Annotated in this window: 53 protein-coding genes (2 of these 53 only partly in view); 27 read left to right on the top strand and 26 right to left on the bottom strand. The window is 62.5% G+C overall.

Annotated features, from left to right (window positions below; all coding sequences use genetic code 11):
- Together AB4Z20_RS20950 and miaB are read right to left on the bottom strand one after the other, a co-directional pair.
- On the bottom strand, positions 1-398 hold the beginning of the coding sequence (locus AB4Z20_RS20950) for a PhoH family protein (RefSeq protein ID WP_442090525.1). It extends 613 nt beyond the left edge of the window; the window shows 398 of its 1,011 coding nt (coding positions 1-398); its start codon is at positions 396-398; the stop codon falls past the left edge of the window.
- A 238-nt stretch (positions 399-636) separates the two neighbouring features.
- Positions 637-1,965, bottom strand: coding sequence for a tRNA (N6-isopentenyl adenosine(37)-C2)-methylthiotransferase MiaB (miaB, locus tag AB4Z20_RS20955; RefSeq protein WP_003205865.1), 1,329 nt, complete (start codon positions 1,963-1,965; stop codon positions 637-639).
- Between the two features lie 133 nt (positions 1,966-2,098).
- Between miaB and AB4Z20_RS20960 the strand changes: the two genes are divergently transcribed.
- Positions 2,099-2,428 (top strand): DUF1820 family protein, encoded by a 330-nt coding sequence (locus AB4Z20_RS20960; RefSeq protein ID WP_003185742.1) that lies wholly within the window; start codon positions 2,099-2,101, stop codon positions 2,426-2,428.
- Positions 2,429-2,593: 165 nt separating this feature from the next.
- On the opposite strand, the gene AB4Z20_RS20965 is transcribed toward AB4Z20_RS20960, so the two are convergent.
- The 4 genes from AB4Z20_RS20965 to AB4Z20_RS20980 form a co-directional block, all read right to left on the bottom strand.
- Positions 2,594-3,148: a tetratricopeptide repeat protein gene (locus tag AB4Z20_RS20965; protein WP_003205863.1), complete on the bottom strand. Its 555-nt coding sequence runs from the start codon at positions 3,146-3,148 to the stop codon at positions 2,594-2,596.
- Positions 3,149-3,365: 217 nt separating this feature from the next.
- The gene (gene hemL, locus AB4Z20_RS20970; protein WP_253469627.1) at positions 3,366-4,649 is read right to left on the bottom strand and encodes a glutamate-1-semialdehyde 2,1-aminomutase; all 1,284 of its coding nucleotides are present in this window, start codon (positions 4,647-4,649) and stop codon (positions 3,366-3,368) included.
- Positions 4,650-4,677: 28 nt separating this feature from the next.
- Positions 4,678-5,304, bottom strand: a complete 627-nt coding sequence (thiE, locus tag AB4Z20_RS20975; RefSeq protein WP_258689456.1) for a thiamine phosphate synthase — start codon at positions 5,302-5,304, stop codon at positions 4,678-4,680.
- A gap of 17 nt (positions 5,305-5,321) precedes the next feature.
- Positions 5,322-6,119: a hydroxymethylpyrimidine/phosphomethylpyrimidine kinase gene (locus tag AB4Z20_RS20980; protein ID WP_003205858.1), complete on the bottom strand. Its 798-nt coding sequence runs from the start codon at positions 6,117-6,119 to the stop codon at positions 5,322-5,324.
- A 438-nt stretch (positions 6,120-6,557) separates the two neighbouring features.
- Here AB4Z20_RS20980 and AB4Z20_RS20985 point away from each other — a divergent pair, with 438 nt between their 5' ends.
- The 4 genes from AB4Z20_RS20985 to AB4Z20_RS21000 all read left to right on the top strand — a co-directional run bounded on the left by AB4Z20_RS20985 (position 6,558) and on the right by AB4Z20_RS21000 (position 13,216).
- Positions 6,558-8,942, top strand: coding sequence for a hybrid sensor histidine kinase/response regulator (locus tag AB4Z20_RS20985; protein ID WP_442090526.1), 2,385 nt, complete (start codon positions 6,558-6,560; stop codon positions 8,940-8,942).
- Positions 8,943-9,013: 71 nt separating this feature from the next.
- A complete protein-coding gene (locus AB4Z20_RS20990) occupies positions 9,014-10,663 on the top strand; it encodes an acyl-CoA dehydrogenase family protein (RefSeq protein ID WP_442090527.1) in 1,650 nt (549 codons plus the stop codon).
- Between the two features lie 336 nt (positions 10,664-10,999).
- Positions 11,000-12,499: an AMP nucleosidase gene (gene amn, locus AB4Z20_RS20995; protein ID WP_161796662.1), complete on the top strand. Its 1,500-nt coding sequence runs from the start codon at positions 11,000-11,002 to the stop codon at positions 12,497-12,499.
- Between the two features lie 150 nt (positions 12,500-12,649).
- Positions 12,650-13,216 (top strand): pseudouridine synthase, encoded by a 567-nt coding sequence (locus AB4Z20_RS21000; protein ID WP_161796661.1) that lies wholly within the window; start codon positions 12,650-12,652, stop codon positions 13,214-13,216.
- Here the strand turns inward: AB4Z20_RS21000 and AB4Z20_RS21005 are convergent.
- The 3 genes from AB4Z20_RS21005 to AB4Z20_RS21015 form a co-directional block, all read right to left on the bottom strand.
- Positions 13,211-13,420 (bottom strand): DUF2788 domain-containing protein, encoded by a 210-nt coding sequence (locus tag AB4Z20_RS21005; protein WP_003185724.1) that lies wholly within the window; start codon positions 13,418-13,420, stop codon positions 13,211-13,213. The two genes, AB4Z20_RS21000 and AB4Z20_RS21005, sit on opposite strands and share 6 nt — an antisense overlap.
- A gap of 247 nt (positions 13,421-13,667) precedes the next feature.
- Entirely contained in the window at positions 13,668-14,147 is a 480-nt protein-coding gene (locus tag AB4Z20_RS21010) for an Lrp/AsnC family transcriptional regulator (protein WP_003185723.1), read from the bottom strand.
- A gap of 337 nt (positions 14,148-14,484) precedes the next feature.
- On the bottom strand, positions 14,485-15,222 hold the full coding sequence (locus AB4Z20_RS21015) for a hypothetical protein (protein WP_442090528.1): 738 nt from the start codon (positions 15,220-15,222) through the stop codon (positions 14,485-14,487).
- A gap of 331 nt (positions 15,223-15,553) precedes the next feature.
- Between AB4Z20_RS21015 and AB4Z20_RS21020 the strand changes: the two genes are divergently transcribed.
- Complete coding sequence (locus AB4Z20_RS21020) at positions 15,554-16,606, top strand: DUF6515 family protein (protein WP_442090529.1); 1,053 nt, start codon at positions 15,554-15,556, stop codon at positions 16,604-16,606.
- Between the two features lie 133 nt (positions 16,607-16,739).
- Here AB4Z20_RS21020 and AB4Z20_RS21025 read toward each other — a convergent pair whose 3' ends face one another.
- On the bottom strand, positions 16,740-17,633 hold the full coding sequence (locus AB4Z20_RS21025) for a cation diffusion facilitator family transporter (RefSeq protein ID WP_214512894.1): 894 nt from the start codon (positions 17,631-17,633) through the stop codon (positions 16,740-16,742).
- A 28-nt stretch (positions 17,634-17,661) separates the two neighbouring features.
- Positions 17,662-18,081, bottom strand: a complete 420-nt coding sequence (locus AB4Z20_RS21030) for a hypothetical protein (RefSeq protein WP_053182066.1) — start codon at positions 18,079-18,081, stop codon at positions 17,662-17,664.
- A gap of 95 nt (positions 18,082-18,176) precedes the next feature.
- On the opposite strand from AB4Z20_RS21030, the gene hrpB reads away from it, so the two are divergent.
- Positions 18,177-20,693, top strand: coding sequence for an ATP-dependent helicase HrpB (gene hrpB / locus AB4Z20_RS21035; RefSeq protein ID WP_442090530.1), 2,517 nt, complete (start codon positions 18,177-18,179; stop codon positions 20,691-20,693).
- Positions 20,694-20,717: 24 nt separating this feature from the next.
- Here hrpB and AB4Z20_RS21040 read toward each other — a convergent pair whose 3' ends face one another.
- From AB4Z20_RS21040 to AB4Z20_RS21050, 3 genes are all read right to left on the bottom strand, one after another.
- Entirely contained in the window at positions 20,718-21,179 is a 462-nt protein-coding gene (locus AB4Z20_RS21040; RefSeq protein ID WP_253469610.1) for a GNAT family N-acetyltransferase, read from the bottom strand.
- Positions 21,180-21,343: 164 nt separating this feature from the next.
- Positions 21,344-22,426 (bottom strand): endonuclease/exonuclease/phosphatase family protein, encoded by a 1,083-nt coding sequence (locus tag AB4Z20_RS21045; RefSeq protein WP_442090531.1) that lies wholly within the window; start codon positions 22,424-22,426, stop codon positions 21,344-21,346.
- Positions 22,427-22,516: 90 nt separating this feature from the next.
- Entirely contained in the window at positions 22,517-23,179 is a 663-nt protein-coding gene (locus tag AB4Z20_RS21050; protein ID WP_214512890.1) for a YciC family protein, read from the bottom strand.
- 174 nt (positions 23,180-23,353) lie between these two features.
- Between AB4Z20_RS21050 and AB4Z20_RS21055 the strand changes: the two genes are divergently transcribed.
- The 3 genes from AB4Z20_RS21055 to AB4Z20_RS21065 all read left to right on the top strand — a co-directional run bounded on the left by AB4Z20_RS21055 (position 23,354) and on the right by AB4Z20_RS21065 (position 25,357).
- Entirely contained in the window at positions 23,354-24,115 is a 762-nt protein-coding gene (locus AB4Z20_RS21055; RefSeq protein ID WP_442090532.1) for a DUF2076 domain-containing protein, read from the top strand.
- Positions 24,116-24,243: 128 nt separating this feature from the next.
- A complete protein-coding gene (locus tag AB4Z20_RS21060) occupies positions 24,244-24,723 on the top strand; it encodes a LabA-like NYN domain-containing protein (protein WP_442090533.1) in 480 nt (159 codons plus the stop codon).
- A 22-nt stretch (positions 24,724-24,745) separates the two neighbouring features.
- Positions 24,746-25,357, top strand: coding sequence for a 3'-5' exonuclease (locus AB4Z20_RS21065; RefSeq protein ID WP_092173958.1), 612 nt, complete (start codon positions 24,746-24,748; stop codon positions 25,355-25,357).
- A 91-nt stretch (positions 25,358-25,448) separates the two neighbouring features.
- Here AB4Z20_RS21065 and AB4Z20_RS21070 read toward each other — a convergent pair whose 3' ends face one another.
- The gene (locus AB4Z20_RS21070; protein ID WP_003205835.1) at positions 25,449-25,901 is read right to left on the bottom strand and encodes an Lrp/AsnC family transcriptional regulator; all 453 of its coding nucleotides are present in this window, start codon (positions 25,899-25,901) and stop codon (positions 25,449-25,451) included.
- Positions 25,902-26,062: 161 nt separating this feature from the next.
- Between AB4Z20_RS21070 and yedA the strand changes: the two genes are divergently transcribed.
- Both yedA and AB4Z20_RS21080 read left to right on the top strand, forming a co-directional pair.
- Positions 26,063-26,965: a drug/metabolite exporter YedA gene (gene yedA / locus AB4Z20_RS21075; RefSeq protein ID WP_253469600.1), complete on the top strand. Its 903-nt coding sequence runs from the start codon at positions 26,063-26,065 to the stop codon at positions 26,963-26,965.
- A 58-nt stretch (positions 26,966-27,023) separates the two neighbouring features.
- Entirely contained in the window at positions 27,024-28,361 is a 1,338-nt protein-coding gene (locus AB4Z20_RS21080; RefSeq protein WP_253469597.1) for a DEAD/DEAH box helicase, read from the top strand.
- Positions 28,362-28,491: 130 nt separating this feature from the next.
- Here the strand turns inward: AB4Z20_RS21080 and AB4Z20_RS21085 are convergent, their stop codons facing one another.
- Both AB4Z20_RS21085 and AB4Z20_RS21090 read right to left on the bottom strand, forming a co-directional pair.
- Positions 28,492-29,727 carry a TIGR03862 family flavoprotein gene (locus AB4Z20_RS21085; protein ID WP_442090534.1) on the bottom strand — a complete coding sequence of 412 codons (1,236 nt, stop codon included), beginning with the start codon at positions 29,725-29,727 and terminating at the stop codon, positions 28,492-28,494.
- 278 nt (positions 29,728-30,005) lie between these two features.
- Positions 30,006-30,926, bottom strand: a complete 921-nt coding sequence (locus AB4Z20_RS21090) for a histone deacetylase family protein (protein ID WP_253469591.1) — start codon at positions 30,924-30,926, stop codon at positions 30,006-30,008.
- 73 nt (positions 30,927-30,999) lie between these two features.
- Between AB4Z20_RS21090 and AB4Z20_RS21095 the strand changes: the two genes are divergently transcribed.
- The 3 genes from AB4Z20_RS21095 (at position 31,000) to AB4Z20_RS21105 (ending at position 33,117) form a co-directional block, all read left to right on the top strand.
- Positions 31,000-31,569, top strand: a complete 570-nt coding sequence (locus AB4Z20_RS21095; protein WP_253469588.1) for a GNAT family N-acetyltransferase — start codon at positions 31,000-31,002, stop codon at positions 31,567-31,569.
- Between the two features lie 88 nt (positions 31,570-31,657).
- On the top strand, positions 31,658-32,527 hold the full coding sequence (tesB, locus tag AB4Z20_RS21100; RefSeq protein WP_018604976.1) for an acyl-CoA thioesterase II: 870 nt from the start codon (positions 31,658-31,660) through the stop codon (positions 32,525-32,527).
- A complete protein-coding gene (locus AB4Z20_RS21105; protein WP_253469585.1) occupies positions 32,524-33,117 on the top strand; it encodes an HAD family hydrolase in 594 nt (197 codons plus the stop codon). Before tesB ends, AB4Z20_RS21105 begins: the two co-directional genes overlap by 4 nt.
- Before the next feature lie 143 nt (positions 33,118-33,260).
- On the opposite strand, the gene AB4Z20_RS21110 is transcribed toward AB4Z20_RS21105, so the two are convergent.
- Positions 33,261-34,208, bottom strand: a complete 948-nt coding sequence (locus AB4Z20_RS21110; RefSeq protein ID WP_442090535.1) for an alpha/beta hydrolase — start codon at positions 34,206-34,208, stop codon at positions 33,261-33,263.
- Positions 34,209-35,099 (bottom strand): KPN_02809 family neutral zinc metallopeptidase, encoded by an 891-nt coding sequence (gene ypfJ, locus AB4Z20_RS21115; RefSeq protein WP_214512882.1) that lies wholly within the window; start codon positions 35,097-35,099, stop codon positions 34,209-34,211. It lies immediately after the preceding gene.
- Between the two features lie 211 nt (positions 35,100-35,310).
- On the opposite strand from ypfJ, the gene AB4Z20_RS21120 reads away from it, so the two are divergent.
- Together AB4Z20_RS21120 and AB4Z20_RS21125 are read left to right on the top strand one after the other, a co-directional pair.
- On the top strand, positions 35,311-36,087 hold the full coding sequence (locus AB4Z20_RS21120; protein WP_253469580.1) for an IclR family transcriptional regulator: 777 nt from the start codon (positions 35,311-35,313) through the stop codon (positions 36,085-36,087).
- A gap of 62 nt (positions 36,088-36,149) precedes the next feature.
- Complete coding sequence (locus tag AB4Z20_RS21125; protein WP_003205814.1) at positions 36,150-37,028, top strand: DMT family transporter; 879 nt, start codon at positions 36,150-36,152, stop codon at positions 37,026-37,028.
- 139 nt (positions 37,029-37,167) lie between these two features.
- Here the strand turns inward: AB4Z20_RS21125 and AB4Z20_RS21130 are convergent, their stop codons facing one another.
- Positions 37,168-38,505 (bottom strand): MFS transporter, encoded by a 1,338-nt coding sequence (locus tag AB4Z20_RS21130; protein WP_442090536.1) that lies wholly within the window; start codon positions 38,503-38,505, stop codon positions 37,168-37,170.
- A gap of 278 nt (positions 38,506-38,783) precedes the next feature.
- Between AB4Z20_RS21130 and quiC the strand changes: the two genes are divergently transcribed.
- Positions 38,784-40,685, top strand: a complete 1,902-nt coding sequence (gene quiC, locus AB4Z20_RS21135) for a 3-dehydroshikimate dehydratase QuiC (RefSeq protein ID WP_214512879.1) — start codon at positions 38,784-38,786, stop codon at positions 40,683-40,685.
- A 103-nt stretch (positions 40,686-40,788) separates the two neighbouring features.
- Complete coding sequence (locus tag AB4Z20_RS21140; protein ID WP_024618215.1) at positions 40,789-41,466, top strand: TetR/AcrR family transcriptional regulator; 678 nt, start codon at positions 40,789-40,791, stop codon at positions 41,464-41,466.
- Between the two features lie 127 nt (positions 41,467-41,593).
- On the opposite strand, the gene AB4Z20_RS21145 is transcribed toward AB4Z20_RS21140, so the two are convergent.
- From AB4Z20_RS21145 to AB4Z20_RS21160, 4 genes are all read right to left on the bottom strand, one after another.
- Positions 41,594-42,445: a shikimate dehydrogenase gene (locus AB4Z20_RS21145; protein WP_442090537.1), complete on the bottom strand. Its 852-nt coding sequence runs from the start codon at positions 42,443-42,445 to the stop codon at positions 41,594-41,596.
- 5 nt (positions 42,446-42,450) lie between these two features.
- Positions 42,451-42,891: a type II 3-dehydroquinate dehydratase gene (aroQ, locus tag AB4Z20_RS21150; RefSeq protein WP_003205806.1), complete on the bottom strand. Its 441-nt coding sequence runs from the start codon at positions 42,889-42,891 to the stop codon at positions 42,451-42,453.
- A 249-nt stretch (positions 42,892-43,140) separates the two neighbouring features.
- Positions 43,141-44,220 (bottom strand): tRNA (uridine(54)-C5)-methyltransferase TrmA, encoded by a 1,080-nt coding sequence (gene trmA / locus AB4Z20_RS21155; protein WP_014340319.1) that lies wholly within the window; start codon positions 44,218-44,220, stop codon positions 43,141-43,143.
- Complete coding sequence (locus AB4Z20_RS21160) at positions 44,217-45,512, bottom strand: NCS2 family permease (RefSeq protein ID WP_214512876.1); 1,296 nt, start codon at positions 45,510-45,512, stop codon at positions 44,217-44,219. The genes trmA and AB4Z20_RS21160 overlap by 4 nt, the downstream gene beginning before the upstream one ends.
- Positions 45,513-45,717: 205 nt before the next feature.
- Between AB4Z20_RS21160 and AB4Z20_RS21165 the strand changes: the two genes are divergently transcribed.
- From AB4Z20_RS21165 to AB4Z20_RS21185, 5 genes are all read left to right on the top strand, one after another.
- Positions 45,718-46,173: a YolA family protein gene (locus AB4Z20_RS21165; RefSeq protein ID WP_258689434.1), complete on the top strand. Its 456-nt coding sequence runs from the start codon at positions 45,718-45,720 to the stop codon at positions 46,171-46,173.
- A gap of 161 nt (positions 46,174-46,334) precedes the next feature.
- Complete coding sequence (locus AB4Z20_RS21170) at positions 46,335-46,901, top strand: DJ-1 family glyoxalase III (protein ID WP_003205801.1); 567 nt, start codon at positions 46,335-46,337, stop codon at positions 46,899-46,901.
- A gap of 326 nt (positions 46,902-47,227) precedes the next feature.
- A complete protein-coding gene (locus tag AB4Z20_RS21175) occupies positions 47,228-47,752 on the top strand; it encodes a (2Fe-2S)-binding protein (RefSeq protein ID WP_057451874.1) in 525 nt (174 codons plus the stop codon).
- Positions 47,749-48,750 carry an FAD binding domain-containing protein gene (locus tag AB4Z20_RS21180; protein WP_253469563.1) on the top strand — a complete coding sequence of 334 codons (1,002 nt, stop codon included), beginning with the start codon at positions 47,749-47,751 and terminating at the stop codon, positions 48,748-48,750. Before AB4Z20_RS21175 ends, AB4Z20_RS21180 begins: the two co-directional genes overlap by 4 nt.
- Positions 48,750-50,951 (top strand): xanthine dehydrogenase family protein molybdopterin-binding subunit, encoded by a 2,202-nt coding sequence (locus tag AB4Z20_RS21185; protein ID WP_253469560.1) that lies wholly within the window; start codon positions 48,750-48,752, stop codon positions 50,949-50,951. The genes AB4Z20_RS21180 and AB4Z20_RS21185 overlap by 1 nt, the downstream gene beginning before the upstream one ends.
- Here the strand turns inward: AB4Z20_RS21185 and AB4Z20_RS21190 are convergent.
- Entirely contained in the window at positions 50,948-52,186 is a 1,239-nt protein-coding gene (locus AB4Z20_RS21190) for an MFS transporter (RefSeq protein WP_014340310.1), read from the bottom strand. The two genes, AB4Z20_RS21185 and AB4Z20_RS21190, sit on opposite strands and share 4 nt — an antisense overlap.
- Before the next feature lie 485 nt (positions 52,187-52,671).
- Between AB4Z20_RS21190 and AB4Z20_RS21195 the strand changes: the two genes are divergently transcribed.
- From AB4Z20_RS21195 to AB4Z20_RS21205, 3 genes are read left to right on the top strand one after another with little or no spacing between them, the layout of a single operon-like run.
- The gene (locus AB4Z20_RS21195; RefSeq protein ID WP_253469558.1) at positions 52,672-54,108 is read left to right on the top strand and encodes a cytochrome ubiquinol oxidase subunit I; all 1,437 of its coding nucleotides are present in this window, start codon (positions 52,672-52,674) and stop codon (positions 54,106-54,108) included.
- 3 nt (positions 54,109-54,111) lie between these two features.
- On the top strand, positions 54,112-55,119 hold the full coding sequence (gene cydB / locus AB4Z20_RS21200; protein WP_018606753.1) for a cytochrome d ubiquinol oxidase subunit II: 1,008 nt from the start codon (positions 54,112-54,114) through the stop codon (positions 55,117-55,119).
- An 11-nt stretch (positions 55,120-55,130) separates the two neighbouring features.
- A complete protein-coding gene (locus AB4Z20_RS21205) occupies positions 55,131-55,295 on the top strand; it encodes a DUF2474 domain-containing protein (RefSeq protein ID WP_253469555.1) in 165 nt (54 codons plus the stop codon).
- A 98-nt stretch (positions 55,296-55,393) separates the two neighbouring features.
- Here AB4Z20_RS21205 and AB4Z20_RS21210 read toward each other — a convergent pair whose 3' ends face one another.
- On the bottom strand, positions 55,394-55,498 hold the 3' portion of the coding sequence (locus AB4Z20_RS21210; RefSeq protein ID WP_253469552.1) for a methyltransferase. It continues 1,035 nt past the right edge of the window; 105 of the gene's 1,140 nt are visible here — the last part of the coding sequence; its start codon lies off the right edge, out of view; the stop codon is at positions 55,394-55,396.

The raw sequence follows: 55,498 nt of genomic DNA on the forward strand, positions 1-55,498 counted from the left end.
TTGATGTCGTTGCCCAGGATTTCCTTCACGTAGCGCTGCTGATTCAAGCCGCGCGGGCGAATCATGCCTTTTTTCGTGCGCAGGGCCACGGCAGGTTCCGACGGGGCGTGGTTGTTGAGTTCTTCGACAGCCGACTCCTGCAGGAACAGGTGGACCGTATCTGGCGACAGCTCGCTCCCCTTGGTTTCCCGGTAGAGACGGCGCAGCAGGTTTTCCGCGGAGGTGGTGTGCTTGGGTTCGCCGATCAGTTCGAACTGGTTTCCGCGGTTGCGGATCTCGATGGCCAGGCGCTGTTCGATCAAGCGCAGGTGCTCGTCGAATTGCCCGCACAGATTGGCGAAGCGGCGAGCCTCAAAGGGCTCGAGAATAAAGCGATGTGGTTCGATGGGTGCGTTCAAGGTCGTTTTTAGCCGCCCGGGGGCAATTAAGGTGAAATCAAGGATAACGCCAGTAGGCTGGGTGCGAAAGCTCTTAAACAGGCGAATCTGATCACAGGGCTTGGCACAACCCATGTGGGAGCAAGGCTTGCCCGCGATCAAGGCGCCGCGGTCTTCAGTGAAATTGCGGTGCTTCTATCGCGGGCAAGCCTTGCTCCCACAGGTCTTGCTTCCACAGGCAATAGTGTTTTTGAGCCGGTTACTGGATCAACGAACCGCGCAGGGAGTGCGGTTGCGCGGCGTCGATGTGCACGTCGGCGAACTGGCCGATCAGGGCCGGGGTGTCGCAGCGGAAGTTGACGATGCGGTTGTTTTCGGTCCGGCCCTGCAACTCGCCCGGGTCCTTTTTCGAGTAATCGGTCACCAGAATCCGCTGGACGGAGCCGACCATTTGTCGGCTGATCTCGAAACCTTGCTGGTTGAGGCGATGTTGCAAGGCGTTGAGCCGTTCCTTTTTCAGTTCTTCGGGGGTGTCGTCCGCCAGGTCGGCCGCCGGAGTGCCAGGGCGCTGGCTGTAGACGAAGGAATAGGAGAAGTCGAAGCCCACGTCTTCGATCAGCTTCATGGTCTGCTGGAAGTCTTTCTCGGTTTCGCCAGGGAAGCCGACGATAAAGTCCGAGCTGATGCAGATCCCCGGCACTGCCGCGCGCAACTTGCGCAGCTTGGATTTGTACTCCAGCGCCGTGTGATTGCGTTTCATGGCCGCAAGGATCCGGTCGGAGCCCGATTGCACCGGCAGGTGCAGGTGCTTGACCAGTTCGGGGACTTCGGCGTGGGCCTGGATCAGGCTGTCGGAGAACTCCAGCGGGTGAGACGTGGTGTAGCGGATGCGGTCGATGCCATCGACTGCCGCCACGACGCGGATCAGTTCGGCGAGATCCGCCAGGCGCCCGTCATGGGTCAGGCCGCGATAGCCGTTGACGTTCTGCCCCAGCAGGGTCACTTCGCGCACGCCGTGTTCCGCCAGGTGGATGATTTCGGCGATCACGTCGTCGAATGGTCGGCTGACTTCTTCGCCGCGGGTGTAGGGCACCACGCAGAACGTGCAGTACTTGCTGCAACCTTCCATCACCGACACATAGGCACTCGGGCCGTCGATACGCGGTTCGGGCAGGTGGTCGAATTTTTCGATTTCCGGGAACGAGACGTCCACTTGCGGCAGCTTGGTGCTGCGCGCGGCATCGATCATCTCCGGCAGGCGGTGCAAGGTCTGCGGGCCAAAGACCACGTCCACGTAGGGTGCGCGATCACGAATGGCCGCGCCTTCCTGGCTGGCCACGCAACCGCCTACGGCGATGACCATTTCCGGGTTGGCCAACTTCAGTTCGCGCCAGCGGCCGAGCTGGGAATACACCCGGTCCTGGGCGCGTTCGCGAATCGAGCAGGTGTTGAGCAGGATCACGTCCGCGTCTTCAGCGCGGGCGGTGACTTCCAGGGCCTGGTGTTCACCCAGCAGATCGACCATGCGCGAGCTGTCGTACTCGTTCATCTGGCAACCGTGGGTTTCGATGTAAAGCTTCTTGGCCATGGACGGGATCATCACGTGATTCAAAGAACCGCGCATTATAGAGAACAAGTCCCTGGGTTCCCACCGCTGTGCGAGCAGTGGCTATGCTATAGTTCGCGCCCTCATTTTTACCCGCCGACGTGTTTCGCCAGCCATGACCAAACGTGAAGCTCCAATCTACAAGGTGATTTTCCTCAACCAGGGCCAGGTGTTCGAAATGTACGCCAAGCAGATCTATCAAAGTGATCTGTGGGGTTTCCTGGAAGTGGAAGAATTCGTCTTTGGCGAGCGCACGCAAGTGGTCGTCGATCCGAGCGAGGAAAAGCTCAAGGCGCAGTTCGAAGGCGTGGTGCGCAGCTTCGTGCCGATGCATTCGATCGTGCGCATCGACGAAGTCGAACGCCTGGGCACCCCGAAAATCAGCGAAGCCCGCGGTGCGGTCGGCAATGTGATGCCGTTTCCGATGCCGATGCCTGAGAAGTAGAAAATATTGTTGTTGCTGCGCCGGGCCCTGTAGGAGCTGGCGAAGCCTGCGATCTTTTGATCTTGATCTTGATCTTGATCTTGACTTTCGCTTGAGACTCAAGTGTCTGGGAAAAGATCGCAGCCTCGTTGCACTCGGCAGCTCCTACAGGTGCGAGGCTATGGTTCAGGGTAATGGCGAAAACGGCGTACGCCCATCGGCGTTCTGCAATTCCATCAGGTATTTGCGAAAGATCTGCCCCAGCACCTGGGTTGCCACTTCCAATTCGTCGCGGGGCATTTGCTCGGCGACTTCGTCGGCGGTGTCCAGGGCTTCTTCGGCGCCGTTGACCGCGGCCATCTTCAGAACGATATAGGCCTGGACGTTGTTGGCTGGCACGCCTTCGCCATGGAAGAACATGCCGCCGAGCTTGAATTGCGCCTGGGCATGGCCTTGCAGTGAGGCTTTTTCGAAGTAGTCGAGGGCTTTTTTGAGGTCGCGCGGTGCAGCCTTGCCTTCGTAGTAGAACTCGCCCAACTCGTATTGCGCTTGTGCATCACCTGCGTCCGCCGCTTTTTGACAGGCGTCGAGTGCCGGTGCGAGATCTTGTGGCTGGGTATTGAGCGTGCAACGGCCCAGCGCCGGGATCAACAACGAGTTACCGCCTGCCTGTGCATTCGCGAGCAGGGGCTGAAGGAGCAACAGGCAGCCCAAGGCAAGGGTGCGGCCGGTGCGGTTCATGGGAATCGACTTACCTCTGAGGGGCGCGCGGACCCTCCGGGGGATCCAATAAGCGCGCATTATGAAATAAGCAGGGCCATCCTTACAAAGTCTTTACTCGTTTTTCTGCTGCGAGGGAATGCTAATAGCTGCTTGGGGCATAAATACGTAGGAAAAAGGCGGGAGGTTGTCGGCAATCACTGACGCCAGCTTCAGCCGGCGTCAGTTATCCACAGGCTTATTTCAGCGCAGCAAAGGCCCGTTCGGCCGCATCGAGGGTGATCTTCAGCTCGGTCTCGCCATGGGCGATGGAAGTGAAGCCTGCCTCGAATGCGCTCGGGGCCAGGTACACGCCGCCATCGAGCATCAGGTGGAAGAAGCGCTTGAAGCGGTCGGTGTCGCTGGCCATCACGTCTTCGAAGGTGACGATGTCATCGGCGCCACTGAAATACAGGCCGAACATGCCGCCGGCCTGGGTAGTTACGAACGGAATGCCTGCCGCGTCAGCGCGAACCTGCAAGCCGTCGAGCAGGCGGGTGGTGTAGTCGGTCAGTTCGGCGTGAAAGCCCGGGCGGCTGATCAGGCGCAGCGTGGTCAGGCCGGCGGCCATGGCCAGTGGGTTGCCCGACAGGGTGCCGGCCTGGTAGACCGGGCCCAGCGGCGCGATGCATTCCATGATCTTGCGCTTGCCGCCGAAGCAGCCCACCGGCATGCCGCCGCCGATGATCTTGCCGAAGGTGCTCAGGTCCGGCGTGACGCCGTAATGGGCCTGGGCGCCGCCGAGGGCGACGCGGAAACCGGTCATCACTTCATCGAAAATCAACACCACGCCATGCTGGTCGCACAGGCTGCGCAGGCCTTCGAGGAAACCCGGTGCCGGTGGTACGCAGTTCATGTTGCCGGCCACTGGCTCGACGATGATGCACGCCACTTCCTGGCCGACTTCGCCGAGCATCTTCTCGACGGCTTCGAGGTCGTTGAACGGCAAGGTCAGGGTGTGTTTGGCGAACGCTGCCGGTACGCCGGCCGAGCTCGGCACGCCCTGGGTCAGTGCGCCAGAACCGGCCTTGACCAGCAGGCTGTCGGAATGGCCGTGGTAGCAGCCTTCGAACTTGATGATGCTGTCGCGGCCGGTAAAACCCCGCGCCAGGCGGATCGCGCTCATGGTCGCTTCGGTGCCGGAGCTGACCATGCGCACCATTTCCATCGACGGCACGATCGAGCAGACCAGGTCGGCCATCTCGGTTTCCATCGCGGTCGGGGCGCCGTAGGACAGGCCGTGTACCAGTTGCTTGCGCACCGCATCCAGCACGTCCGGATGGCTGTGGCCCAGGATCATCGGGCCCCAGGAGCCGACGTAATCCACATAGCGCTTGTCGTCTTCGTCGGTGACGTACGCGCCTTCGGCGTGCTTGAAGAACAGCGGGGTGCCGCCGACGCTCTTGAACGCACGAACAGGCGAGTTCACGCCGCCGGGGATGTGTTTCTGGGCATCGGCAAACAGGGTTTCGGAACGGGACATGGTTGGGCTCTCGAAAACGGAAAATAGACTATTTGATCTGCAGCAGCTCATTGAAGGCGCGGGCGCGGCGTGTCACTTCATTGGTGCTGTCGGCGCCGAACAGGCCGTGGACCACCGCCAGCAGGTCGACCCCGTGGGCCACCAGCGGGGCGGCGTTGTCCAGGGTGATGCCGCCGATGGCGCACACCGGGATATGCAGTTTGAGGTGCGCCTGTTCGAGCAGTTCAAGGTTTGCGCTGGGGGCGCCGGGCTTGGTGTTGGAGTTGAAGAAACGCCCGAACGCGACATAAGTGGCACCTTCGCTGGCGGCCTGTTCGGCCAGTGCCAGGCTGGCGTGGCAGGTGGCACCGACGATCGCCTTGTGCCCGAGCAGTGCCCGCACTGGCGCCAACGGGCCATCGGTCTGGCCCAGGTGCACACCGACGCCCAGGCGTGCGGCCAACTCGGCGTCGTCGTTGATGATCAACTGGGTCTTGTAGCGCTCGCACAGGTTGCGCAGTGCTTCGGCTTCCCGCAGGCGGCGGGCCTCGTCGCTGCTTTTGTCGCGGTATTGCAGCAGGGTGACGCCACCTTCCAGCGCCGCTTCGACATAAGCGAGGAACTTGCCGGCCAGCAATTGGCTATCGGTGATGGCGTAAAGGCCACGTAATTTCATTCCACAGGCCTCCGGTGCTACGAGCAGAAATCCAGCGGCAGGCGACGCGGTACGAACTGGCCTTTGCCCAGTTGTTCGGCATCGCGCAAGGTGCGCCAGGTGTAATCCAGCGCCGTCTTGACGGCGCTGGCGAGCTGTTCGCCCTGGGCCAGCCGACCGGCCAGGGCGCTGGCCAGGGTGCAGCCGGAACCGTGGTAACTGCCGGGCAGACGCTGGCAGGTAAAGGTTTCGCGCCCGCCGTCGCGGCTGTACAGGCGATTATGGACTTCATGTTCGTCGCCGTGACCACCGGTGATCAACAGGTGTTTGACGAAGGGCAGCAGTTTTTCCGCGCACTCGTCGGCGCTGCCCTCGGGCAGTTCGGCGAGGATGCGTGCTTCAGGCAGGTTGGGGGTGGCAATGATTGCCAGGGGCAGCAGGCGTTCGCGCATGGCGTAGCCGACCTCATCCTTGCCCAGGCGCCCGCCACCGCCGGCGCGCAGCACCGGGTCGCAGACCATGGGCAGGTGCGGGTGCGCCTGGAGCAGTTCGACCACCGTGTCGACCATTTCCAGTGAGCCAAGCATCCCCAGCTTGACCGCTGCCACCTGGGCATCGTTGAGCACGGCATTGGCTTGTGCCAGTACCCACTCGCGGTCGAGCACGCGGAAATCGCTGACGTTGACGGTGTCTTGCACGGTCAATGCGGTAACGGCAGGGGCGGCATGACAACCCTGGGCAAGCAGGGCTTCGATATCTGCCTGCAAACCGGCGCCACCACTGGGGTCGTGGCCGGAGAGACAGAGGACAACGGGGCGAGAACTGTAGATATTCATGGTGCGCGAGCTTACCACCAAACCTCTTTTATCGGTGCTCGGGTTCAGCGGGTTTCTGGTGTATGAGCAACATTGGCGGTTGCTTTATGTGGCGAGGGAGCTTGCTCCCGCTGGGCCGGTCCGACGCTTCGGGCGAAGCGGCCCCGGTTTTTGGGAGCGCTGCGCACTGGAGCGCCAGCCCGGTCCAGCGGGAGCAAGCTCCCTCGCCACATTGATCCGCCAGTTGCCGACCTGACCAAGGCAACAGCTCTATCTCAAGGCTTTGCTCTGAAACGCCCGTTCTAGAGCCTTCTGTAGGAAAGATTTCAATGGTGCAAATTGGCCATCAGCGGCTATGCTAGAGATGGATCCAACTCATAACAGGTAATGCCGGTTTTACGTCTACTCAGGGAATGGGGGGCTTCCTGACTCAACCGGACAGGCCGCGCTGGGGCTTAAATGCGCTATTTGCTGATGTTGTTGCTGTGCTTGTCTCCTTTGGCAAGTGCTCTCGAATTCGATGAATTCACCCAAAACCTGCCCTTGGGTCATGCCCTGCAGGTGTTCGAAGATGCGGGCGGCACGGCCTCCATTGACGATGTCCTGGCCCAGGCTGCCGCTGGTGCTTTCAAGCCCCATGACAAAGCCACCCTGAACGCCGGTTACTCGCGATCAGCCTTCTGGTTGAAAATCGACCTGCACTACCGTCCTGCCAATCCGGACGCCCAGCGCACCTGGCTGCTGGAGCTGGCGTACCCGCCGCTGGACCACCTCGACTTGTATTTGCCCGATGCGGCGGGGGGCTATCGCCTGGTTCGCCAGACCGGTGATGCGTTGCCGTTCGCCAGCCGCGAGATCCGCCAGAACAACTACCTGTTCAGCCTGGCTTTCAAGCCCGAACAACAGCAGACCCTCTACCTGCGCCTGCAAAGCCAGGGTTCGATCCAGGCGCCGCTGACGCTGTGGTCGAGCACCGCTTACCTCGAACAACAGCCCGTGCGTTTGTATGTACTGGGGATCATCTATGGCGTGCTGCTGGGGATGCTGGTCTACAACCTGTTCATCTACCTGAGCGTGCGCGATACCAGCTACCTCTATTACATCTTCTACATTGCCTCGTTCGGCCTGTACCAGTTGTCGGTCAACGGTGCCGCCGTGGAGTACTTCTGGCCGGATAACCCCTGGTGGGCCAATGCCGCGACGCCGTTCTTCATCGGCTGTGCGGGCCTGTTTGGCAGCCAGTTCGCCCGCAGCTTCCTGCAAACCGCCCAGCACAGCCATTGGCTGGACCGCTTGCTGCTGGCGCTGATCGCCTACAGCGCCGTGGTGGTCGGCCTGTCGCTGATGACCAGTTATGCCCTGGCGCTGCGCCTGGCGACGGTGTTGGCGCTGCTGTTCACGGTGGCGATCTTCGCCGCCGGGTTGTTTGCCTGGTGGCGTGGCCTGCGGGTGGCGCGTTATTTCATCATTGCCTGGTCGGCGTTTCTGCTGGGGGGCATCGTCAATACGTTGATGGTGCTCGGTTACCTGCCGAACGTCTTCCTGACCATGTACGCCAGCCAGATCGGCTCGGCCATCGAAGTGGCGCTGCTGTCCCTGGCCCTGGCCGACCGCATCAATGCCATGCGCGAGCAGCAGGCCCAGACCCTGTTGGACGCCGGACAGAAACTCGAAGTGCTCAACCAGCAACTGGCCCACGGCAACAAGCTCAAGGATGAATTCCTCGCCACCTTGACCCATGAACTGCGCACGCCGATGAATGGCGTGATCGGTTCCCTTGAGCTGATGGAAACCGTCGAGATGGACGAGGAACTGACCCAGTATCAACAGACCGCCGCCGGTTCGGCGCGGGACATGATGCGCATGGTCAACGGCATCCTCACCCTGACCGAGTTGCAGGCCGGCAAGCTCAAGGTCTATCCGGCACCGTTCAGCCTGCGTGGGGTGGTCGATGCGCTGCAGGTGCAGTTCGGCGCCAATGCGGCGGCCAAGGGTCTGGATTTCAAGGTCGACGTATCCCCAGGCCTGGCGGACCGGTTGCTCGGCGACAGCGGCAAACTGGCCCAGAGCCTGGAATGCCTGCTGGACAACGCCATCAAGTTCACCCGGGTTGGCGGCCTGGCCCTGCGAGTCAGCGGCAGGCCGACGGCGCTTGATCGGCTGGTGCTGTCCTTTGCCGTCATCGACACCGGAATCGGTTTTACCGACCTGGGGGAAGCGACCTTGTACCAGCGCTTCTTCCAACTCGACGGCTCGATGACCCGTGAATACGGCGGCCTCGGCGTGGGCCTGGCGATCTGCCGGCAACTGGTGGAACTGCTGGGCGGACGCCTGACCCACACCTCCGAACCCGGTCGTGGCAGCCGTTTCCAGTTGGATGTGGAGTTTGACGTGGCCTCGCCAGCGGCGGTCCCGACGCCGTTTTCCTTAGGTGGCCGCCAAGGCTCGCGCCTGCCGCAGGATTGCACGGTGCTACTGGCCGATGACAACAACATTGATCAGTTGGTCATGCGCGGCATGTTGCTCAAGCTCGGTTATCGGGTGCGCACCGCCGACAGTGGCCGCGCCGCGCTGGATCTGCTGCACGGCGAGCGCTTTGATGCGGTGCTGCTCGATTGCCAGTTGCCGCCGCTGGACGGCGTGTCGCTCTGCTGCCAGATCCACACCTTGTCCGGCTGCGAGGAACTGCCGGTGCTGGTGGTCAGCCCGAACGTGGGGCGTGAGTGCTGTCCCTCGGGCGCTCAGGTCGATTACCTGAACAAACCCGTGAAATTCGAGGCACTGCAGGCGATGCTCCAGCGCCGGGTGCTTTGCCCGAGACAGGGTGAAAGCGCCGACATTTAGGCGGATATGACACTTTGTTCGGCCTGGAGGCGGTGCTTAACTGAATCCCTGGCCGATCGAGGAGCCCTGTCATGAACCTGCACCAGTTCGCTGAAACCCACGACGTCACCAACCAGCCGCCGTCCCTGGATGGCGCCAACCTGTACCGCATCGACCTGCCGCTGCAGCAGTGGTCGCAGCGCTTTGGGGCGGGCTGGGCACAGGCGCGGATCGATGCGTATGGGGCGCTGGCCGGCGGGCCGTTGATGGAAGCGGGCTTCCTGGCCAACCAGAATAAACCGGTGTTCTCCAGCCATGACCGTTACGGCCATCGCATCGACCTGGTGGAGTTCCATCCGGCTTATCACCAGTTGATGCGCACCGCCGTCGAGCACGGCCTGCCCAGTTTGCCCTGGGCGCATCCGCAACCCGGCGCGCATGTCGCCCGGGCGTCGATGACCTATTTGCACAGCCAGGCCGAAGCCGGCACCGGCTGCCCCCTGACCATGACCTTCGCCAGCGTGCCGGCGCTGCGCTTGCAGCTGGACCTGGCCGAGCACTGGCTGCCCAAGGTGCTGGCCACCGAGTACGACCCACGCAACGTCGGTATGGCTCACAAGGCCGGCGTGACCCTGGGCATGGCGATGACCGAAAAACAGGGTGGCACCGATGTGCGGGCCAACACCACCAAGGCCTATCCAGTGGGCGCCAGCGGCCCGGGCCAGGCCTATGAGCTGGTTGGGCACAAATGGTTCTGTTCGGCGCCGATGTGCGATGCCTTCCTCACCTTGGCCCAGACCGACAAGGGCCTGACCTGTTTCCTGCTGCCGCGCCATCGCCCCGACGACACCCGCAATCAGTTCTACATCCAGCGGCTGAAGAACAAGTTGGGCAACTGTTCCAACGCCTCCAGCGAAGTCGAGTTCCGTGGTGCACTGGCCTGGATGGTCGGTGAAGAAGGGCGGGGCGTACCGACGATCATCGAGATGGTCGCCATGACCCGTTTCGATTGCATGGTCGGCTCCAGCGCCCTGATGCGCCAGGCGCTGACCCAGGCCAGCCATCACTGCGCGCACCGTAAGGTCGGTGGCAAGTTGTTGAGTGAACAGCCGCTGATGCAAAACGTCCTGGCTGACCTGGCGCTGGAAAGCGAATCCGCATTGGCCTTGAGCCTGCGCATGGGCCGGGCACTGGACCACTTGAATGACGAGCATGAGGCCAAGTTCGCCCGGCTGGTGACGGCGGTGGGCAAGTACTGGATCTGCAAGCGCGCGCCCGCGATGATCAACGAAGCCGCCGAATGCATGGGCGGTGCCGGCTACGTCGAAGACAGCATCCTGCCGCGCCTGTACCGCGAAGCGCCGGTCAACTCGACGTGGGAAGGCTCCGGCAACGTGCAATGCCTGGATGTGCTGCGCGCCTTGTCCAAGGAGCCCGGCGTGCTGGAGGTCTTGTTCAGCGAATTGGGCGACGGCCACGGCGACAAGCGCCTGGCTGGCCACATCCAGCAATTGCACGCCGCGTTCAAGGACACCGACGACATCCAGTACCGCGCCCGGCAATTGACCGAAGACATCGCCCTGGGCCTGCAAGCCAAGCTGTTGCTCGAGGTGGGGAACAGTGAAGTCAGCGATGCCTTCATCGCCAGTCGCCTGGGTTCGGCCGGCCGGGTGTACGGTGCCTTGCCTCGGGGCTTGAATGTCGAAGCGATCGTGACGCGCTCCACCCCACACGGCTTCTAGAAACACCCCATCGAATCCTGTGGTGAATGGCAGTCCTGGGTCCCTGAAGATCTATTGTGGGAGCGAGCTTGCTCGCGAAGGCTTCGGGCCATCGAGCCTCTGTGGCGACTGACACACCGCTATCGCGAGCAAGCTCGCTCCCACAGGGGATCTGCGATGAATGAAGATTCCGCGGCCCCCGGCGATCAAGGGTGGGAGCGAGCTTGCTCGCGATGGCGTCGGCCCATCCAGCACCTGCGGTGACTGACACACCGCTATCGCGAGCAAGCTCGCTCCCACAGGGAATCGATCGAGTCCACTACGCCACTGTTCCCGTCAGGCGGCGATGCAGGCAAGATGAAGGCCTGCAAGTCAGAACACAGGAAGCTGATCGTGACCGAAGCGTTTATTGTCGTTCAAACCGCCGAACAAGCCGTGGATCGTCTGGCGGCCCTGCACGAGCGTGCGACCACCGCGTTGAACCAGGCGCTGATGCGTTATCTCAAGGACCGCGTCGAGCCGGATGCCGAGCAGCGTGCGTTGTTTCGCTATCCGGCCTTGCGCCTGACCTATCACTGCCACGGCGAAGTCCCGCAAACCACGCGTGCCTATGCCAAGGTCCAGTTGCCCGGCACCTACAGTGTCACCGTCACCCACCCCGCCGCCTTCCGTAAATACCTGCTGGAACAGCTGGTCCCGCTTATGCACGACTTTACCGTCACCGTGGAAGTGGGCGTCAGCGAGCAGAACATCCCGTACCCGTACGTGGTGGAGCAGGGCGACGAACTGGCCGGCTCCGGCGTGACCGCCGCCGTGCTGGCGCGGGTTTTCCCCAGCACCGACCTGTCGGCCGCCACCGACGGCATTGCCGATGGCCTCTATGACTGGGAAAACACCGACCCGCTGCCTTTGGCGCTGTTCGACGCGGCGCGGGTGGATTTTTCCCTGCGCCGGCTGGTGCACTACACCGGCAGCGACTGGCGCCATGTGCAGCCGTGGATCCTGCTGACCAACTACCACCGCTATGTCGACCAGTTCATCGTCCATGGCCTGGAGCAACTGCGCAGCGACCCGCGTTTTGTGCGCATGGTCCTGCCGGGCAACGTGATCATCGACAAGAACATGGAGCACAGCGAAGCGTCGGCCATCGCCGCCGGTGTGGTCTGGCACCGCTACCAGATGCCGGCCTATCACCTGCAGACCAATGATGGCCATGGCGTGACCCTGGTGAACATCGGTGTCGGCCCGTCCAACGCCAAGAACATCACCGACCACCTGGCCGTGCTGCGCCCGCATTGCTGGCTGATGATCGGTCACTGCGGCGGGTTGCGGCAGTCCCAGACCATTGGCGACTACGTGCTGGCCCACGCCTACATGCGCCGCGATGGCATTCTCGACCGGGTGGTGCCGCCGAACATTCCGATTCCGGCCCTGGCCGAAGTGCAGATGGCACTTCAACAGGCCGCGGCGAACATCACTGGCGAAAAGGGCGATGAGCTGAAAAAACGCCTGCGCACCGGCACCGTGTTGACTTACGACGATCGCAACTGGGAGCTGCGCTGGGCCCAGGAACGTCCGCTGATCAACCTGTCCCGCGCCGTGGCGGTGGACATGGAAAGCGGCACCATCGCCGCCCAGGGCTATCGTCTGCGGGTGCCCTATGGCACGTTGCTTTGCGTCTCGGACAAACCGTTGCACAGCGAAATCAAGCTGCCGGGCTCGGCCAACGCGTTCTATGAGCGAGCGGTCAACCAGCACCTGAAGATCGGCATCGAGGCGCTGGACCTGTTGCGCACCGAACTCAACTCGTTGCATTCGCGCAAGCTGCGCAGCTTCGACGAGCCGCCGTTCCGCTGATGCGCTGTTGAAGGGGGTGGTGGTTATTTAACGGTCGGGCCACTAGCATGGTCGGCCCGACTGTTAGATGTTGTATTCGCCATGCCCCGTCCTCCACGCCCTGCTTCCCGTCGCCCTGGCGCGAAGCTTCCCGCCGCCGCCCCGCGCCGTGTGGCCAAGGCCCCGCCGGCCGAGCCGAAGCTGATCCTGTTCAACAAACCCTTCGATGTGCTGACGCAATTCAGTGACGGTGAAGGGCGGGCGACGCTCAAGGATTTTATCGACGTACCGGGCATCTATCCGGCCGGACGGCTGGATCGCGACAGCGAAGGCCTGCTGTTGCTGACCAATGATGGGCAGTTGCAGGCACGTATTGCCGACCCCAAGCACAAGCTGGCCAAGACCTATTGGGTGCAGGTGGAGGGCGAGCCGAGTGCCGAACAGTTGCAGCGATTGCGCGATGGGGTGGAGTTGAACGACGGCATGACCCTGCCGGCCGAGGCGCGCTCATTGGATGAGCCGCAACTGTGGCCGCGCAACCCGCCGGTACGTTTTCGTAAAAGCGTGCCCACGAGCTGGGTGGAGCTGGTGATACGCGAGGGGCGCAATCGCCAGGTACGACGCATGACGGCCGCCGTGGGTTTGCCGACATTGCGCCTGGTGCGAGTCAGGATCGGCGACTGGACGATCGAAGGGCTCGATCAGGGCCAGTGGAAGGAAGTGCCAGCGCGCTTATAACGCCCCGGACTCGATCAGGCCGATCACTACGCTCTTGATGACGAACGCGGCCACGCCGAGGCCCAGCACGAAAAACAGGATGAACGAGCCGAAACGCCCGGCCTTGGACTTCTTCGCCAGATCCCAGACGATGAAACCCATGAAAATGATCAGGATGCTGACCAGGCCGGTCATCATCCACTCTTCGAAAACAGCAGGATCCATCAGGACACTCCGGCGTGGGCGGGGTTGAAAAGGCGCGGCGAGTATAAGGCATGAGGCGCGGGCGCGGGATTGGCCTGCGGCGGTGTGTCGCAGCTATTCATCGCCTCAAGTTCACTGTTGATCGTTCCCACGCTCTGCGTGGGAATGCAGCCCGGGACGCTCTGCGTCCCCTCCAAGAGCCGAACGCAGAGCGTCCGGAGAGGCGTTCCCACGCAGAGCGTGGGAACGATCAATGCCACAAAAGCGGTCAGCTGCGCAGATGCGTCAACGGCAGTTCGGTGCTGTTGAGCACCTGGTTCAGCACAAAGCTCGAACGCACGCTGGTGACGCCATCGATCCGGGTCAGGTGCCCCAGCAGCAGTTTCTGGTAATGGTCCATGTCCGGCACCACGACCTTGAGCTGATAGTCCGCGTCCATGCCGGTGACCAGGCTGCACTCCAGCACTTGCGGCAGGTTGCGGATGGCGGCTTCGAAGTTCTCGAAGCGCTCGGGTGTGTGGCGGTCCATGCCGATCAGCACATAAGCCGTCAGGCTCAGGCCCAGCAGCTTGCGGTCGAGCAGGGCGACCTGGCGGGTGATGTAGCCGTCATCTTCCAACTGCTTGACCCGGCGTGAGCAGGGGGAGGGCGACAGGCCGATGCGTTCGGCCAGTTCCTGGTTGGAGATGCGCGCGTCGCGCTGCAATTCCGCCAGAATGCTCAGGTCGTAACGGTCGAGTTTGCTCATCGGTCGGGCCTTTATCTTGATAATTGCGGCAGATTATCTATCCGGGGTTAAAAATTGCGCAAGTGATGTTTATTTCCGCAATCTTAGCAATCATCTGTCGGCACCTCAGGTTTACTCTTATTACCAAGATCACTGCTCGGACAAACAGTCCAGTGCAGCCCGCCCAATCAGGCCGGCTGCGGTCGCAGTACCCACCGGTACTGGCAGGCCCCCGAGCTACACACTGTCCAGAAGACGGCGTGAGGTGAGCCGACGTCATAAGCGTCGAGCACGGACGAAATTCTCAAGGGGAGGCCGACGGGCCTCCCTTTTTTATGGGCGCAAGAATTTGCTTCGGCTAGGGCACGTCATAACCGCAGGAGCGCAGGCGCTGGCGGGTCAGGCGCTTGTCGGGGTAATCGCTGCCCCAATTCAGGTGCTGGTCATAACGGGATTTGACGTGGGCGCAGGCGGCCTTGATTTTTGCGTCCGCCTCGGCCAGGGCGGCCTCGGGGAGGCGATTGATTTTCAGACTCTGGAAGAACGGCAGGATAAAGGCCTGCTCAAGGTCATAGCCTTTGGTGCCTTCGGGCAAGCGTTGGCCTGCGCGTACCGAGAACGGCTGTGTCAGGCCGCTCTGGTTTTCCCAACACCAGTATTTGACGACCTCTTCCCAGGAGTCCGTCGGGCTGTGCCATACGTTATGAAAGCGCAGGCATTGCATGCCTTGTCGGGTTACCCAGTCGATCAACTCTGGACGCGCTTTGCTTGGGGTAAGGTCCATCAAGGCGAGTTGGTATTGTAGGAATTGCTCGGGGGAATAAAGCGTCCCCTCCTCCTTGCCGTCGAGTAAACCCTCGACGACGATGAAAAGCGATGAAGCCAAGACTTCGAGCTCACCGGAGCGAAAGGTGCCGGAAGTGCCCGCCGATTGTATATCGCGCCGCTTGTCGTAGCCGAAGCCACTTTCGATAGAGCCGCACGGCGTGTGCCGCAATGGCCCTGGCAGGTCGTAGGAGAACCGTGGGCTCAGGGTCACCCGTTGTTCCCCCACTTCACACAGCATTCGGCTCAGCCGCTTATCATCTTCATGCACCAGCGGCGCGGGCGCGCAGCCCCACAGGGCTACGGGCAGCAGTATCAGGCCAACAAGGCGGATCCTCGTGACGAGGTACCGCACGAGGTGTCTCTGACCCTGTCTGGATGGAATTGACATGCCTTCACTCCCTTGATTGGCTCATTGCGACAGATGCCGGTAGTCGTTACGGGTGAATGGAAGTCCCTGTCAACCGGCGAAATCGATAGGCATCTTAGAGGAAAACTTTCAGCTGCCTGCGAAATAAACCCCGTGGCTGATAACCTGTCGCAGAACCGGCCTGGGCTTTTCCAGTCTTACTATCAGGCCCTGAACCGTTGTGAGGAATTTCATGAAGTCGCGCATCTGGCGTTTGGCAGGTGTTGGTCTGTTGTGGGCAAGTGTCAGTGCGCAGGGAATGGCCGACGATCAGCAAAACCGTGGCGGCCCCGACGGCGGTCGCGGGCAGGACGGGCGCGGCGGCAACGGCCAGGGTCACTCGGTCCAGCCGCGGCCGCAGAGCAACGAAATCATTCGGGGCGATAACAGTCGTCAGTTCGAGGTCAAGCCACAGCCGCAGTACCAGGGCGGCCAGCGCTATGATCGTGGGCCTCAAGACCCCAGCGGCCAGCGCTACGATCGTGGCCCCCAAGACCCCAACGGCCATGGGCGTCCGCAGCCTCAGCCGCAGTCCGGCAACAACCTGCCGATCCAGGGCCGGCCCGACAGCGTGACCCAGACCCGCGAACCGCAACCGGGGTATTACCGCGATGTCCCGCGTCGCAACGACGGTTATCCAAACGGCGGGCCACGCCCAAGCCACGACAACCGTCCCGAGCAGCATTGGCCCGGTCGGCCGGACGGCCATGGCAACGGCTGGGGCTCGGGGCCGCAATACCGTCCGGGTTATGTGATCGACCGTTTCCCGGATCGCAACTACCGCGTGCCCTATCGCGGCCAGGATTATTTCTACTCGGGCGGCTACTGGTATCGCCCTCAAGGGCCGCGTTACATCGTGGTCGAGCCACCGCGGGGCATCCGTACCCGTTACCTGCCCGATTACGCCAGGGAAGTGTGGATCGGCAGCTCGCTGTTCTTTCTCGCTGCCGGCGCCTATTACATCTACGAAGCCAGCACCCAGGACTACGTCGTGGTCGAGCCGCCCGTGGCCAACCCGCAGCCTCAACCGCAAGGCAACAGCTTTGACGTGGTGGCCTACCCGGCCAACGGCCAGTCGCCCGAGCAGGTCAATCAGGATGGCTACGACTGCTATCGCTGGGCGGTGCAGCAGAGCGGTTTCGATCCGCGCAACTACAGCTACCCACCGGCGCCGGAAGTGGTGCAGACCTATCGCCAGGCCCAGGGCAGTTGCTTGAGTAGTCGTGGGTATCAGGTGACGTACTGAGTTCTGGCGGGAGACGGGATGCCGCTCTTGTGGCGAGGGCGCTTGCTCCCGCTGGACTGCGCAGCAGGCCCAGGATTTTTACGGTCGCTGCGCAACCGAGCGGGAGCAAGCTCCCTCGCCACGGGTTCGGACATCAAGCGCTGGCGCGCTGCACCACTTCCGACGGATCGGCATGCACCAGCACTTCGGCCTTCGGATAGACATCATGGATCGCATCGGCGGCCTGGTCGCTGATGCCGTGGGCCACTGACAGGGTCAGTTCCCCCGGCAACTCCAGGTGCAGCTGCACGAACCAGTGGTTGCCGGAGATCCGCGTACGCAAGTCATGGGCACCGAGCACGCCGGGCACGGCGCAGGCCAGTTCCAGCATGTGCTGGCTGACGTCGGGCGGCAGTTCCTGATCCATCAGCACGGCGAAGCTTTCCCGGGCGATCTGGACGGCGCTCCACAGAATGTAAATGGCGATCCCCAGGCCGAACCAGGCGTCCAGTTGATACCAGCCAAACCCGGCCAGCACCAGCGCCACCAGGATGCTGCCGTTGAGCAACAAGTCGGAGCGATAGTGCAGCGAGTCGGCGCGCACGGCGTTGGAGCCGGTGGCGCGGATGACCCGATGCTGCAACGCCAGCAGCGCCAGGGTCAGCCCGAGGGAAAACACGATCACGCCGACACTCAGCCAGGGGGCGTCCACCGGCACCGGGTTTTTCAGCCGCTCGAAAGCCTGCAAGGCAATCAATACCGCACTGCCGCCGATAAACAGTGCCTGGGCCATGCCGGCCAGGGATTCGGCCTTGCCATGACCGTAACGATGATCATCATCGGCGGGGCGCAGGGCGTAATGCACCGCCAGCAGATTGAGCAGCGAGGTGACGCCGTCCAGTGCCGAGTCGGTCAGGCCGGCAAGCATGCTCACCGAGCCGCTCAGCCACCAGGCCAGGGCCTTGGCGACGACCAGGATAAGCGCCACGGCCACTGACGCCCGGGTGGCCAGGCGCAGCAGACGGGCGTGTTCGGTGCTGGTGGTCATGGCGCGGTCGTTCCTTCAATAGCGCTTGTCATGCGGCGGGCTTGAGGCCGAGGGCGGCCAGTTGTTGCGCGCTGCCCTTGTGCTGGATCAGCCGAGGATCGTCCAGCGGGAAGCTGCGGCCCAGTTCGCGTTCCAGGATCGCCTGCAATTTTTGGTTATTGACGGTGCCGTCGGGGTTGATGGCCGGCTTGAGTTTCTCTGGCTCGATCTGGACACTCTTGCCCGGCTCGAAGTAAATGGCGCCGGTGGCGAAGTCCACGGCGAATGCGATCAGGCCGGGGATGATGTAGAACAGCAGGCCGACGGCATCGAGCGCGGCAATCGCCGGGTCGATCTTGCCGTCGATCTGGCCGCGACGGTCCGGGTAGAAGATCGAGCCGCAGGCGCTGATCTGAGTCAGCAGGGCGGCGACCAGGACGCCACCGATCACGCGAAAGGGAATACGCATAGCAATCTCCTGAACAGGTAAAGGCGTTGCTGGTTGGAGTCCAGACCACGCTAAACAGTTCGCCGTTATACTCGGCCCTCTGTTTTGGAGCCAGCATGATTTCTTTGCCGATTGATGAAGTTTTACCCGCCCTGCGTCAAGCCTTGGCATCGCGCCACGAAGCCGTGCTCGAAGCGCCGCCCGGTGCCGGTAAAACCACCCGTGTTCCCCTGGCCTTGCTGAACGAGCCCTGGCTGGCCGGGCAGACCATCCTGATGCTCGAACCCCGGCGCCTGGCGGCACGGGCGGCGGCCGAGCGACTGGCCAGCGAGCTGGGGGAAAAGGTCGGTGAAACCGTCGGCTATCGGATTCGCCTCGACAGCAAGGTCGGCCCCAAGACCCGTATTGAAGTGGTCACCGAAGGCATCCTCACCCGGCGCTTGCAGGACGATCCGGCGCTGGAAGGCGTGGGGCTGCTGATTTTCGATGAATTCCATGAGCGCAGTCTCGACGCCGACCTGGCCCTGGCCTTGAGCCTCAACGGTCGGGAGCTGTTTCGCGAAGACCAGCCACTGAAGATCCTGCTGATGTCCGCGACCCTGGAAGGCGAGCGCCTGGCCGGGTTGCTGGACAATGCGCCGATCCTGCGCAGCGAAGGCCGCATGTTCCCGGTGACGGTGCGCTGGGGCCGGCCGTTCCAGCCCGGCGAGTTCATCGAGCCGCGGCTGGTGCAGACCGTGCTGGACGCACTGCACGATGAAACCGGCAGCGTCCTGGTGTTCTTGCCCGGGCAGGCGGAGATCCGCCGGGTCCATCAGCAATTGGCCGAGGCCTTGGGCGAGGGCGGCAATGTGTTGCTCTGTCCGCTGCACGGTGAACTGGACCTCGCCGCCCAACGCGCTGCCATCGATCCCGCGCCGCCCGGCCAGCGCAAAGTGGTGCTGGCCACCAACATCGCCGAAACCAGCCTGACCATCAATGGCGTGCGGGTGGTGATCGACGCCGGACTGGCCCGGGTGCCGCGTTTCGACCCGGGCAGCGGCATGACCCGGCTCGACACCCAGCGCATTTCCCGAGCCAGCGCCACCCAGCGGGCCGGTCGGGCCGGGCGTCTGGAGCCTGGTGTCTGCTATCGATTGTGGTCCGAAGACCAGCATGAACAATTGGCCGCCTACGGCAGCGCGGAGATTCTGTCGGCGGACCTGGCCGGATTGGCCCTGCAGTTGGGACGCTGGGGTGTGACGCCGCAGCAATTGGTCTGGCTCGACATTCCGCCCACCGCCGCATATGCCCAGGCCCAGGACCTGCTGCAACGCCTGGGCGCGCTGGAGGGCGAGCAACTGACCCGCCACGGGCAGGCCATGGCTGAACTGCCGGCCCACCCGCGTATCGCTCATCTGCTGTTGCGCGGCCAGGCGTTGGGGCTGGCGGACATGGCCTGCAACGTCGCCGCACTGTTGGGCGAGCGCGATATTCTGCGCGGCGCCGGCGCGGATCTGCACAGTCGCCTGGCCTTGCTGTCCGGCGAAGAACGAGCAGCACGCGGCGCCCAGGGCGGGGTGCAGCGGGCGCGACAATTGGCCCGGCAATATCGCGGTTACCTGCGGGGCAAGGCCGAAGAAGCCGTGGCCGATCCCGATCATCCGCGCTGGCTCGGCGCGTTGCTGGCGCTGGCCTACCCGGACCGCGTCGCCCAGCAACGCCGGCCCGGCGGCGCCGAATACCGTTTGGCCAACGGCCGTGCGGCGCTGTTTGCCGAGGCGGACAGCCTGATGAAACAAGCGTGGCTGGTGATCGCCGACCTGGGCAGCCGTCAGGGCCAGCGCGAAGAACGGATCTACCTGGCGACGGATTTCGACCCGGCGCTGTTCGATTCGGTGCTGGCCGAACAAGTCCGTGTTGTAGATCAACTGGATTGGGACGAGCGCGAAGGCGTGCTGCGCGCCGAGCGCCAGCGCAAGGTTGGCGAACTGGTGCTCAGCCGCGAACCGCTGACCGGCCTGGATGAGTCGGCCCGTAGCCAGGCCCTGGTGAACCTGGTGCGGCGCAAGGGCCTGGAATTATTGCCCTGGACCCCGGAACTGCGGCAATGGCAGGCGCGGGTGGCGCTGCTGCGTCGCCTGGACCTGGACGCCAAGGGCGAGAGCGAATGGCCGGATGTCAGCGATAGCGCATTGCTGGGCAGTCTCGAACATTGGTTGATGCCGTATCTGGGTCGCGTCTCGCGCCTCAGCCATTTTGCCAACCTGGACTTGTCTAGCATCGTTCACAACCTGTTGCCCTGGCCCCTGCCGCAACGCTTGGATGAACTGGCGCCGCACCATTTGAGCGTGCCCTCGGGGTCGTCGATCCGCCTGGACTACAGCGAGCATCCGCCGATCCTGGCGGTGCGCCTGCAGGAGCTCTTCGGCCTGGCCGATACCCCGCGCATTGCTGGCGGGCGGCAGGTGGTCAAGTTGCACCTGCTGTCACCGGCGCGCCGGCCGGTGCAGGTCACCCAGGACCTGGCGAACTTCTGGCGCAGCACCTACGCCGAGGTGAAGAAAGACCTCAAGGGGCGTTATCCCAAACATTACTGGCCGGACGACCCGCTGGTGGCGGAGGCGACGGCGCGGGTCAAGCCGCGTAAGTGAGCTGATTCCAGATTCAACACAGAGTCAGTCTTTCTCAAGAAACTTGCTGTAGCTGAAAAACATCTCGTCGCGTATCCAACCTGCAGACTCATAGAGCGCCTGGGCGGATTGATTGGTCTTGGCCGTGCGCAAGTCCATACGGACTGCCCCTTGTTGCCTGGCATATGCTTCGGCGGCCATAAGCAGCTTTTTGCCTATACCCCGTTGGCGCACGTTCGAATCAACGAAAAGATCATACAAAGTGAAGATGCGCGCCGTGAAAACCGAGCAAAAGGTTGGGTAGAGCTGGCAGAACCCCACAATCTCCTTGGCGGCGTTCTCTGCAACGAACACCAGGGACTCACCCTGTTCAATTCGCGCCCTGACATAGGCGGTCGCCCGCTGCAGGTCGGCATCCATCCTGTAGAACTGCCGATACGCATCAAACAACACACCAATCGCTTCAACGTCGTTGTGTTCGGCCAGGCGAATCTGGGTGTCGCTCATGGATCTCTCCTTGAAATGGGTGTTCAGTCTGAGAAGGCCTCAGAGCAATACCATCAGGACAGTCGGAGCGTACTGCTCGTGTCGGCCGGGCGTTATCCCAAACCGGCACTAGAATTGCGATATAGATCCACTGTGGGAGCGAGCTTGCTCGCGATGGCGGTGTGTCAGCCAATAGCAGGCGGCAACAAAAACCGCGCAATCACCGGCAAATGATCGGAGATGCGCAAGGTGTCGTCCTGTCTTACCTGGGCTTCGACTCGTTTGAGGCGCGGGCTGTAGAACAGGTAGTCGACGGTGCGGTCGGGGCCGTTGAGGCCGGGGTCGTTCGGGTAGTGGGTCAGCCAGTGTGCGCGATCGATGCCGCTGGCCTCGTTGTTGGTGGGGATCATCGGGTATTTGTCCCACAACAGGTGCAAGGGGCTGTCAGCGGAGTAGGGCGTGCGTTGCTCGGACGGCAGGCGCCGGTACTGGCCCAGGGGCAGCAGGTTGAAGTCGCCGCCGATCAGCCAGGGTGTGCCCGCGGATTCGAATGTATCCAAGGCCTTGGCCACGGCGGTGATTTGTCTGGGCAGGGTTTCGTCCGGCTCGCTGGCCCGTTCCAGGTGGGTGTTGAGCACCGCCAGTTGGCCGCCGCCGCTCAGCGACAGATAGCTCACCAACAAGGCGTTTTTTGGCTGGAACTGACGGCTGATGATATTGGCGTCTGCCACCGGCAGTTGTACCCGTTCGGCATGGTCGATGCGGTAGCGACTCAGGGTCGCCAGTTGCCGGCCGACGCTGCCGAAGATGTGCGGGTCGGGGATGAAGTCGGCCTTCCAGTCGAAGGCGCTGGTGCCGCACGGATAGAGGTCGGCCAGCCGCTCCTGCAACAGCTTGAGCTGGTCCTGGTAATCGCTGGCCTTGGCGCCCTTGTCCAGTTCCTGGAGCAGCACGACGTCCGGTTGCTCATCGCGGATGACCCGTGCCACTTCGTCGAGGCTGAAGGCCATGTCTTCCTGGGTCGGGCTTTCATCGTTGCCCTGGGCCAGGTCGTGCCAGAACACGTAGCGTTTGCCGGCGAGGAACTGCACGTTCCAGGTCATCACCTTCAAGGCCTGGCCGGGCACCAGCGGTGCTGCGTTGGCGGTGCAACTGACCGGCAGGGTTTCCCGGGGCTGCGGCCGCCAGGTCAGGCCGTAGATCGACAGGGCGGCCAGGCTGACGATCGACAGCAGGCCCAGCAAGGTGTAGCGCAGTAGACGGGTCATGGGTCGGCTTATGGGCGAAACGCGAAAGTGATCCCGAGCATAACCGAGTGCGGTTCTCAAGCCCAAGCCCAGGGCCTTCGCAGTGTGCGATCAGCGGTTGTCAGGCTTGGCTTCGATCAACATGAACATGCGGAACAGCACCACGCTGGTGAACAGTTGCAAGAAGCTGTGGACGCTCTCGATCAGCAGGCTGAGCACAGGGTTCTGAGGCGGTGGATACACCGAGACGCTGACGCCCTTGAGCAGCCACAGCGGGCCCATCACACAGAGGATGCACAGCAGGACCCGCCAGAAGTTACCGCGGGACATGTTCAGGCTTTCCTTCATCGCAGCCAGGGGTGTCAGGCCCCTGAGGACCAACAGGTATTCACTGAAGGCCAGGGTCACCATCAGCCACAGGCCCGGCAGGAAGTACAACGACAGCCCCACCAGGATCAACAGTGTGTTGAGGGCCGTCAGCAAGGCAAAGCGTGGCCACAGGGTGAGGGCCGTTGCGAGCAGGTCACGGGTGCGTGGTGCTTCGCCGCGGCTGCGTGCGTCGAGAAACAGGATCAACGCGGCGGTGTACAAGGGGTACACCAATAACCCGACGATCACGCTGTAGCCGGGGAAACCCTCGGGGCCGACGGCGCTGTCCACGCCTTGCTGCAGCAAAGCCTCGAGTATGACCAGCGGCAGGCACAGCTGGGCGATCCGGCCCAGATGGCGCTTGAAGAAATACAAAGAGTCGCGCAGCACGTCAAACGGATTCATGAGTCGGTATCGCAGTTCAAAAGCGGTCCGATACTTTAACCGATCAGGCGCCCGCACAAGCAAACGTAAACATCAGGTAAAGACCATTGAAACCTTTGCGACGAGCCCCATTACTGGTGGGCACCGGTCTTCAGGACCGGAATGGTTTCTACCCGGCAATCTAATGAGGTCGCCATGAACAGCGAAGAACAAACCCTGATCGATGGACTGTTTTCACGGCTGCAACAGGCCGAAAAGGATTCAGCCCCGCGTGACGTCCAGGCCGAGGCGCGGATCAAGGAACACCTGGCCAGCCAGCCTGCGGCGGGCTATTTCATGGCCCAGGCGATTCTGGTGCAGGAGGCCGCGATCAAGCGCCTCGATGAACAGAACAAGCAACTCACCCAGCAAGTCGAGCAGTTGCAGGCCGAGCTGCAACGGGCCCGTTCCCAGCCATCGGCACCCAGCGGTGGCGCAGGCTTTCTGTCGAGCATTTTTGGTGGCAGCGCCCGGGATTCACGCCCGGCAAGCGCGCCGACGTCCAGTGGGGGAGGCTGGCGCGAACCGGGACAGCCGTCCTTCAATGCCCAGCCCCAGCCCCAGCCCCAACAAGGCTTCGGCGCCTCGCCCGGCAATTATGGCGCACCGCAGCAGCAGGCCCCGGCAGCGGGCAGCTTCCTGGGCGGCGCCCTGAAAACCGCGGCAGGCGTGGCCGGCGGCGTGATGCTGGCCCAAGGCATCAGCAGCCTGTTCCACAGTAACCAGCAACCGCAGGAAATCGTCGAGGTCATCAAGGAGGAACCGGCGCAACCGGTCAACGACACCGCAGACAACGGCTGGGGCGATGAGCCGCGGGTGGCCGATAACGACGCCTACGGCAACGACCAGGGCGGTTTCAGCGACGCGGACTACAGCGACGATTCTTCTTTCTTCGGCGACGACGACTCCTTCGTCTGACCTGCCATTCGTCCGGGGCGCCCTGGCGCCTCGGGCCGATTATTCGCGGAACAATCCTTCGGGCTGGCATACTGGGCGACTTTTCGGCCCTGGTGGCCTGTGTGCGTGTGCATCCAAGAGGAAACGCGGTGAAAAAAATTGCAGTGTTCGCCGATGTCCAGAACCTCTACTACACCGTGCGCCAAGCCTACGGTTGCCATTTCAACTACGCCGCGCTGTGGGCTGATGTCAGCAAGCAGGGGCAGATCGTCGAGGCCTATGCCTACGCGATCGATCGCGGTGACAGCAAGCAGCAGCAATTCCAGCAGATCCTGCGCAACCTGGGTTTTGTCGTGAAGCTCAAGCCCTACATCCAGCGCAGCGACGGCTCGGCCAAGGGCGACTGGGACGTGGGCATCACGCTGGACATCATGGACGCCGCCGACCACGTCGACGAAGTGGTGCTGGCCTCCGGCGACGGCGATTTCGACATGCTGCTCGAGCGCATCATCCAGAAGCATGGTGTACAAGCGGTGGTCTATGGCGTGCCGGGGTTGACCGCCAACTCGCTGATCCGCGCCGCCAGCCGCTACGTGCCCATCGAAGGTGCGTTGTTGCTCAAGAATTGATTTTTCACGGAGTTCAAAAGGTTTGGAACGCATCGCAGTCATCGACTTTGAAACCACCGGGATCACCCCGAGCAGCAGTTGCCGGGCCACTGAAATCGCGGTGGTGATGCTCGAACAAGGCCGGATCGTCGACCGCTACCAGAGCCTGATGAATGCCGGTGTGCGTATCCCTGCGTTTATTGAGCAATTGACCGGCATCAGCAACGCCATGCTGCGCAGCGCCCCGTCGGCGGAAAAAGTGATGAACGAGGTCAACGAGTTCGTTGGCATCACGCCGCTGCTGGCCCACAACGCCGCGTTCGACCAGAAGTTCTGGGACTTCGAACTGGGGCGAATCAAGCGCACCCGCCTGCAGAATTTTGCCTGCTCACTGTTGCTGGCCCGACGCCTGATGCCGGCGGCGCCGAACCACAAGCTCGGCACGCTCAACGCTTTCGCCGGCCTGCCCCATACCGGCCAGGCTCACCGGGCCATGGCCGACGCCGAAATGGCCGCCAACCTCACCGCGCACCTGGCTTCGCAATTGCGGCAAAAGCACGGGCTGCGGGAGTTGTCCCATGATCTGCTGTGCAGTTTGCAGAAAGTGCCGGCGGCGAAGATCAACGAGCACCTCAAGCGGCATCGCGGGTTCTAAACACACCACAAAGCAACTGTGGGAGTGATGTGTCAGACAGACCGCTTTCGCGAGCAAGCTCGCTCCCACAGGGTTGGTCTGTGTTGAGCAATTATTTGCCGTTGCCTTCCAACTGCCCCAACGGCACGCGCTTTTCAATGGCGCTGGACAGCACGATCGAGGTCTTGCTGAAGCCGAACTTGGCGATGCGGTTGATCAGCTCTTCCAGTTCCGGCATCGAGCCCACCGCCGCTTGCATGATCACGCACGGGTCCCCGGTGACCCGGTGGCACTCGGTCAGTTGTGGGATCTTGCACAGTTCGTCGTAGGTCTTCTGGTTGCCATGCTGGTTCATCCGCAATTCGATGACGCACTGCACCGGCAGGCCGATCTTCGCCATGTCGACTTTGGCTTGATAACCGGTGATGACGCCGCTGGCTTCCAGTTTGCTGACCCGCTCGGCCACGGCGGGGGCTGACAGGTTCACTTTGCGGGCCAGTTCGGCGTAGGACGCACGACCGTTTTCCAACAGGGCGCTGAGCAGCATGCGGTCGTATTTATCCACAGGTAGGCTTCCAAATGACGTGGCTTTCGAAAGCGCGACTTATAGCGCCGAACGCCGTGTTTTGAAAAGTGTATGGCCCGGATAAACAGGTTTTGTAGCTTAATTTCCGCCCTTCGCCTTTCTAGAATAGCGTCTCTCATTGTCCTGACTTCGAGCTGACCATGCCTGGCACACGCCGCTTCCCCCTGCCATTGATCGCTGCCTTCTTTGCCTTGTATGTCATCTGGGGTTCGACCTACCTGGTGATTCGCATCGGTGTGGAGCATTGGCCGCCGCTGTTGCTGGCCGGGATTCGTTTTGTGCTGGCCGGTTCGCTGATGTATGGCTTCCTGCGCTGGCGCGGGGCACCGGCGCCGACCTGGGCGCAATGGAAGGCCGGGGCCATCATCGGCGTACTGTTGCTCAGTTTTGGTAACGGCGCGGTCAGTGTGGCCGAGCACACTGGCGTGGCGTCCGGGGTGGCGGCCCTGGCGGTGGCAACGGTGCCTTTGTTTACCTTGCTCTGCGGATATTTCTGGGGTGCGCGTAATACTCGTCTGGAATGGGCGGGGATTGTGCTGGGGTTGATTGGTATCGCGATGCTCAACCTGGGCTCCAACCTGCAGTCCAGCCCGTTGGGTGCGACCTTGCTGGTATTCGCGGCGGCGTCCTGGGCCTTCGGTTCGGTGCTGAGCAAACACGTGCCGTTGCCGGCAGGGGCGATGGCCAGTGCCGTGGAGATGCTGGTAGGCGGTGTGGTGCTGTTGATCGGCAGTGTGGCCAGCGGCGAGCACCTGGACAGCGTGCCGCCGCTGGAAGGTTGGCTCGCCTTGGCTTACCTGACCTGCTTCGGTTCGATCGTTGCCTTCAATGCCTACATGTACCTGCTCAAGCATGTGCGCCCGGCGGCGGCCACCAGTTATGCCTACGTCAACCCAGCCGTGGCAGTGTTGCTGGGGATCGTGTTCGCGGGTGAAACCATTGGCGCTGAAGAAAGTGTGGCGATGTTGGTGATCATCAGTGCCGTGGTGTTGATCGGTTTGCCGCAGTGGCGCAAACCCAAGCCTGCGCCGGCCGCTTCCTGATTTAGGGTAAACTTCCGCGCATTGCACATCTTGCGCTGATTTTTCCTACGGTACTTCCATGACTTTCGCCACCCTTGGCCTGATCGAACCCTTGCTGCGCGCCCTTGAGACGCTCGGCTACCAGACCCCGACCCCGGTGCAGGCCCAAGCCATGCCGGCGGTGCTGGCCGGTCGTGACCTGATGGCCGCGGCCCAGACCGGCACCGGCAAGACCGCCGGTTTCGCCGTGCCGCTGTTGCAGTTGCTGACCACCGAAGGGCCGAAGGTCGCGGCCAACTCGGTGCGAGCGCTGATCCTGGTGCCAACCCGTGAGCTGGCTGAGCAGGTCCATGAAAGCGTGCGTCAGTACGCGCAAAACCTGCCGCTGAGCACTTACGCCGTGTACGGCGGCGTCAGCATCAACCCGCAGATGATGAAATTGCGCAAAGGCGTCGACCTGTTGGTCGCCACGCCTGGGCGTCTGCTCGATTTGTTCCGCCAGAACGCGCTGAAGTTCAACCAGTTGCAGACCCTGGTGCTGGACGAAGCCGACCGCATGCTCGACCTGGGCTTCTCCGAGGAACTGGCGAATATCTACAAGGCCCTGCCGAAGAAGCGCCAGACGCTGCTGTTCTCGGCGACCTTCTCCGACGCCATCCGCCTGCTGGCCGGGCAGATGCTCAACGATCCGCTGAGCATTGAAGTGAGCCCGCGCAACGTCGCCGCCAACACCGTCAAGCAATGGGTGGTGACGGTGGACAAGAAGCGCAAGCCGGAATTGTTCGTGCACCTGATGCGCAAGAACAAGTGGAAGCAGGTGCTGGTCTTTGCCAAGACTCGCAATGGCGTTGATGCGTTGGTGGAAAAACTCCAGGGCCTGGGCGTCAACGCCGACGGCATCCACGGTGACAAACCCCAAGCCACCCGCCAGCGCGCACTGGACCGCTTCAAGGCCAGCGAAGTGCAGATCCTGGTGGCGACCGACGTCGCTGCCCGTGGCTTGGATATCGAAGACTTGCCGTTGGTGGTGAACTTCGACCTGCCGATCGTCGCCGAGGACTACATCCACCGCATCGGCCGTACCGGTCGGGCGGGCTCGACCGGGGAAGCGATTTCCCTGGTCTGCGCCGACGAAGTGAACCTGCTGTCGGCCATCGAGATGCTGACGCGCCAGGCGCTGACTCGTCAGATGGAACAGGACTTCGAGCCTGAACATCGGGTACCGGACACCGATGCCAGCGGCCAGGTGATCAAGAAACCGAAAAAGCCGAAGAAACCGAAAACCTCCGGTGGCGGCGGCAAGCGCAACCTGGGCAAGTGGGTGGACAGCGGCGATGCCTCGCCTGTTGAACCTTCGGTCAAGCCTGTGCGCAAAGTGCCGGTGTTCAATACCGGGCCGCGTAAGCGTAAGCCTTGATATCAAAGGCCACATGGGAACTGTAGGAGCTGTCGAGCGAAGCGAGGCTGCGATCTTTTGATCTTACGCTTGAGATTCAAGTGTATGGGGAAAGATCGCAGCCTCGTTTCACTCGTCAGCTCCTACGGGTTCAACCGTTCAAGAATTCCAGGATTCCCAACCCCGCCGCGCGGCCGCTGGCAAAACACGCCGTGAGCAGGTAACCGCCGGTCGGTGCTTCCCAATCGAGCATTTCCCCGGCGCAGAAAACGCCGGGCAATTGCTTGAGCATCAGGCGTTCATCCAGGGCCTCGAAGGTCACGCCACCGGCGCTGCTGATGGCTTCGTCCAAGGGGCGGGTCTTCACCAGGGTGACTGGCAAGGCCTTGATCGCCCGGGCCAGCCGCGCCAGGTCAGTGAAACACTCGGCCGGCGTGAGCTCACGCAATAGCGCAGCCTTGACGCCGTCGATCCCCAACTGACTGTGCAAGTGCTTGGCCATCGAACGGGAACCGCGAGGCTTGTTCAGGGCCTGGAGGATTTTATCCACAGGCCGTCCGGGCAGCAGGTCTAGATGGATCGTCGCGCTGCCGTGTTGGTTGATGGCTTCGCGAACCGGTGCCGACAGGGCGTAGATCAGGCTGCCTTCGATGCCGGTGGCGGTGATCACGCATTCGCCGAGGCGCGGTACATCGTCGTTCAGGCCGATGGCGATGTTCTTGAGCGGGGCGCCAGCGAATTTGCTGATCATCAGGTCGCTCCAGGCTTCTACCTCGAACCCGCAGTTGCTTGGTTGCAACGGCGCCAGGGCCACGCCGCGTTGTTCCAGCGGCAGCATCCAGGCGCCGTCGGAGCCCAGGCGTGACCAACTGCCGCCGCCCAGGGCCAGCAGTATCGCGTCGGGGCGTAGCGTTTTCTCACCTTCCGGACTCGCTATGCGCAAGCTGCCATCGGGGTTCCAGCCGAGCCAGCGATGGCGCGTGTGGATCGCCACGCCGGCATCGCGCAGGCGCTTGAGCCAGGCGCGCAGCAGTGGCGCGGCTTTCATGTCGGTAGGAAATACCCGTCCGGAGCTGCCGACAAAGGTATCGATGCCCAGCCCGTGAATCCATTCGCACAATTGCTCGGCGCCGAATGCCCGCAGCAGCGGGGCAATGTTCGGCGCACGTTCGCCGTAGCGGGAGAGGAAGGCCGGGAAGGCTTCGGAGTGGGTGATGTTCATGCCGCCGACGCCGGCCAGCAGGAATTTGCGGCCCACCGAGGGCATGCCGTCGTACAGGTCGACTTGAAGGCCCGCCTGGCTTAGCACCTCGGCCGCCATCAGGCCGGCGGGGCCGCCGCCGATGATGGCGACGTTTGGGGCGGAAGGCTTGGCGGTCGAGGTCATGATTTGAACTGTGGGGGCTGGGGTAGGCGGGGCATTCTACCAGCACAACTCTTTGTGGGAGCGAGCTTGCTCGCGATAGCGCAGGGTCGGCTACATGAATGTCACTGATACACCGCTATCGCGAGCAAGCTCGCTCCCACAGGGGGTGGGTGGCGCTTTTCAGGAAGTGATCAAAAAACAGCCAAGCCTCTGTACGCTACAGGCAGCATAGCCTGTAGGCCGTTTCGCTCAGGTTATCCACAGGCCGCTCCACAGGCATTGTGGGTAAAGCCCAGGTTTCAGTGACAACCTGATGACGTCCAGACCCTTTGAGCGCTGTGGTGCAGGATCCCGTGGCGGCGGGCCAGGGCCTTGCGGTCCTTGCTGTAGCCGCCACCGATCACGCCGACCACCGGGATGTCGCGTCCCAGGCAATGGCGCATGACGCTCTCGTCCCGGGCGGCGAGGCCTTCGTCGGTCAGCTTCAGGTAACCGAGGGCGTCATCCTTGTGTACGTCGACGCCGGCGTCATACAGCACCAGGTCCGGCTGATAGAGCGGCAGCAAGTAGTTGAGCGCATCGTCCACCACCTTCAAATAAGCCGCGTCTTCCATGCCCATCGGCAGGGGGATGTCCCAGTCGCTTTGCGCCTTGCGTGCAGGAAAATTCTTTTCGCAGTGCAAGGAAACTGTCACGGCGTCCGGGGTGTCATGGAGTATTCGGGCGGTGCCGTCGCCCTGGTGCACGTCGCAGTCGAAAATAAGCACCCGTGAGACCCGGCCGCTGGCCAGGAAATAGCGACTGATCACCGCCAGGTCGTTGAAGATGCAGAACCCGGCCGGGTGGTCGTAGTGGGCGTGATGGGTGCCGCCGGCCAGGTGGCAGGCCAGCCCGTGCTCAAGGGCTTGTTCGGCGGCCAGGAGCGAGCCGCCCACGGCACGCACCGTGCGGCGGGCCAGGGCTTCGCTCCAGGGCAGGCCAAGTCGCCGTTGATCTTCACGGGACAACTCGCCGCCCATGTAGCGTTCGATATACGCACGGTCGTGGGCCAGGGCGAGGATGTCCGGCGGACACAGCGACGGGCGCAGCAGGTCCGCGTCGCGGGTCAGGCCGCTGTCCACCAGGTGATCGCGCAACAGGCGAAACTTGTCCATGGGGAAACGGTGTTCCGCCGGGAAGTCGGGGCTGTAGTCTTCGTGATAGATAAGCGGCAGAGGCATAGTGTTTTCAGCGGTGAGTGAGTGACGGATCCTACCAGCGATGTAGACTCTGGGGCATGGAAGAGGAGTGAAAATGGAGCCGATACTGGAACTGGAAAGCGCACGGCTGCTCTTGCGGCAGTGGCGCGATGATGACTTGCCGGAATTTGCCGCCATGTGCGCAGACCCGCAGGTGATGCGTTATTTCCCGGCGCGCCTGAGCCGCTTGGAAAGCGCTGCCCTGATCGGTCGCGTGCGGGGGCATTTCGCCGAGCATGGTTTTGGTTTGTGGGCCCTGGAACGCAAGGACACTGGCGCCTTCATTGGCTTCACCGGGCTGGGTGTGGTCGGGTTCGATGCGCCTTTCACACCGGCTATCGAGATCGGTTGGCGCCTGGCCCGGGAGCACTGGGGCCTGGGGTATGCCAGCGAAGCGGCGTGGACCGCCCTGCGTTGTGCCTTCGACCAGTTGACGCTGGACGAAGTAGTGGCGTTCACCGCCGTCGACAACCTGCCATCGCAAAAGGTCATGCAGGCCATTGGCATGCTGCACGACCCGGCTGACGACTTCGAACACCCGACACTCGCCGTCGGTCATCCATTGCGTCACCATGTGCTCTATCGCATCAATCGTGAGCAGTGGTTGCAGACCCTGCACGGTTAGCCGACACGGACGTTTACAATGCCCGCCAGAATGGCCTGGGCCACTATCATAGACTGCGCGGTTTTTGCGCTGTGTGAGGAAAGTCTGAATGAGCCACGTGTTGGAAGATCTGGTCGACCTGCTGACCCTGGAACCGATCGAAGAGAACCTGTTTCGCGGGCGTAGCCAGGACCTGGGGTTTCGCCAGTTGTTCGGCGGCCAGGTACTGGGCCAGTCGTTGTCGGCGGCCAGCCAGACCGTGGAAGCTGCGCGCCATGTGCATTCGATGCACGGTTATTTCCTGCGTCCAGGCGACGCTGCGCTGCCGGTGGTCTACCAGGTGGACCGCGTGCGCGACGGTGGCAGCTTCAGCACCCGCCGGGTGACGGCGATCCAGAAGGGCAACCCGATTTTTACCTGCAGTGCCTCGTTCCAGTACGACGAAGAGGGCTTTGAGCACCAGAGCAGCATGCCGCAAGTCGTCGGGCCGGAGAACCTGCCGTCCGAGCTGGAACTGACCCAGCAGCGCGCGCACCTGCTGCCCGAGCACATGCGCGAAAAACTGCTGTGCCCCAAGCCGATCGAAGTACGCCCGGTCACCGAAAAAGACCCTTACAACCCGCAACCGGCCGACCCGGTCAAATACGTGTGGTTCCGTGCCGATGGCGCCCTGGCGGATTCGCCGGCCTTGCACAAATACCTGCTGGCCTACGCGTCGGACTTCGGCCTGTTGACCACTTCGCTGCTGCCCCACGGTAAATCGGTGTGGCACAAAGATATGCAGGTCGCCAGCCTCGACCACGCCTTGTGGTTCCATGCCGACCTGCGCGCCGATGACTGGTTGCTCTACGCCATGGACAGCCCCTGGGCCGGTAACTCGCGCGGGTTCTCCCGTGGCAGCGTGTTCAACCGCGCCGGACAACTGGTGGCCTCGGTGACCCAGGAAGGCCTGATTCGTCATCGCAAGGACTGGGCATGAGCCTGGCCGAGGTTCGTCACTGGGTGTTCGACATGGATGGCACGCTGACGATCGCCGTGCATGACTTCGCGGCGATTCGCGTGGCCCTGGCGATTCCGGCCGAAGACGACATCCTCACCCATCTGGCAGGGTTGCCCGCCGAGGAAGCGGCGGCCAAGCATGCCTGGCTGCTGGAGCATGAACGGGACCTGGCGCTGGGCTCCAGGCCCGCGCCGGGGGCGGTTGAGCTGGTGCGCGAACTGGCCGGGCGCGGTTATCGCCTGGGTATCCTCACCCGTAACGCCCGCGAGCTGGCCCACGTCACCCTCGAAGCCATCGGCCTGGCGGACTGTTTTGCCGTGGAAGATGTGCTGGGCCGCGACGAAGCACCGCCCAAGCCTCACCCCGGTGGCCTGTTGAAGCTGGCCGAGGCCTGGAACGTGGCGCCCGAGGCGATGGTGATGGTGGGCGATTACCGCTTTGACCTGGACTGCGGGCGTGCGGCGGGGGCGCGGACGGTGCTGGTGAACCTGCCGGACAATCCATGGCCGGAACTGACGGATTGGCATGCGCGGGATTGTTCGGCGTTGCGGCGGATGCTTTCGGCCTGAGCGCTGGGTTGACTGATCGATCGCTATCGCGAGCAAGCTCGCTCCCACAATGGATTTGTGTCGAGCACAGGTTTTGTAATCGACAGAGCCCCCCTGTGGGAGCGAGCTTGCTCGCGATAGGTCCCTGTCATTCGCGACAAAACTTACTGACCAAACAGAACCCTCAACCCCTCGGGCGAAGTCAACATCCCATCCCCGTTATGCCCCACCCCCGGCACTTCGATCAGCCGCTGGTTCAACCCCTCGGGATGACGCCGGGTCAGGTAGTCGAAAAAGAAATGCCCGCGCAGTAACCGATACGGTCCCTGGGTTTGTGCTTCACAGCCTTTATCCAGCGCCGGATGTTCCGGGTCGGTGTCTTGTTGCCCGAGCAAATAGACGATGTCGCGCTTGGCGTAGTGATCTTCCAGTTGCGCAGGTGTTTGCCCCGCCGCGTAGGCTGGCAAGTTCTGCAGGCCGTATTTCCAACGATTGAAGCCAGGGCAACTGGCAGGGTCGAAAGCCATGGGCCGTTGCGCATCGAAGTAGGCATAGGACGACGGGTTGGCGATGACAAAGCGTGGGCTGATCCGGTATTGGCCGTGGGCGAGCAGGGCATAGCGCTGCACGACCTGGGCGCCGCCGGAATGGCCGGCGATGACGATCTCTTTCACTTCGGGAAACTGCTGCCGGTCACTGACTCGCGCGACGATGTCGTCGAGTACCTGGAAGGAACTGACCGGGTTGGGCCCTGTGGATAAGCCACCGGCCATCCAGTCGTTGCCTTGCCAGCGCAGGAGGTCATTGGGCAATTGATGGCGCGCCACGTCCTGTTCGTTGAGAAACTGCGGGGCGATGATCAGGGTGGTGCCCAGTTGTCCGGCCTGCCCGGCAGCCTTTTCGGCGCTGTGCAGGTAGGTGTCGGCATTGCGCAGCCGACCGTGGAGGATGATCAACACGCGCTGGATGGACGCCGGCGGTGGGCTTACACCGACGGCCATGGCGCCGCCCTTGAACTGCAGTCGCCCTTGGGCGACCACGTTGACGCCTTGTTCCTCGGCCTGGGCGACGGCGCAGCACAGCACCAGCCCGATCAACGCCCCCCACTTCATCTACAGGTTTTTCGCCGCGAACGTGTCGCACTGGCTGACCTGGCCCTGGGCGAACCCGGTCTTGAACCAGCGCACGCGCTGCGCCGACGTGCCGTGGGTGAAGGAGTCCGGCACCACGCGACCCTGGCCTTGTTGCTGCAAGCGGTCATCGCCGATGGCATTGGCGGCGTTCAAGGCCTCTTCGATGTCCCCCGGCTCCAGCCAGTTCAGGCGTTTTTGCGCATGGTTGGCCCACACACCCGCCAGGCAATCGGCCTGCAACTCCTGGCGTACCAGCAAGCCGCCATCGCCCTCCATCTGCCGGCCTTGCTGGCGCGCTTCCTGGATTTTCGCCGACACGCCGAGCAGCGTCTGCACATGGTGGCCGACTTCGTGGGCAATGACGTAGGCCTGGGCGAAGTCGCCGGCGGCAGCGAAACGTTGGGACATTTCCTTGAAGAAACTCATGTCCAGGTAGACCTGGCGATCTGCCGGGCAATAGAACGGACCGGTCGCCGACGAGGCAAGGCCGCAAGCCGAGTTGACCCGGCCGCTGAACAACACCAGTTTGGGTTGCTGGTACTGGCGTCCGGCCTGCTGGAACACCTGGCCCCAGGTGTCTTCGGTGTCGCCGAGGATCGAGCGCACGAACTCGGCCTGTTCATCGTTGGCCGGTGGCGCCTGGCGGGTTTGTGAGGTGGCGGGGGCGGACTGGTCCATCTGCCCGGCCAGTTGCCCGAGAATCTGCATCGGGTCCTGGCCGGTGATCCAGCCGATGCCGACGATCAGGAGGACGGCCGTCAGGCTCAATCCCTTGCCGCCGCCGAAACGCATTCCGCCGCCGCCCCCACCGTCACCGTCACCGCGAGCGTCCACCACGTTGTCACTGCGGCGACCTTTTTTCCATAACATGTAGGCGTTCCTCTGATTGGCCGGGGTGTCACTGTACTGCCGTTGCGGTGAGTCTAGCTTTTGGGGCGTCAGGATGCGCGTGATACCTGAGCTTTCAGGCAACCGGCGCGGGGTTTGGTTCATCAGGGCATGAACGAATGGCGCGCCAGTTCCAGAATTTGCATTACACTTTGCATATTCTAGAATCGACGAACTTACCTTTGGATCGCTCATGGCCGGCAGTCAAATCGAACGGGTTTTCAATGTGCTGGAAAGCCTCGCCAGCGACCCTCGCGGCTGGCCGCTGCTAGGCTTGGCCGAACAGTTGCAGATTCCCAAGAGTGCTACCCACCGTTTGCTCGCCGAACTGATGCGCCTGGGCTATGTGCGCCAGAATCCCGAGAACCTGCGTTATCACTTGTCGACCCGCCTGGTCGCCATGGGCTTTCGTTATCTGTCGCGAAGCGGTGCCGACATCGTCCAGCCAGTGCTCGATCGCCTGGCGCAGGAAACGGGTGAACTGGTGCGCCTGGGTGTCATCGAAGGGGAGTGCCAGACCTGGATCGCCAAATCTCAGGGGGCCCGTTCCGGCTTGCGCTACGACCCGGACATGGGACGTGAAACGCCGTTGTCCTATACCGCGTCGGGCCATGCCTGGCTGGCTTGCATGAGTGACGCCGAGGCGTTGGCGCTGGTGGCGCGCCAGGCCGTGCAAGTGCCGGCGGACGCCGGACCAAACGCTCCACGCGGCCCGGCTGAACTGCTCCAGTACCTGCACCAGGCCCGCGAACACGGCTATGCCTGTGTCGAGGAAAGCTCGGCGATCGGCACGTCGGCCATTGCCGCTGTGGTCCGTCATCCATTGGACGGCCGGGTCATCGGCGTGTTGAGTGTTGCCGGCCCCAGCGCACGGATGACGCGGGCGCGGTTGCATGAGCTGGCACCGACCTTGCTGGCGTTTGTCGAGGAGTTATCGCAAGCCAGTCAGGCCTCGGAGTTGTTCAGCTGAGTGCGGTCTCATCCGTCACAGGCAAGCCTTGCTCCCTACATCACGCAACGCAGGATTCCTACATGACCGTCAGCACTCCGCTTTCCGGCGTCAATCAGGCTTTCAAGGGCATCCTGCTTATTCTGGTGGCGACGTTTCTGTTCTCCAGTCATGACGCCTTGTCGAAATACCTCTCGGGTTTCTACCCGATCATCATGGTGGTCTGGGCACGTTACGTGGTGCACACGTTGTTGATGGCGGGTATTTTCCTGCCGCGCTCGGGGCTGCGGGTCCTGCGGACCAAGCGTCCTTTGTGGCAACTGGCCCGGGCGCTGTGCCTGCTGGGCACCAGCCTGTTCTTCACCACGGCGCTGTTGTATATCCCGCTGGCCGAGGCGACGGCGGTCAACTTTCTCGCGCCCGTGCTGGTCACCGCGTTGTCGGTGCCATTGCTGGGCGAACACGTGACGCGCGGGCAATGGATCGCGGTGATCTTCGGCTTTATCGGAGTGTTGATCATCGTCCATCCGGGCGGGGATCTGTTCACCCCGGCGGTGATATTGCCGTTCTGTTCGGCACTGTTCTTCTGTTTCTACCAACTGCTCACGCGCAAGCTCAGCGAGATCGACAGCCCGACCACCAGCAACTTCTTCGCCGGCCTGTGCAACACCTTGGTGATGAGCGCGCTGGTGCCGTTCTTCTGGCAAGTGCCGAGCCTGTTGCACGGTGCGATGATGCTGGCGCTGGGCGCCTGCGGGATGACGGCGCACCTGATGCTGACCCAGGCCTTCCGCTTTGCCGCCCCGGCGCTGCTCGCGCCGTTCGGGTATTGCCAGATCGTGTTTGCCGGGCTGCTGGGCTGGTTGTTGTTCAACCACACGCCGACGCTGACCACCGTGGTGGGCATCACCTTGATCTGCTTGAGTGGGTTGGCGGCGGCGTGGCAACAGCGGCGGGCTTAACACCGATTGTGAAGGGGGCAATTGTGGGAGCAAGGCTTGCCCGCGATGAAGACGATGCGGTCCTGAGTGAACCGAGGCGCCTTCATCGCGGGCAAGCCTTGCTCCCACAGTGGGATAAATAATCCCGGGCTGACTGGAATCAGTTTTCCAGCGTAGGCACCTTGCGCGGTGCCATGAAGTACAGCCAGGTCAGGGCAATGAAGTACATCGCCGGGATCAGGGTGAACAGCACGGTGTAGTTGTTGTTGGTGATCGTGAGGATGTGGCCCACCAGTTGAGTCATGAACATCCCGCCGATGGCCGCGCACATGCCGCCGAAGCCAAACACCGTACTCATCATGTGCTTGGGCGTGTAGTCCATGACCAGGCTCCAGATGTTGGCGGTCCAGGCCTGGTGCGCGCCTATGGCCAGGGAAATGGCGAACACCGCCATCCACAGGTTGCTTGCGCCGGCGGCCATGATCACGCCGATGATGCAGCAGGCGAACAGCAGCATGGACACCAGTCGCGCCTTGATCGGATTGAGGCCACGGCCGATCAGGAACGAAGACAGGATACCGCCGCCCACGCTGCCGAAGTCGGCGGTGAGGTAGATGATGATCAGCGGGATGCCCATCTGGGTCACGTTGATGCCCAGGTTGTACTGCTGGTTCAGGAACGGCGGCAGCCAATAGAGGTAGAACCAGAACACTGGGGCGGTGATCGAGTAGGCCAGGGCGAACGCCCAGGTGCCGCGCATGCGCAGGATGCGTGAGAACGGCACGCGGACCTGGTCCGGTTCGTCCTGGGCCTGGATGTAGTCCAGTTCCGACTGTTTGACGCTGGGATGGTCTTCGGGGTTGAAGTATTTCAGGCCCCAGAACAGCAGCCAGATCCCGCCCAATGCCGACATGCACAGGAACGCCGCCTGCCAGCCCCACACGTGCAGGATCAGTGGCAGCAGCATCGGGGTGAACATCGCGCCGACGTTGGTCCCGGCGTTGAAAATGCCAGTCGCCACGGCCCGTTCACCGGCCGGGAACCACAGCCGCGTAGTCTTCACGCAGGCCGGGTAGTTGGCAGCTTCGGTCAGGCCCAGGATAAAGCGGCAGACCATGAAGCCCACCGCCGAGGTGGCCAGGCCGTGGGCGCCGGTCGCCAGGCTCCAGAGCAGCGCGGCGCAGAAGAACACGCGCTTGACGCCGATCCGATCGATCAGCCGTCCTTGCAACACGAAGCCGACGGCGTAACCGACCTGGAACCAGAAGTTGATGTTGGCGTAGTCCATCGCCGTCCAGCTCATTTCCTTGGCCAGGATCGGCTGCATCACGCCCAGGGCGGCGCGGTCGATGTAGTTCAGGGTCGTGGCAAAAAACACCAGGGCGAGCATGCCCCAACGGGTCTTGCCCACGGCCATGGCGCCGCGGATCTTGTCGCCGATGCCGCTGGAGGAGACACCCAGGCCGGGGGCCAGGCGGGAACTTTGGGAAGGGATCATAGCGTGTACCCGTTTTTGAAATTCTTATGGTTGGTCTGGGTCTGTCCATCGAGGTCGGTCGGGCCGGCGTCAATGTGGGAACGATGGTGCGCAGTGAGCAAAAAATCGTCAATTCGGCAATGGCCATTTTGTTCGATAATCGCCCAAAAAACTAACCGGATGGTACATATTAAATTGCTGAAAGAAACCGGCAGCTCAATAATCGGCTCACTCTTTTAAAAGCATTTTCAAAAGCGGCGCAGCTTCTGTAGCCGATGCCTGTCCCGGGAGCCGAAGTCATGCAGCGTTCCATTGCCACCGTGTCCTTGAGCGGTACCTTGCCGGAAAAACTCGAAGCCATTGCCGCCGCCGGTTTTGATGGGGTGGAAATCTTCGAGAACGACCTTCTCTACTACGATGGCAGCCCTCGGGAAATCAGGCAGATGTGCGCCGACCTGGGCATTGCCATCACCTTATTCCAACCGTTTCGTGACTTTGAAGGCTGCCGCCGCGATCGCCTGTCGCGCAACCTGGAGCGGGCCGAGCGCAAGTTCGACCTGATGCAGGAACTGGGCACTGACCTGGTGCTGGTGTGCAGCAACGCCTCGGCCGACAGCGTCGGCGACGAACAGATTCTCATCGATGACCTGCGCCTGCTGGCCGAACGCGCCGGTGCGCGGGGCTTGCGGATCGGTTATGAAGCGCTGGCCTGGGGCCGGCACGTGAATACTTATCAACAGGTCTGGAACATCGTGCGCCAGGCCGATCACCCCAGCCTCGGCGTGTTGCTCGACAGCTTCCATACCTTGTCCCTCAAGGGCGATCCGAGCGCGATCGCCGAGATTCCCGGCGACAAGATCTTCTTCGTGCAAATGGCCGACGCGCCGATCCTGGCCATGGATGTCCTGGAATGGAGCCGGCATTTCCGTTGTTTCCCGGGGCAGGGCGAGTTCGACTTGCCGGGTTTCCTGGCGCCGATCATCAAGAGTGGCTACACCGGACCGCTGTCGCTGGAAATCTTCAACGACGGTTTCCGCGCCGCACCGCCACGGGCCAATGCCGCCGACGGGCTGCGCTCGCTGCTGTACCTGGAAGAAAAAACCCGTCAGCGCCTGGCTGAAGAAGCGCCCTCCATGGGCAATGCCGACATCCTGTTCGCCACGCCGCCGGCCAGCGAATACGACGGCATCGAATTCCTCGAGTTCGCCGTGGACGATAACCTCGGCGCCAAGCTCTCCCATTGGCTGGAACGGCTGGGGTTCGTCAAGGCCGGCCAGCACCGTTCCAAGAATGTCAGCCTGCTGCGCCAGGGCGATATCAACTTGATCCTCAACAGCGAACCGTACTCGTTCGCCCACAGTTTTTTCGAAGCCCACGGACCTTCGTTGTGCGCCACCGCCGTGCGCGTGAAAAACAGTGCCAGCGCCCTGGAGCGGGCCGTTGCCTACAAAGGCCAGCCTTATCGGGGGTTGGTGGGCCCCAATGAACTGGAGCTGGCGGCGGTGCGCGCACCGGACGGTAGCTTGATTTACCTGGTGGACCAGCAGGCCGACGTCTATGGCACCGATTTCAACCTGCAGCCGGGTGCGGTCATTGGGGCCGGGCTCAAGCGCATCGACCACATGGCGATGGCGCTGCCGGCCGACAGCCTCGACAGTTGGGTGCTGTTCTACAAGAGCCTGCTGGATTTCGAGGCCGATGACGAAGTGGTCCTGCCCGACCCGTATGGCCTGGTAAAAAGCCGTGCGCTGCGCAGCCGTTGCAGTTCGATCCGCTTGCCGCTGAACATTTCCGAGAACCGCAACACCGCGATCTCACACGCGCTGTCGAGTTATCGCGGCTCCGGCGTGCATCACATCGCCTTCGACTGCGATGACATCTTCGCCCAGGTCAGTCGTGCCAAAGAGGCGGGCGTACCGTTGCTGGACATCCCGCTCAATTACTACGACGACCTGGCGGCGCGTTTCGATTTCGACGATGAATTTCTCAGCGAGCTGGCGTATTTCAACGTGTTGTACGACCGTGATGCCCAGGGTGGCGAGCTGTTCCACGTCTACACCGAGCCGTTCGAAGGGCGGTTTTTCTTCGAGATCATCCAGCGCAAGAACGGTTACGTCGGTTATGGCGCCGCCAATGTCGCGGTGCGCCTGGCGGCCATGGCCAAGTCCCGCAGCGGTGGTTTGCGACACGCCAAGTTGTAGGGAAATCGTAAACGTGGCGGTAATGGGCCGTGTCGTGACTTCCTTCAGTGCACGGTGCGGCCCATAATCGCCAGCCTGTGCAGTGATGGCCGTGAGCCCCGCAATGACTATGAATCCAGAGCTTTCCGCAGCGCTCGACGAACCCGTCGTCGCGCCGCGCAAGAGTCGCAAGAACAACCCGGAGAAGACCCGGGAAAACATTCTTCAGGAAGCCATCGTCGAGTTCGTCCAGCAAGGCCTGGCCGGTGCCCGGGTCGATGCCATCGCCGAGCGCATCCACACCTCCAAGCGCATGATCTACTACTACTTCGGCAGCAAGGAGCAGTTGTACGTCGAGGTGCTGGAAAAACTCTACGGCGATATCCGCACCACTGAGAGCCGCCTGCACCTGGCGGAACTGGCCCCGGTCGACGCGATCCGGCGCCTGGTGGAGTTCACCTTCGACCACCACGATCGCAATGTGGATTTCGTGCGCATCGTCTGCATCGAGAACATCCACAACGCCGAGTACGTGAAGCAATCAGGCGCGATCAAGGCGATGACCAATACCATCCTCGATTCCCTGGGCGTGATCCTGCGGCGCGGCGCTGAAGAGGGTGTGTTCCGTGCCGGCCTCGAGCCGCTGGATGTGCATCTGCTGATCAGTTCGTTCTGTTTTTACCGCGTATCCAATCGCCAGACGTTCGGTGAGATCTTCCAGATCGACCTGTCGGATGAAGCGGTCAAGCAGCGGCATCGTGAGATGGTCTGCGAGTCGGTGTTGCGCTATCTGCAAGCCTGAAACCTTGTGGGAGCGAGCTTGCTCGCGATAGCGGTCGATCAGCCAACATCGATTGCGACTGACACACCGCCATCGCGAGCAAGCTCGCTCCCACAAGTAATTCCCCACAAGGGATTTATCACCGGCTTTAGTGGTTCATACTTTGGAAATGCGCCAGCATCCGCTGCGCATCGGGTGCCACGCCGCTGAACAATTCGAACGCCTTCACCGCCTGGAACACGGCCATGTTGCCGCCATCCAGTGTGCGGCAGCCGACCGCGCGGGCGTTGCGCAGCAGTTCGGTTTCCAGTGGGAAGTAGACGATTTCCGCGACCCACAAAGTGCCGCGCAACAGCTCGACCGGCACCGGCATGCCCGGTAGTTTTGCCATGCCCATGGGCGTGGTGTTCACCAGGCCATCGGCCTCGGCCATGGCGGTGGGCAGGTCATGCCCGGCGCGGGCGCGGCCAGCGCCGAAGTGTTGATTCAAGTTGTCGGCCAGCGCCTCGGCACGGCTGACCTCGACGTCAAAAATGCTCAGGGTTTCTACGCCTTCCATCAACAGCGCGTGGGCTACCGCCGCGCCGGCGCCACCGGCGCCCATCTGGACCACACGCTTGCGCGCCACATCCCCCAGGCCGCGACGAAAACCTTCGGCGAACCCCAGGCAGTCGGTGTTGTGGCCGATGCGCTTGCCGTCCTTGAGCACCACGGTATTGACCGCGCCGATACCACGGGCCTCGGATGACAACTCATCGAGCAGCGGGATGATCGCCTGCTTGCAGGGGAAGGTGATGTTCAGGCCGGTGAAGTCCATGCGTTCGGCGGCCGCCAGTAGATCGGCCAGGGCGCCGCTGTCGAGTTTCAGCGCATCGAGGTCGATCAGCCGATAGAGGTAACGCATGCCTTGGGCATCGCCCTCATGCTCATGCAGCGCTGGCGTGCGAGAGGCCTGGATGCCCGCGCCGATCAGGCCGGCCAGCACAGTGATATTCGACATGCTCATCAACCCTTCAACCGCTGACTGAAATGTTCAAGGGCCAGGCGATAACCATGGCTGCCAAACCCGCACATCACGCCAATGGCGACGGATGAGACGAAGGAGTGATGACGGAAGGTTTCACGGGCGTGGACGTTGGACAGGTGGACTTCGATCACCGGCACTTCGCTCGCGACCAGGGCGTCGCGGATCGCCACGGAAGTGTGGGTCCAGGCCGCCGGGTTGATGACGATACCGGCACACCGGCCGCGGGCGCCGTGAATCCAGTCCAGCAGCTCGCCTTCCTGGTTGGTCTGGCGAAACTCCACCGCCAGGCCGAACTCTTCAGCGGCGCGGCCGCACAGTGCGGAGATGTCAGCCAGGGTTTCATGGCCGTAGGTTGCCGGCTCGCGGGTGCCGAGCAGGTTCAGGTTCGGGCCGTTGAGCACCAGAACGATCGGAGGCATCGCAATTTCTCCACATTTTTATTGTTGGTGTCGGCGGGATTTCAGCCGCTGGAGATAAATTGTACTAGATGGTTAATTTGGTCAAATAAAGCAGCCGACGTCGGCCAATAAGTGTTCGATGATCGAACATGACCTTTGCCAAGAGAGGAGGGAGGGGATTATCCCCATGTAGGAGCTGCCGAAGGCTGCGATCTTTTGGAGACTCAAGTGTCTGGAGAAAGATCGCAGCCTCGTTGCACTCGTCAGCTCCTACCGCCGAGTCAACAACACCCCGGACTCCATGTGATGGGTCCAGGGAAATTGATCGAACAACGCGCAGCGCGTGATGCGGTGGGTGTCGTTCAGTTGCGCGATATTCGCGGCGAGGGTGTCCGGGTTGCAGGAGATGTACAGGATATTGTCGAAGCGCCGGGTCAGCTCGCAGGTATCCGGGTCCATGCCGGCGCGAGGCGGGTCGACGAAGACGCTGCCGAATTCGTAGCTTTTCAGGTCAATACCATGCAAGCGACGGAACGGCCGGACTTCGTTCAGGGCTTCGGTCAGCTCTTCAGCGGACAGGCGCACCAGCGTGACGTTATCCACAGCGTTTTCGCTGAGGTTGCTCAGCGCGGCGTTCACCGAGGTCTTGCTGATTTCGGTGGCCAGCACTTTGCGCACGCGGGTGGCCAGGGGCAGGGTGAAGTTGCCGTTGCCGCAGTACAACTCCAGCAGATCGTCGCTACGATCGCCCAGCGCGTCATAGGCCCAGTTGAGCATCTTCTGGTTCACCGTGCCGTTGGGCTGGGTGAAGGCGCCTTCGGGTTGGCGATAGCTGAAGGTGCGAGCGCCCACTTCGAGCTTCTCCACCACGTAGTCATGGCCGATCACTTCGCGTTTGCCCTTGGAGCGGCCAATGATGCTCACGCCCAGGTCTGCCGCCAGCTTCGAGGCCGCAGCGTGCCAGTGCTCGTCCAGCGGGCGGTGATAACACAGGGTGATCATCGCATCGCCCGCCAGGGTGGTCAGGAACTCCACCTGGAACAGCTTGTGGCTCAGGGGCGCGCTGGCTTGCCAGGCGGCCTTGAGTTGCGGCATCAACTGGTTGATGCGCAGGCTGGCGATGGGAAACTCTTCAATGAGGATCGGTGTGCGCTTGTCGTCCTGGGAGAACATTGCGTAATGCCGTTCGCCGGCCTCGCGCCAGAGACGGAATTCGGCGCGCAGGCGGAAGTGCTTCAGGGGCGAATCGAACACCGCAGGTTCTGGTGCATCGAACGGCGCCAACAGGTCACGCAAGCGGGTGACTTTGTCCTGGAGCTGAGCGGCGTAGGCCTGGGAATCAAAAGTCATGCGTTGTACCAACCCAACTTGATCACGAACAGGATCGACAGAATGACCAGCGCCGGGTTCAGCTCACGACCACGGCCAGACGCCAGTTTGATGGCGGTCCAGGCGATGAAACCGAAAGCGATGCCGTTGGCAATGGAATAGGTGAACGGCATTGCCAGGGCGGTCACTACCACTGGCGCGGCGACGGTGATGTCGTCCCAGTCGATTTCCGCCAGGCCCGAGGTCATCAGTACGGCGACGAACAACAGGGCTGGGGCGGTGGCGAAGGGCGGGACGCTGGCGGCCAGTGGCGAGAAGAACAGCGCCAGCAGGAACAGGATCGCCACGACGACGGCGGTCAGGCCGGTGCGGCCGCCGGCACTGACGCCCGCCGCCGATTCGATGTAGCTGGTGGTGGTGGAGGTGCCCAGCAGCGAACCGGCCATGGCGGCGGTGCTGTCGGCGATCAGCGCACGGCCCATCTTCGGCATGTGGCCGTCCTTGCCCATCAGCCCGGCGCGTTTGGCGACGCCGATCAGGGTGCCGGAGTTGTCGAACAGGTCGACGAACAGGAAGGCGAAGATCACGCTCACCAGGCCGATGTCCAGGGCGCCCTTGATGTCCAGTTGCAGGAAGGTCGGGGCCAGGGATGGCGGCGCGGAGATAACGCCGTTGAACGGGGTGAAGCCCATCAGGATCGAAACGATGGTGACCGCCAGGATGCCGATCAGCACCGCGCCGCGTACTTTCAAGGCTTCGAGGGCGACGATCAGGACAAAGCCGAGGGTCGCGAGGATCGGCGCCGGTTGTTTCAAGTCGCCGAGGCCGACCATGGTCGCCGGGTTTTTCACCACGATGCCGGCGTTGTTCAGGGCGATCAGCGCCAGGAACAGGCCGATGCCGGCGGCAATGGCCGAGCGCAGCGGCAGCGGGATGCTGTTGATGATCCATTCGCGGATGCGAAAGATCGACAACATGAAGAACAGCACGGCGGAGATGAACACTGCGCCCAGCGCCACTTGCCAGGTGTGGCCCATGTGCAGGACCACGGTGTAGGTAAAGAAGGCATTCAGGCCCATGCCCGGTGCGAGGGCGATCGGGTAGTTGGCGATCAGGCCCATGACCGTGGAGCCAATGGCCGCTGCCAGGCAGGTGGCGACGAACACCGCGCCCTTGTCCATGCCGGTTTCGCCGAGGATGCTCGGGTTGACAAACAGAATGTAGGCCATGGCCAGGAAGGTCGTGACGCCCGCCAGGATCTCGGTCCGCACGTTGGTGTTATGTGCCTTGAGTTGAAACAGCCTTTCCAGCATGTCTGCTCCCCGTGGCGCGCCCGGCGCCGTGAATTGTATCGACCTCAACAGCAAAGCACAGGTCGCCAGCGGCGCCCGGGAATTTTCTATGGGTCGGAAAAAGCCGCGCATCATACCAGCAGCGTAGCGTTGTGGCTGCGATCGTCGTCGATGTTTTGCCAACGCGCCAAGTGGGCCATACTGCGCGCGGTTCCGGGAGGTCTCTATGTATTGCATGAATAAAAAGCTGCTGGCGGCGGTGGGTTGCATGCTGGGTTGGTGGTTGTCCGGCCAGGCCGCCAATGCCGCGTCGGCACCGCCCTTGAGCGAGGTCAAGGTGCTCAAGGTCGAGTCGCCGGCCTGTGGCTTCGAGGACATCGTCCCGGGGCAGGCACAGACGCGTTGCGATCACAGCGGCCCGAATATCAAAGTCTACGTGCTGGAGGTCGGTTATGGCCGCCAGCCCAATGTCACCCTGGACGGCTTTGAAGTCGACGGCACCCGCTCGCCCGTGTGTGCGTACAGTAACGGCAACCTTAACGACTGCTCCGTGCGGACCAAAGTCGTCGGCTATGTGTACATCTTCGACCTGAAGGGCAAGCAAGAGGGCACCTTCAGCTTCAGCAACATCTCGATCAACGCACCGGGCAACCGGATGTCGACCCAGCTGTACATCAAGTAGCTCACCTCCTGCGTGGGAATTGCATAAACACTGTGTAGGAGCTGTCGAGCGCAGCGAGGCTGCGATCTTTCCCCTGACGCTTGAATCTCAAGCGCCTATCAAAAGATCGCAGCCTTCGGCAGCTCCTACACTACAGGCATCACCCAGTGGAGAGAGCGCCCATGATTCCTGGAACCAAGATCCCCCGAGCCCTGATAGCTGTCGCCGAGGGTGTCGACGACTTGCAGACGGTCACCCTGATCGATGTGCTGCGTCGAGCGCAGATCGAAACCGTGGTGGCGAGCATCGAAGGGCGACGGATGCTCACCTGCGCCCGCGGCACGCGCCTGACGGCCGACGGCATGCTGGTGGACGTACTCGTGCAGGATTTCGACCTGATCGTCCTGCCGGGCGGCATCATCGGCGCCCAACACCTGGCGGCCCATCAGCCGCTGCAACAACTGATCAAGGGCCAGGCCGCCACCGGACGTTTCTTCGCCGCCATCGCCGAAGCCCCTGCCCTGGCGCTACAGGCCTTTGGCGTCCTGCGCCAGCGACGCATGACCTGCCTGCCAGCGGTGAGCCAGCAACTGTCCGGTTGCAGCTTCGTCGATCAACCCGTGGTAGTAGACGGCAACTGCATCACCGCCCAAGGCTCGGCCGCCGCCCTGGCGTTTGCCTTGACGCTGGTGGAACAACTCAGCGGCAAGGGTGTGAGGAGCGTGGTGGCGGCGGAGTTGCTGGCCTGACACTCTTCAGCGGGCACCGGCCTGTGGCGAGGGAGCTTGTTCCCGTTAACTTCAATGCAATCTGACCTACCGCTATCGCGAGCAGGCTCGCTCCCACAGGGATTTATGGTGGATGCAGGACTTATTAGCACCCGAGAACCAATGTGGGAGCGAGCCTGCTCGCGATGGCGTCAGCGCATTCAACTTCAATGCGAGCGAACCCACTGAAAGCGCTGGCTTCCAACGTCAATCATTTGCCTTGAACGCTTCGCCTCACCCTGAAGTCGTACCCCTTATGACGGCGGTTTCCCAAAACGCCGCGAGTATGACCAACCGTGAGGTGTTCCATGAGCGCGACCCTGTCCGAAGCGACGCCGGCGTCCTTCGTCCGTCATCCGATCCGCCTGACACTCAATGGCCAGGTGCGTGAGTTGCAAGTGCTGGCCTGGACCACGTTGCTGGACCTGCTGCGTGAGCAACTGGACCTGGTGGGCAGCAAGAAAGGCTGCGACCACGGCCAATGCGGCGCCTGTACGGTGCTGCGCGATGGCAAGCGGATCAATGCCTGCCTGACCCTGGCGGTGATGTGCGACGGTGCCGAATTGACCACCATCGAAGGCCTGGCCGGTGATGACGCATTGCATCCCATGCAGCAGGCTTTCATCACCCATGACGCGTTCCAGTGCGGTTACTGCACGCCGGGGCAGATTTGTTCGGCGGTGGGGCTGGCCAATGAGGGCAGGGCGCAGACCCGCGCGCAAATCAGTGAACTGATGAGTGGCAACCTGTGCCGCTGCGGGGCCTACACCCACATTTGTGATGCCATCGAAGAGGCATTGCCGCTTTGCCGGCAACCGGGAGGTGATCAATGAATCCCTTCCAGTACAGCAAGCCCGACACCGTGCAGGCGGCCGTCGATTTGTCGAGCCCGGTTTCCCGCTTCATCGCCGGTGGCACCAACCTGCTGGACCTGATGAAAGAGAACCTGACCCGCCCCGAGCACCTGATCGACATTACCGGGTTGCCCCTGGCGGACCTCAGTGAAACGCCGTCTGGCGGAGTGATGATCGGGGCCTTGGTGAGCAATGCCGACCTGGCCTGGCACCCGTGGATCGAGCGCCGCTATCCGCTGCTGGCCCAGGCCATCCTGGCGGGCGCCTCGCCGCAACTGCGCAACATGGCCAGCACCGGCGGCAACCTGCTGCAACGCACCCGCTGCTATTACTTCTATGACGCGAGCGTACCGTGCAACAAACGCCGGCCCGGCAGCGGTTGCCCGGCCCGGAACGGTTTGAACCGGATCCACGCGATTTTCGGTGCCAGCGATCAATGTGTCGCCACCCATCCCTCCGATATGTGCGTGGCCTTGGCCGCTCTGGAGGCGGTGGTCCATGTCCTGGGGCGGGGCGGGGCGCGGACCATCGAGTTCGCCGACTTCCACCGCCTGCCCGGCGACGCCCCGGAGCGCGATAACCAACTGGCCGACGATGAGCTGATCACCGCCATCGAGTTGCCTGTCGCCGGTTTTGCCGAGCATAGCCACTACCTGAAGGTCCGGGACCGCGCCTCCTACGCGTTTGCGCTGGTCTCGGTGGCGGCGGCGCTGGAACTGGATGGGTCGGTGATTCGCCAGGCGCGCCTGGCCCTCGGTGGCGTGGCGCACAAACCGTGGCGCGACCGGGCCGTGGAGAGCTGGCTGGTCGGACAGACCGTCAGTCGCGAAGCCTTCGCCGTCGCCGCCGATTCACTGCTGCAAGACGCCGAGCCGTTGGCGCACAACGGCTTCAAGATCCGATTGGCGCGCCGGGCAATTATCCGCGCCTTGAGCGATGCCGCGTTGGGTTGCGCACCGCAGGGAGGACAAGCCTGATGAACGCTCCGAGCAAATCCATAGGGCAACCACTCGATCGGGTCGATGGCCTGCTCAAGGTGACGGGCCAGGCCCGTTATGCCGGCGAATACCCCGAGGACGGCTTGCTGCACGGCAGCGTCGTGTCCGGTACGGTCGCCCGTGGTCGCGTGCTGCGCATCGATGCTTCCCGCGCCCTGGCGCTGCCTGGCGTGGTCGCGGTCATCGACCACACCAACCGGCCGAGGATCGCCAGCTACGACGAACCCTACCAGGATGCCGATGCGGCGGACGGCTCGCCGTTCCGGCCGCTGTACAACGACCAGGTGCTCTACAGCGGCCAGCCCCTGGCCCTGGTGGTGGCGGAAAATCTTGAGTTGGCCCGGTATGCCGGTTCGCTGATAGACATCGAATACGCAGCCCAAGAGCATCAGACCGATCTGATAACCCTGCAAAACGACGCCCACCCAGCACCGGCTGAATTACCCAAGCCCCGTGGGAATTTTCAGGGCGAGTACGCCAGCTCCGCGCTCAGTGTGGATGTGTCCTACAGCACGCCGATTGAACACCACAACCCCATGGAGCCACATGCCTCCACCGTGCTGTATCAGCCTGACGGCAGCCTGCACATCCACGACAAGACCCAAGGTACGCAAAACGGTCAGGCCTATGTGCAAAAAGTCTTCGGGCTCGAGAAAGAGCAAGTGCGAGTGTTTGCCGCGTTTGTCGGCGGCGCCTTCGGTTCCGGGTTGCGCCCGCAATATCAATTGCCGTTGGCCGTGATGGCGGCACTGGCCCTCAAGCGTTCCGTGCGGGTCAGCCTGACGCGCCAGCAGATGTTTACCTTTGGCTATCGGCCGCGAACCCTCCAGCGCGTGCAACTGGGGGCGGCGGCCAACGGTCGCTTGCTGGCCGTGGCGCACAGCGCCGTCGGCCAGACCTCGCGCTTCGAGGATTTCACCGAGCATGTGGTGGAGTGGAGCGGCATGCTCTATCACTGCGACAACGTCGAGTTGACTTACAAACTGGTACCACTGGACGTCTACACGCCTTTGGACATGCGCGCACCCGGTGCCGCCCTCGGCTTGATCGGCCTGGAGTGCGCCATGGATGAACTGGCCTGTGCCCTGGCGATCGATCCGGTCCAATTGCGGTTGATCAACTACGCCGAACGCAACGAGAACGAAGGCAAGCCGTATTCCAGCAAGGAACTGCGTGAGTGTTATGCCCAAGGTGCCCGTCGTTTCGGCTGGGACAAGCGCAACCCGGAACCGCGCAGCATGCGTGAAGGCCGGCAACTGGTGGGTTGGGGCATGGCCGGTGGTGTGTGGGAGGCCATGCAGCAGAAGGCCAGCGCCCAGGCGTCATTGGATACCAATGGCAAGCTGACCGTCAGCAGCGCCACCACTGACATCGGCACCGGGACCTACACGGTCATGACCCAGATCGCCGCCGAGGCGTCAGGCGTTTCCCTTGAGGACGTCACGTTTGTCCTGGGGGATTCGTCGTTGCCCACCGCGCCGCTGCAGGGCGGCTCGTTCACCGTATCGTCGGTGGGCACCGCTGTGCAGCAGGCCTGTGAAGCGCTGAAGGAAAAACTCCTGGCCGTGGCTCGCCAGGCGTGTCCTGCCTTCAGTGGCGCGACCCTTGAGCAAGTGACGTTCATGGAGGGGCAGTTACGGCTGGGCGAAGCGAGTGTTGCATTAGCGGAGCTGGCGCACAAAAGCGGCGAGACGCCGTTGCAAGCCCAGGTCACTGCCGAGCCGGATGCAAAACGCCAGGCCTACGCCACGGCCACTCACTCGGCGGTGTTCGTCGAAGTGCGAGTGGATGAAGACCTGGGGACGGTGAAGGTCAACCGAGTGGTCAGCGCCATCGCCGCCGGCCGGGTCGTCAACCCGAAAACCGCCCGCAGCCAGATTCTCGGTGGCGTGGTGTGGGGCGTCGGCATGGCCTTGCACGAAGAAACCCTGACGGACCACGCCCTGGGTCGCCACATGAATCACAACCTGGCCGAGTATCACCTGCCGGTTAACGCCGACATTGGCGACATTGAGGTGATTTTCGTCGAGGAACATGACGAGATCGTCAATGCGCTCGGGTCCAAGGGCGTGGGTGAAATTGGCATCGTCGGAGTGGCTGCGGCGGTGGCCAATGCGATTTACCATGCCACCGGCAAGCGGGTGCGGGACTTTCCCATCACCCTCGACAAGCTGCTCTAGGCTTTTGCTTCATCCACCGGTTCGTGCATCCGGTCACGGTTGGCCAGGGTCGGGAACAGTTTGATCCAGGTTCCGGTGACCAGCAGCGTGCCGACGCCGCCCATGACCACCGCCGGCACGGTGCCGAACCAGTGGGCGGTGAGGCCGGACTCGAACTCGCCCAACTGGTTCGAGGCGCCGATGAACAGCCCGTTCACCGCGCTGACCCGACCGCGCATTTCATCCGGTGTTTCCAGCTGTACGAAGGAGGCGCGGATCACCATGCTGATCATGTCCGCCGCGCCCAGCACCACCAGCACCGCCAGGGAAAACCAGAACGAGGTGGAGAGGCCGAATGCAATGGTGGCGACGCCAAACACGCCCACCGCCGTGAACATCACCCGGCCGACCTTGCGCTCCACGGCAAACCGCGCCAGCCACAGCGACATCAGCAAGGCCCCGACCGCCGGTGCCGAGCGCAACAGGCCCAGGCCCCAGGGGCCGGTGAGCAGGATGTCCTTGGCAAACACCGGCAGCAACGCCGTCGCGCCGCCGAGCAACACCGCGAACAGGTCCAGGGAGATCGCCCCGAGAATGTCCGGGCGACTGCGGATGAAGCGAATCCCGGCCAGCAACGAATCCAGCGTCGCCTTGCCTTTGTTCAGCGGCGTCTGCCGGGCGGGCAGGTTGAGCATCAGGCCGCAGGCGATGAGGTAAAGCAGCACCGTCGGCCCGTAGACCCAGACACTGCCGAAGGCGTAGAGCAAGCCGCCGAGCGCCGGGGCGACGATGGTGGCCGACTGCTGGGCCGATTGCGCGGCGGCCACGGCACGGGGAAACAGCGCAGCCGGCACGATGCTCGGCAGCAGCGCCTGGGTGGTCGGCATTTCGAAGGAGCGGGCGGCGCCCAGCAGGAAAGCGAGGATGAAGATCATCTCCCGCGTGACGTTGTCAGTGGCGCTGCCGATCACCAGTGCCAGGGCAATCATCGCCTGCAATGACTGGCAGATGGCCGCCACCTTGCGCCGGTCATAGCGGTCGGCCACATGCCCGGTGTGGAGCATGAACAGCACGCGCGGGGCAAATTCCACCAACCCCACCAGGCCAAGGTCCAGGACGTTGCCGGTCAGTTGATAGAGGTTCCAGCCGATGGCCACGGTGAGCATCTGGAAGCCGCTGGCGGTGAATATCCGGGCCAGCCAGAAGGCGATGAAGGGACGATGGTGACGGAGCAGCAGCGGCGCTTGGCTGGGCATCTATGACGGGTCCGGTGATGAAGGCTTCGAGATTATCACCGAGCTGTAACCGGAAGTTGCGATGGCTGGAAAAATAGTTAGCCAGACATCGATTTCAAGCTGACGCGGGCTTTTGTGGCGAGGGAGCTTGCTCCCGCTCGGTTGCGCAGCGACCGCAAAATCTTGGGGGCCGCTGCGCAGCCCAGCGGGAGCAAGCTCCCTCGCCACAGGGGATTGCGTGCATTTAGAGCGCTATTGCGACACTGAGACAACCTGTCACGCGACAAACGACCACGCCGTTCATCGACGAGAATGCGGCTACTCTTTGATCATTGCTTGATCCAGATCAACACCTTCCAGGGCGTTGGGCTGGCGGCCACCCGGCCAGAGTCCTGCGTTGTGACGGTTTTAAAAAAGAACGATTTGAAAAGCATCGCACTCCATATCCCTGGGGATAGTGATGCAGGCCCCGCCCGCAGCCGGTTTTACCTGACAGAGGAAGACTTATGTTCGGTTTGGAGGCGCTCGATCTCGCCCGAATCCAGTTCGCGTTCACCATCTCGTTCCACATCCTGTTCCCGGCCATCACCATTGGCCTGGCGAGTTACCTGGCGGTACTCGAAGGCTTGTGGCTCAAGACTCGCGATGACACCTACCGCGACCTGTACCACTTCTGGTCGAAGATCTTTGCCGTCAACTTCGGCATGGGGGTGGTGTCCGGGTTGGTCATGGCCTATCAGTTCGGGACCAACTGGAGTCGTTTCTCTGACTTCGCCGGTGCGGTGACCGGGCCGTTGCTGACCTACGAGGTGCTCACGGCGTTTTTCCTCGAGGCGGGTTTCCTGGGCGTGATGTTGTTCGGCTGGAATCGCGTCGGCCGCGGGCTGCATTTCTTTTCCACGGTCATGGTGGCGATCGGCACCCTGATCTCGACCTTCTGGATCCTGTCCTCCAACAGCTGGATGCAAACCCCCCAGGGTTACGAAATCATCGACGGCCGGGTGATCCCGGTGGACTGGCTGGCGGTGGTGTTCAACCCCTCGTTCCCTTATCGATTGCTGCACATGTCCACCGCTGCGTTCGTCGCCACGGCGTTCTTCGTCGGCTCGTCGGCGGCCTGGCATTTACTGCGCGGCCGCGATACCCCGGCCATCCGCCGGATGCTGTCGATGGCGATGTGGATGGCCTTGCTGGTGGCGCCGATACAGGCGGTCATCGGCGATTTCCATGGCCTGAACACCCTCAAGCATCAACCGGCGAAAATCGCCGCCATCGAAGGCCACTGGGAAAACGTCGGCAATGAACCGACCCCGCTGATCCTGTTCGGTCTGCCAGACATGAAGGCAGAGAAGACCAGATACGCCGTGGAAATTCCTTACTTGGGCAGCCTGATCCTGACCCACAGCCTGGACAAGCAGGTGCCGGCCCTCAAGGAGTTCCCGCCCGAGGACCGACCGAACTCGACCATCGTGTTCTGGTCGTTCCGGGTCATGGTCGGCCTCGGCTTGCTGATGATTTTCACTGGGCTGTGCAGCCTGTGGCTGCGCCGCAACGATCGAATCTATCAATCCCGGCCGTTCCTCTACATGGTGCTGTGGATGGGGCCGTCCGGACTGGTCGCGATCCTGGCCGGCTGGTTTACCACGGAGATCGGCCGCCAGCCGTGGGTGGTCTATGGCCTGATGCGCACGGCCGATGCCTCGTCCGGCCACAGCTTCGCTCAGATGAGCATCACCCTGGTGCTGTTCGTCGTGGTGTATTTCGCGCTGTTCGGTGCGGGCCTGAGCTACATGATGCGCCTGGTGCGCAAGGGGCCGGAGGCCCACGAAGCCGAGCCGAGCGACGGTGGCCCGGGCCAGAAACGTACGCCGGCGCGGCCATTGTCGGCCGCCGATGACGGCGACGATGTGGACCACAACGACCGCTCGAACAAGGGGAATTGAGTCATGGGTATTGATCTTCCGCTGATCTGGGCCGTGGTCATCATCTTCGGCATCATGATGTACGTGATCATGGACGGCTTCGACCTGGGGATCGGCATTCTCTTCCCCTTCGTCAAGGGCGAGCGCGACCGCGACGTGATGATGAACACCGTGGCACCGGTCTGGGACGGTAACGAAACCTGGCTGGTGCTGGGCGGTGCCGGGCTGTTCGGAGCGTTTCCACTGGCTTATTCGGTGGTGCTCTCGGCGCTGTACCTGCCGTTGATCCTGATGCTCATCGGCCTGATCTTCCGCGGCGTGGCCTTCGAATTCCGCTTCAAGGCCAAGGCTGAGAAGCGTCACCTCTGGGACAAGGCATTCATTGGTGGCTCGCTGACGGCCACCTTCTTCCAGGGTGTGGCGCTGGGGGCGTTCATCGACGGCTTCGAGGTAGTCAATCGCCAGTTTGCCGGCGGCTCCCTGGACTGGTTCACGCCATTCACGATGTTCTGTGGCCTGGCGTTGATCGCCGCCTACGCGCTGCTCGGCTGCACCTGGCTGATCATGAAGACCGAGGGCAAGTTGCAAGAGCAGATGCATGATCTGGCCCGCCCGCTGGCGTTCGTGGTGCTGGCGGTGATCGGCATCGTCAGCATCTGGACCCCGCTGGCCCATGCGGACATCGCGGCCCGCTGGTTCACCTTGCCGAACCTGTTCTGGTTCCTGCCGGTGCCGATCCTGGTGCTGGTGACCATGTACGGATTGTTCCGTGCCGTGGCGCGCAACGCCAATTACACGCCCTTCATCCTGACCCTGGTGCTGATCTTCCTCGGCTACAGCGGCTTGGGCATCAGCCTGTGGCCGAACATTGTGCCGCCGTCCATCTCGATCTGGGACGCCTCGTCACCGCCCCAGAGCCAGGGTTTCATGCTGGTAGGCACGCTGTTCATCATTCCGTTGATCCTGGTGTACACCTTCTGGAGCTACTACGTGTTCCGCGGCAAGGTGACCCACGACGACGGCTACCATTGAGGGCGTCGAGCATGGGCAAACCTGACTTGAAAGACATCGAGGCCGCCGAACGCAAGCCGCTCTGGCAGCGACTCGGCTGGCTGGTGACGATCTGGACCGGTAGTGTGCTGGCGCTGTTCATCGTCGCCAGCCTGATGCGGATGTTCATGAATGCCGCGGGGCTGACGACTCACTGATCGCCCTGTGGGAGCGAGCTTGCTCGCGATGAGGACAATGCAGGCTCGCAGGAGCCGAGGTGCTTGCATCGCGAGCCAGCTTTGCTCCCACAGACGATTTATTTGCGGGCTTTGAGGATCACGAATTTCGGCGTGGCGGCTACTTGCTCGACACCGCGGAACAACCGCGCCAGTTTGCTGTGGTACCCCAGGTGCCGGTTGCC

The sequence above is a fragment of the Pseudomonas sp. KB_12 genome, from assembly GCF_052114545.1.
GTDB lineage: Bacteria > Pseudomonadota > Gammaproteobacteria > Pseudomonadales > Pseudomonadaceae > Aquipseudomonas > Aquipseudomonas brassicacearum.

What these genes read in the sequence shown, in the direction of transcription:
- AB4Z20_RS21045 (WP_442090531.1), bottom strand. Translation starts at nt 22,426, where the DNA reads ATGACCCGTCTACTGCGCTACACCTTGCTGGGCCTGCTGTCGATCGTC.
- AB4Z20_RS21085 (WP_442090534.1), bottom strand. Translation starts at nt 29,727, where the DNA reads ATGACCTCGACCGCCAAGCCTTCCGCCCCAAACGTCGCCATCATCGGC.
- quiC (WP_214512879.1), top strand. Translation starts at nt 38,784, where the DNA reads ATGCAGCGTTCCATTGCCACCGTGTCCTTGAGCGGTACCTTGCCGGAA.
- AB4Z20_RS21055 (WP_442090532.1), top strand. Translation starts at nt 23,354, where the DNA reads ATGAACAGCGAAGAACAAACCCTGATCGATGGACTGTTTTCACGGCTG.
- AB4Z20_RS21030 (WP_053182066.1), bottom strand. Translation starts at nt 18,081, where the DNA reads ATGCGTATTCCCTTTCGCGTGATCGGTGGCGTCCTGGTCGCCGCCCTG.
- aroQ (WP_003205806.1), bottom strand. Translation starts at nt 42,891, where the DNA reads ATGCCTCCGATCGTTCTGGTGCTCAACGGCCCGAACCTGAACCTGCTC.
- AB4Z20_RS21025 (WP_214512894.1), bottom strand. Translation starts at nt 17,633, where the DNA reads ATGACCACCAGCACCGAACACGCCCGTCTGCTGCGCCTGGCCACCCGG.
- hrpB (WP_442090530.1), top strand. Translation starts at nt 18,177, where the DNA reads ATGATTTCTTTGCCGATTGATGAAGTTTTACCCGCCCTGCGTCAAGCC.
- AB4Z20_RS20960 (WP_003185742.1), top strand. Translation starts at nt 2,099, where the DNA reads ATGACCAAACGTGAAGCTCCAATCTACAAGGTGATTTTCCTCAACCAG.
- AB4Z20_RS21020 (WP_442090529.1), top strand. Translation starts at nt 15,554, where the DNA reads ATGAAGTCGCGCATCTGGCGTTTGGCAGGTGTTGGTCTGTTGTGGGCA.
- AB4Z20_RS21105 (WP_253469585.1), top strand. Translation starts at nt 32,524, where the DNA reads ATGAGCCTGGCCGAGGTTCGTCACTGGGTGTTCGACATGGATGGCACG.
- AB4Z20_RS21125 (WP_003205814.1), top strand. Translation starts at nt 36,150, where the DNA reads ATGACCGTCAGCACTCCGCTTTCCGGCGTCAATCAGGCTTTCAAGGGC.
- AB4Z20_RS21005 (WP_003185724.1), bottom strand. Translation starts at nt 13,420, where the DNA reads ATGGATCCTGCTGTTTTCGAAGAGTGGATGATGACCGGCCTGGTCAGC.
- AB4Z20_RS20965 (WP_003205863.1), bottom strand. Translation starts at nt 3,148, where the DNA reads ATGAACCGCACCGGCCGCACCCTTGCCTTGGGCTGCCTGTTGCTCCTT.
- yedA (WP_253469600.1), top strand. Translation starts at nt 26,063, where the DNA reads ATGCCTGGCACACGCCGCTTCCCCCTGCCATTGATCGCTGCCTTCTTT.
- AB4Z20_RS20980 (WP_003205858.1), bottom strand. Translation starts at nt 6,119, where the DNA reads ATGAATATCTACAGTTCTCGCCCCGTTGTCCTCTGTCTCTCCGGCCAC.
- AB4Z20_RS21095 (WP_253469588.1), top strand. Translation starts at nt 31,000, where the DNA reads ATGGAGCCGATACTGGAACTGGAAAGCGCACGGCTGCTCTTGCGGCAG.
- AB4Z20_RS21170 (WP_003205801.1), top strand. Translation starts at nt 46,335, where the DNA reads ATGATTCCTGGAACCAAGATCCCCCGAGCCCTGATAGCTGTCGCCGAG.
- AB4Z20_RS21165 (WP_258689434.1), top strand. Translation starts at nt 45,718, where the DNA reads ATGTATTGCATGAATAAAAAGCTGCTGGCGGCGGTGGGTTGCATGCTG.
- AB4Z20_RS21185 (WP_253469560.1), top strand. Translation starts at nt 48,750, where the DNA reads ATGAACGCTCCGAGCAAATCCATAGGGCAACCACTCGATCGGGTCGAT.
- AB4Z20_RS21205 (WP_253469555.1), top strand. Translation starts at nt 55,131, where the DNA reads ATGGGCAAACCTGACTTGAAAGACATCGAGGCCGCCGAACGCAAGCCG.
- AB4Z20_RS20990 (WP_442090527.1), top strand. Translation starts at nt 9,014, where the DNA reads ATGAACCTGCACCAGTTCGCTGAAACCCACGACGTCACCAACCAGCCG.
- AB4Z20_RS21175 (WP_057451874.1), top strand. Translation starts at nt 47,228, where the DNA reads ATGAGCGCGACCCTGTCCGAAGCGACGCCGGCGTCCTTCGTCCGTCAT.
- thiE (WP_258689456.1), bottom strand. Translation starts at nt 5,304, where the DNA reads ATGAAATTACGTGGCCTTTACGCCATCACCGATAGCCAATTGCTGGCC.
- AB4Z20_RS21180 (WP_253469563.1), top strand. Translation starts at nt 47,749, where the DNA reads ATGAATCCCTTCCAGTACAGCAAGCCCGACACCGTGCAGGCGGCCGTC.
- trmA (WP_014340319.1), bottom strand. Translation starts at nt 44,220, where the DNA reads ATGACTTTTGATTCCCAGGCCTACGCCGCTCAGCTCCAGGACAAAGTC.
- AB4Z20_RS21110 (WP_442090535.1), bottom strand. Translation starts at nt 34,208, where the DNA reads ATGAAGTGGGGGGCGTTGATCGGGCTGGTGCTGTGCTGCGCCGTCGCC.
- miaB (WP_003205865.1), bottom strand. Translation starts at nt 1,965, where the DNA reads ATGGCCAAGAAGCTTTACATCGAAACCCACGGTTGCCAGATGAACGAG.
- AB4Z20_RS21090 (WP_253469591.1), bottom strand. Translation starts at nt 30,926, where the DNA reads ATGCCTCTGCCGCTTATCTATCACGAAGACTACAGCCCCGACTTCCCG.
- AB4Z20_RS21130 (WP_442090536.1), bottom strand. Translation starts at nt 38,505, where the DNA reads ATGATCCCTTCCCAAAGTTCCCGCCTGGCCCCCGGCCTGGGTGTCTCC.
- AB4Z20_RS21195 (WP_253469558.1), top strand. Translation starts at nt 52,672, where the DNA reads ATGTTCGGTTTGGAGGCGCTCGATCTCGCCCGAATCCAGTTCGCGTTC.
- AB4Z20_RS21010 (WP_003185723.1), bottom strand. Translation starts at nt 14,147, where the DNA reads ATGAGCAAACTCGACCGTTACGACCTGAGCATTCTGGCGGAATTGCAG.
- hemL (WP_253469627.1), bottom strand. Translation starts at nt 4,649, where the DNA reads ATGTCCCGTTCCGAAACCCTGTTTGCCGATGCCCAGAAACACATCCCC.
- amn (WP_161796662.1), top strand. Translation starts at nt 11,000, where the DNA reads ATGAAGGCCTGCAAGTCAGAACACAGGAAGCTGATCGTGACCGAAGCG.
- AB4Z20_RS21120 (WP_253469580.1), top strand. Translation starts at nt 35,311, where the DNA reads ATGGCCGGCAGTCAAATCGAACGGGTTTTCAATGTGCTGGAAAGCCTC.
- AB4Z20_RS21080 (WP_253469597.1), top strand. Translation starts at nt 27,024, where the DNA reads ATGACTTTCGCCACCCTTGGCCTGATCGAACCCTTGCTGCGCGCCCTT.
- ypfJ (WP_214512882.1), bottom strand. Translation starts at nt 35,099, where the DNA reads ATGTTATGGAAAAAAGGTCGCCGCAGTGACAACGTGGTGGACGCTCGC.
- AB4Z20_RS21145 (WP_442090537.1), bottom strand. Translation starts at nt 42,445, where the DNA reads ATGTCGAATATCACTGTGCTGGCCGGCCTGATCGGCGCGGGCATCCAG.
- AB4Z20_RS21190 (WP_014340310.1), bottom strand. Translation starts at nt 52,186, where the DNA reads ATGCCCAGCCAAGCGCCGCTGCTGCTCCGTCACCATCGTCCCTTCATC.
- AB4Z20_RS21040 (WP_253469610.1), bottom strand. Translation starts at nt 21,179, where the DNA reads ATGAGCGACACCCAGATTCGCCTGGCCGAACACAACGACGTTGAAGCG.
- cydB (WP_018606753.1), top strand. Translation starts at nt 54,112, where the DNA reads ATGGGTATTGATCTTCCGCTGATCTGGGCCGTGGTCATCATCTTCGGC.
- AB4Z20_RS21050 (WP_214512890.1), bottom strand. Translation starts at nt 23,179, where the DNA reads ATGAATCCGTTTGACGTGCTGCGCGACTCTTTGTATTTCTTCAAGCGC.
- AB4Z20_RS21160 (WP_214512876.1), bottom strand. Translation starts at nt 45,512, where the DNA reads ATGCTGGAAAGGCTGTTTCAACTCAAGGCACATAACACCAACGTGCGG.
- tesB (WP_018604976.1), top strand. Translation starts at nt 31,658, where the DNA reads ATGAGCCACGTGTTGGAAGATCTGGTCGACCTGCTGACCCTGGAACCG.
- AB4Z20_RS21140 (WP_024618215.1), top strand. Translation starts at nt 40,789, where the DNA reads ATGACTATGAATCCAGAGCTTTCCGCAGCGCTCGACGAACCCGTCGTC.
- AB4Z20_RS20985 (WP_442090526.1), top strand. Translation starts at nt 6,558, where the DNA reads ATGCGCTATTTGCTGATGTTGTTGCTGTGCTTGTCTCCTTTGGCAAGT.